The organism is Alkalihalobacillus deserti, from assembly GCF_020734105.1.
Lineage (GTDB): Bacteria > Bacillota > Bacilli > Bacillales > Bacillaceae_D > Halalkalibacter > Halalkalibacter deserti.
Genome location: NZ_JAJAFR010000001.1, coordinates 288,358 through 346,028, shown reverse-complemented (window position 1 = coordinate 346,028; position 57,671 = coordinate 288,358). Strand labels below are relative to the sequence as shown.

Genomic DNA, 57,671 nt, shown 5'->3' with positions numbered 1-57,671 from the left:
TACATGTAGACCTATATCTACGCCTGCGTAATCTTGCAGTGTAAATGGTCCCATCGGATAATTCAGCCCAAGCGTTACGGCCTTATCAATATCCTCTGGACTAGCCACGCCTTCTTCGACTAAACGAATAGCTTCAATAAATTGTGGAATCATGATTCGGTTGACAATAAATCCAGGGGTATCTTTCTTCACTTCGATTGGTTCTTTGTTGAAATCGATTGAAAGTTTCTTTAATTCCTTTACTGTTTCATCACTAGTCTCGTATCCTCTCACTACTTCGACTAGCTTCATTACTTGTGGAGGATTAAAAAAGTGCATACCAGCTACACGTTCAGGACGATTTGTTGCTGATGCAATATCTGTGATTGACATAGATGATGTATTTGAAGCAATAATCGCTTCAGGTCTAAGAATTTCATCCAAATTGCGAAAAACTTCTTTTTTCGCTTCTAAGTCTTCAATGATTGCTTCAATGACAACTCCACAGTCGTTCATATCCTCTAAATTAGTTGTAAACGTAATTCGTTGGATGATCTCTACTTTTTGTTCCTCCGTTAATTTCCCTTTTGTAATTTGTCGATCCATTAATTTTTGCATGCGAGCTAATGCGTTATCTAAAAAACGTTGTTCCACATCTCGTAGAATAACCGTAAATCCTGAAATGGCAGCTTGATGAGCAATCGCTCCACCCATCGTCCCTGATCCTACTACCCCAATTACTTTTGTCATGTTAAGCCCTCCCTGTGTAAATTTATATTTCATCTTTAATTTAAATTGTTTGATTATTTAAATAGTATTATTTTTCTTAGGTTTTTTGTACCTTAAATATAAGGAACTAAGCGCTTACATTTCCTTAGAAAAGTGGAGAACATTCAAGATTTACATCTCACTCTCTGCTAATGTCGGATCGGTTTGAATAACAGCTCTGGCCTTTATGCATGCGAATCTGTATTTAGTCGTTGTGATAAGTATAAATGGAAATACTTATGCCGATTTAAAGAAGGCAGAATCAAAAGCATTGCGTCCGAATTCAAATCAATAAAAGAAATTGAACAAAGTCAAAAGCAGGATAATCTTTTTGGGCAAATGACATTTCCTATAACGAAAGAACCGGTAATCTAATAGAATCCATGCTAGAAACAGAGGATGGAAAAAACATTCAGTTTGTATTTATCACGGACTTAAAAATAACAAAGAAGAATGCAGAAGACTGATTGTCGCGGGTCGGATCCGTTGGAAAATCGAAAAATAAGGCTATAATCAACAAAAAAATACTCGTTATCAGATTGAACATGCCAATAGTCACAATTACACAGCAATGAAAAATCATGATCTTCTTGTCTAAATTAAAAACATCATCATACAGCTTTAAGAAAAGGGATCAATCGTTTTTACAACTCTCAAAAAAACGGCAAAAGAAAAATCCTCAAACCCGTTAGAAGCGATTCGGAGCCGCAGAATAACAGAAGAGGATATGACTGCTTTGGAAAAACCCATACAAGTAAGGTTTACCTAGCAATTTTATTATAGCAGAGGATGATGTTAGCCTTTTCGGCAAAAAAATAGATTAAGTATACTGGTAAAATTTCACTTTTCAAACGAAATGATTTTACCGGTTAGAGTGATTCTAGAAAAGTTTACTCTTCACAGCTGTTTGAATAAGGTGTGTGTCGATTTCGATACTTGACTGAAATGAAACTGCTCCGGTCTAATAATTTCTCTTTATATAGTTCAATATAAGCTTTTTCACATAACAAGTACCAGCGATGATACGGTTACACCTTCGGACAAAAAACATTAGAAAGCTGATAAATAGATAACCCTTTCTATCTCTTTAGCTTTCATTCTACCAATATAATGGTGGCTAAACCGATAAAAGTGTTACACTAGATTAGTGCTAATCTCGCTACCTTATTTCTGGAAGTGTACGTGTATCACAGATTATCATGAAAAGACTTAATAAAAAACACACTTTTTTTCATATTTCAGTAGTTAGTTGCTCAAAAAATTGGTATCCTATCAATATAATAAAGTTTGATCTAAAAGAAGAAAAATCAATTCTCTTTAAACAACCTATAAGTACAAGAACTTTATTGAAAGTTGCATATATTATAGAAACATTTTCGGAGGGAGAGAGGTTTATGTTTGAAAGAATATTTTCTTCAATAGGTATTGGGTCCGCTAAAGTAAATACCGTTCTATATCAAGGAAAAATTGAGCGAGGCAAAGAGGTCCATGGCGAAGTTCATGTTTTTGGTGGTAAGGTTGAACAAACCATTTCGGAAATTTATATTCATGTAGACACAGAGTTCCATAGATTTGATGATGAGATGACTGAATTCCGTGATGTTACTGAGCCTGTTTTGGAAATAAAGATTACGGAACCAGTAGTCGTTAAACCTTATGAAGAGCAAATAATTCCGTTTTCATTTACATTGCCTTTTTATACACCTATTACATTTCGCGATCAAAAAATCCATATTCAAACTGAGTTAAATATTAATTATTTTAATCATCCCATTGAAGCGTATGCCTTTGATGTCGTTGATCCATTTGTTGAAAACATATTAAGTTACCTCACAAAACGTGGATTTAGCCATAGTATTAAGAGTGGGTTATGTAGACATAAACTGCCTAGTGACACGAATCCCACTCATTGTCTACAAACCTTTCGACTTTACAACAAACAAGGAATTCAAATTGAATTTGTAGGGAACGAGAGTGACATTGATCTTTATATACACGAAAAAAATCAAGTGCGTCATTATCCACTAAAACGGGATACCAATTTTGAAGACCAAATCTCTGTACTCACAGTAGCATAGAAAAAGTAAAACATCTAAGCGAACACTTCTTGTTCGCTCAGATGTTTTATTTGATCTGTTTTCTATCTTGATTTATCCGTCGTTGAAAGAAAATTAGGATGGGAAGCGGAATTAAAATCCAACCTAAGCTTTTAATGAAACTATTTAAAGCCGATTGCTTACTGTTATCCAATTGTTGTTGAATCATTGAATCGTATCGGTCCCGCAGTTCTTCCTCAGAAACTTCTTTAGTGACGTTATCGTCTTCAGATTTATATTCCCTCATGCTCCTGTAGTCTTCAAAAGACTCTACATACGTGTTAGGAGAAATATAATCTGCGATTGACATAAAGGCAAAAACCCCTCCACCAATTACCATGATTAGCGTAATAAATGCAACCGCGTATTGATACATCTGTTTCACCATATCTTCCCTCTCCTCCTCATTTAACTTAGTTGTAACCCGCTTCGCACCTAAAGAAATTAAGGAAACAATTACAATGGTAAGTAACAGAGCAAATAACATAAATATCATTCCCATCACTTCACCTCTAAAATCAGATATACAACTTAAGAAATGCTAATGCCATCTTATTATTAAAACGAAGGATTTTATAGAAACGTTACAAAGTGATTATTTAAATTTAGAATCAATTCGTAATAGCTTACTAAGTTTTTTTACAAACTCTTGATAGTGAAAATGACTAGGCTCTGTTTGGTTATACCACTTTCTTACGGTTTCAATCATCCAGGTTGGAATCGATTTTCCACTAATCAAATCATAATACTCTTGATATCCTTTTTTAAGATAATCCCACCTAAGATCATTTCCTCGTTTCAAATATTCAGAGACATCTATTAATTTAGCTCGACCTTCATGGAGGAGGATATTTTTCAGATGGATATCTCTTGGATTAAGTCCCCTACTTAATGCATATATTCTCGCCGCATCGACATCTTTAATGGCTTGTTCAGGAATCCGTATTCCCTGGAGCAAACAATCATACAGGGTTAAACCTTCTTCATAACTAAGTATAAGATAATTAAGTCCATTCCCGTAAAACTCAGGATAATAGATTGAGTGTCCTAATTTTTCATAAACCTGCTTTTCCATTTCAAGTTTCTCAAGATTACCAGGGCTGAACACTTTGAGAGCAAACTTTGGTGCATCAGTCAAACGAAAGACAGCTGCATCAGTACCGACACCAATACATTCCAGTTGGTTAGGGATTTGTTTGACTGTTACAAGTTCATTCTCTTTACTTGCCACAATCTCTACTTGTTTAATCAGTTCCGCAATATGGTCCATCTCAATTTCATCCCCCCTCCTAATACTCAAGGCTACCGAAAAAGGTGAATTTCTCTTTTTTCAGTAGCCTCTAAAATCTTTTCAAGGTTGGTTTATGCTTTTTTAATCAATATTTAATTAAGCACTTTGATTTTCTTTCGTCCGTTCTTCTTCATTAATTGATTTATCTTTTGATAAAAACCAACCACCTAAGACAATCGAAATCAACACCCCATAAAAGGTCATTTTCCAACCCGTTGATTTAGCAAATGCTTCAGGTAAGACAGCTAACTGAGGGTGTGACAATGTATAAACGGCAAGCTTCACTCCAACCCAACCGACAATAAGAAAAGCGGCAATTTCTAACCCTGGTCTTGCATGAAGTAATTTGACAAATAACGTAGCTGCAAAACGCATAATCACTAGACCAATAAAGCCTCCAGCGAAGATCACTAAGAACTTTCCTCCATCTAAACCACCAATATGTGGTAAAGGTGTATCAGGCAGGACCACAGCTAGTGCGACTGCTGCTAAAATCGAATCAACGGCAAAAGCAATATCAGCCAACTCTATCTTGAGAACTGTGACCCAAAACCCTGATTTTTTACCTTCCTTTACTTCATCATTTTTCACTTCTACTTTTTTCATGAGTACTTTTCTGAAAATATGATTACATGCAATAAATAATAAATATAAAGCCCCTATTGCTTGAACTTGCCATACACCTACGAGGAATGATATCGCAAAAAGCGAAGCAAGACGAAAAACAAAGGCACCTGCAAGTCCGTAAAACAAAGCTTTCTTTCTTTGTTCTTCTGGAAGATGTTTAACCATAATTGCTAATACTAGCGCATTATCAGCCGCCAAGAGTCCTTCAAGCAGAATTAATACGATTAGCACCCAGCTGTATTCAAGTAGTAAAGAAATGTCCAACTGATTCAAATCCTCTCTTATCTTATTCTTATAGTTAATTATATAGATATCGGGGTTCATCCAAGACATCGGGTCTAGGTATATACTCCATACTTTAACAGCAATCGACTTATCTAAACCTTATTAGAGTAAATTATGTTTGATTTTTAAAGATTGTGGAGCTATACTGACCATTCTAGTTAAAATAAAGGTTGCGAGCATCACATCATCAAGAATTCCAAAAAAAGCAACGAAGTCTGGTATGATATCAAACGGGAATAATGCATAAATAGCAATAAGCGTAACCGCTAAAACTTTTTTGTGAATTTGTACCTCTTTTGATGTAAAAAAGTCCTTTAGAAACGGTATTAGTTTCCAAAACTTCAAGAGGAATGTAAATCTTTTCAAAAACTTAAACAACTTGACCACCACCTTTAACCGTTCTTTTTTGTACTGGAAAAACAAAAAACCTTTACCATAGGATTGGTAAAGGTTTTTCAACATGAAAATAAAGCCCTTTACCAACTATTGTAAAGGTCTTGCTAACAACGCGAACGTCGCCAACAAAGCCGGGAGCAGGACACTCCGTAATGACGACTTTGCTGTAAAAGCTACTCCCCTTTAGGAGAAATATGATAGTATTATTTGGTTAATCATAAACTAGTGTTATGAATCCGTCAACTTTTTTTTACAGACAAAAGACGTAACACATTCTCGGTTGTCAACTCTAAAAGATGGCCTGCTTGTTCCATCGCTTCTTGTAGCTCCATAGGCGAACTAACAATACTAAAAAAAGCGCTAATTCCTTGATCATATAGATTCTCGTAACCCTTTTCTAAGCTACCAGATATACAAACGGCAGGAACTCCGTATTTCTTCGCACGTATCGCCACACCCCATGGAACCTTCCCGAAACTTGTTTGCCTATCTGTCTTTCAAGGTGTAAGAGGCTTTCCCCACCAAGAGGTAGCTCCATTTGCTTGGAGTCTAAAAATTTCACCCCTAGTGCAGCAGCCATCCCAGCTCCACCGTCGTTTGTTGCGCTACCACCAATTCCAATAATGATTTTCTGACAACCGGGATCAAGGGCTTTTTTATCAATTGTCCAGTTCCATAAGTCGAGGTTTTTAAAGGATTTAATTTCTCTTTAGGTATTAAAGTTAACCCTGACGCTTCAGCCATTTCGATAATTGCTGTTTTCCCGTCTCCTAATAAACCCTATTTCGCCCGAACTAACTCGCCTAAAGGACCTTGAACTTCTTCCGTGTAAATTTGACCCTTCGTATATGAGATTAAAGCATCTATCGTTCCTTCCCCGCCGTCCGCCAAAGGAACACACTCAACATTTGCATGCGGAAGCACATTCAAAACCCCCTGTTTCATAGAAGTCGAAACGTCCGTAGAAGATAAGCTTCCCTTAAAAGAATCAGATGCTATTATAATGTTTATTTTAATCACCTACTTTTTAATATTTTTATTTTACCGTAGAAAGGAAGAATGAGCATTATAGCTCTGGTGAAGGAATCCTAAAGGGGTTTCTGAACAAGAGCAGTATTTCTCTTTTTCACTAGCCTTGAAGTTTTATCCTTATTTTTAGTACCCTTGCCTAAGAACCTATGTACTTAAAAAGAATTACCTTTTCATAAATGACTAAAAAGAAGGTTTTCAAAAGTGTGATCTATGTCACTTAATCATTATAAAAAATCTATTATGCTTAACTCAAATACATCAACAACAATATACAGGGAGTGATCAGGAATGTCTTTGGATTATCAAACAATACTTGTGGCAGTCGATGGATCGACTGAGTCAGAATTGGCGTTACAAAAAGCAATTACACTAGCAGTAAAAGAAGAAGCAAAACTTATTATCTCATATATCATTGATATTAGAACATATGCTTCGATTGAGCATTATGACCCAACACTTACTGAACAAGCAGAAAAGTTTGGAGTTAATTTGTTAAAAAAATACCAAAAAGACGCTACCGACGCAGGTGTATTCGATGTAGAAACAGTACTTGATCACGGTTCAGCGAAAGTGAAGATCCCTAAAGATATCGCCACTAAGTTCAATGTTGATTTAATTATTGCAGGTGCGACTGGTATCAATGCCGTTGAAAGAATTTTAATTGGCAGCGTGTCTGAGAACATTGCAAGACGTGCTAAATGCGATGTTTTGATTGTAAGAAAGCAGTAGTACTCAGCTGTAGATCTTTATTTTACGTATGGAATGAAGAATGAGTATTCCGGTTCTAATGTGAAATTATTTATGGGAAGGTTTTCAAAAGCGTGATCTATGTCACTTAATCATTATTAAAAATCCATTATGCTTAACTCAAATACATCATTCAATAATATACAGGGAGGATCAGAATGTCTTTGGATTATCAAACAATACTTGTAGCAGTCGATGGATCGGCTGAGTCAGAACTGGCATTACAAAAAGCAATTAAACTAGCAACAGGAGACGATGTCAAACTTGCTATAGCATATGTAATCGATAACAGAACGGCGGCTTCATTTGAGTATTATGAGAGAACTTTTGCTGAAGAAACAGAAAAGTTTGGAGTAGATTTGTTGAAACAATATCAAAATGCCGCTATCGATACAGGTTTATCGGATGTAGAAACAGTTCTTGAACACGGTTCTCCGAAAGTGAAACTTCCTAAAGATATTGCCACTGCTTTCAATGTTGATTTAATTATTGCCCGTGCAACTGGTATTAATACGGTTGAAAGAATTTTAATTGGTAGTGTGTCTGAAAACATAGCAAGGCGTGCTAAGTGCGATGTTTTGATTGTTAGGAAGTAGGAGTACTTATTTACTTTCAAAGATCAGGTATTACTGTTTATACAGTGATACCTTTTTTAGTTGTCCCATAACTTTCCACAAAAATATGTAACGATCAGGCTAAAATAATCACAATGTGTAAAAATTTTCAAGGCTTGTAACCTTCCTATCATCTAACTGTTATTTATGTAATCTAATTGTTACGAGCCTGTTCTTTGCCTCATAAAAAAACGTGTTATAGTGAAATCGCTTGAGGAGTTACAACATATTTTGGAGGTATCACATGAAGAAAAGCATTAGATCACTAGTAACCGTTGCAGCCCTTACAGGAATATTAGGTTTTGGTTTTAGCGCGTCAGCCGAAGAAGTTACTGTTCAAAAAGGAGATACATTGTGGGGAATAGCTAATAAACATCATTTATCAGTAGAAGAATTAAAAGAATGGAACGAACTATCTAGCAACCTTATTTTTCCAGATGATCGTTTGAAAATAGCTGCTACAGAAACGTATCAAGTGCAAACAGGAGATACTCTATTAGGTATTGCTGCAAAATTTGAAGGCGTTACATGGAAGATGATTCAAGATTGGAACCAAATTGATAATCCTGAATTAATTGTTACAGGCCAGAGTCTAGACATCTACATAAACGGAAAGCCCTCGGTTGCTTCTGTAACAACAAAAGAAGAACAAGTAGAAGTCAAAAGTACAAAAGCAGTTTCTTCTGCCAAAAAAACAACCGAAGAACCATCACAACAGCAAGAACCTGCAACAGAAGTAGCCGAGCCTAGTAAAGAAGCCGTAACTCAGGAGCTTACGATGTCAGCAACCGCATATACAGCTTCATGTAGTGGCTGTTCAGGTGTTACAGCGACAGGTATTAACTTAATCAACAACCCTAACAAGAAGGTTATTTCCGTGGATCCTTCTGTTATTCCACTAGGTTCAAAAGTCTATGTTGAAGGCTATGGCCATGCCATTGCTGGAGACACCGGTGGAGCGATTGTTGGAAATAAAATTGACCTCTTCATACCTAATAAACAGGATGCCAACAACTGGGGTGTTCGAGACGTGAAAGTCACTGTATTTAAATAGAAATATTTCAGGAGAACTAATTACGCTTGTAGCTAATTGGTTCTTTTCTATCCTTATTGATAAAAACAGTCTTAAAGTCGTCTTTTCGCCATCATTTTTCTAATTACGGGATAGATGACAAATCCCCATTTAATTAACCGAAAGAGTCTAGTCATATCGTTTAGTCCTCCTCTGAAAAAGCTTAATTATTAGTTTCCCATTTTCTCTTAAAAATAAACAAAATAAAAAAGTCTATCCGATCTAATATCGAACAGACTCCAAGATGTGAGAGCTTTGATAGAAGATATATACATTATTATCCAGCCCTATTTCACTTGTCCTCAAAATATCAACTTCAAACTCAACATCATTAATCGTTACTACCATAACGACTTTTTCTACTATCTAAAGCTAATGATTGTAAATATTTCGGTATATTATTTGATCGTTCGCAATTGTTACAATACACTTGATTCGCTATCCAAAAATACTCCCTCATGATGTGTTCTTCTATTGGTTTAGGCATTCCACAATGGTCACAAAACATGAGATAGTCCATCCGTTACCTCCTTTGTTATTATCATTTCTTACCTTGTTCCTCAAAGCATTCTTACGACTCTTTATATTTTCAACACCTTTAAACTAGCTTCTTCCATTAGATTATTTACTCATAATAAAATTTATACCAACTTATTCATATTCAACTTTTGTTGTTTCTTAAGGAAAAATGTCAATACTAGGCACCAGTAAAAAAACAAATACCATAAACATATTTGCAAAATAAAACTCAAATAATGAGCTCACCTAAATAGTGGCTCTAAAATCGTCCGATTTAGCCTTTATTTTAGCGCCCATTTACGAATAGCTACCGCTACTCCATCCTCTATATTAGATGACGTCACCCAGTCTGCTGATTCTTTCACAAAAGGCTGAGCATTTCCCATAGCAACACCAATACCAGCTTCGGTAATCATCGCTAAGTCATTAAGACTATCACCCAACGCTAATACATTGTCCATCGTGATGCCTAGTCTATTGCACACTTTTTCTAACGCTTTTGCTTTGTTAACTCCTGCTGCATTGATCTCAAGATTGGTCGGACTAGAATTGGTTATTTCAAGAGCTGGGTTTTCCTTTAACTCTGCTAAAATCAATTGTCGCACGTCATCGTCCTTTACATCAAAACCAAACTTCATCCATTCATGTGTAGAAATATCTTTTGGAAAATCTTCTCTTATCACTTGATTAACTGTTGCTGCCCAACAAGTTGTTTGATGTTTTTGTTTAAGTCCCCACATCTGTTCAATGTGTTTGAGTTCAAGTAACTGTCTTTCAACTAACTCTCTTTGCTCGTCCCAAATCTCGCTCCCATTCACGGTTATTAAATGGGCGTGAAGCCCTAATGAATTTACCAAATCATCACAAGTTATTCTTGTCCGTCCCGTACTAATGACAACGTGAATTCCTGTTTCTTCAGCTTCTTTAATCGCTTTTCTGTTCTCATTAGAAATCAAGTGTTCGTTATTTAAGAGCGTTCCATCCATATCGACCGCTATCAATTTAATATCTTTTTTCTCTATCATTAAAACACTCCTCATTATCATTAGTTTATTATCATTTTAACAGATCCCTTTCATTTTTGCTCACTACCTCGTTTTTCGAGAAAGTCCAAATATAAAAAATACCCTAGACAGACTAACAAGTCGAATAGCTACTTTTAAGCCTCTAACTAATCAGCTTTATTTTTTCACTTTAGGTAATATAATGCAAATATTCCGTCACCTAGGAGGGCTAATTGGAAGTAAATTATTAAGCATTTTACTTGAGCAACCGGAATATAAAAAAGTGGTCGTACTCGTTCGACAACCACTAGGAATAGCAAATTTTAAACTAGAAGAAAAAGTCATCGATTTTAATAGACGACACTGTAGTTGACTTACGCGTAGCTGATGTCTTTAGTTGCCTATGCACCACGATAAAAAAACTCAATCAAAAAAAGCGATGCGAAAAGTTGATGTGATTTACCCACTTACGATTGCAAAACTCACTAAAAAAATGGGAGCTAAGCAATTTCTTTTTGTAAGTTCTCTTAATGCAAACGCTCAATCACCCATCTTCTACTCAAGAATAAAAGGAGAATTGGAGAACGATGTCAGAAAGATTTGCTTTGATTCCGTTTCTATTTTTCGACCATCCCTTCTCCTAGGAAATCGCGAAGAATTCAGACTTGGAGAAAAAAGCGCTGAAGTCCTATTTTCCGTTTTTCCTTTTATCTTTGTAGGTCCATTAAAAAAATACAAAGCCATTCAAAGTATTACGGTTGCACATGCAATGTTTAAAGTAGCACAATTGAATGTGAAGAGGGTAATGCTTTATCCGTCTGAGAAGATTGAAGAGATCGGCAATAGCGCTGAATAACTTTCCATATCTTTGAACTTCCCCTGAGCCTTTTGTTGTCTAAATTTAACGTCATGCGTTATTCTAATTCGCTCTTTTTTTCTTACATGTATAAAAGGAGTGCTAACTGACTGAGTTAGCACTCCTTTTATATTTTTGAGACATTAACACTAATTACGAGCACCATGTTCGCTAGATTTATTATTATTATTACTACTATTACTATTACTGTTATTCCTATCGCTATTACTCGATTTTCCCTTTTGGTCTGGACCTTGCTCTTTATTTCCTTGTTGAGCGTTATTAGTGTCTTTCTTTTTATCTGGTGAAGTTGATCGTTTCACATTTTCTTTCTGTTTAACTTTATGTTCAGACTGATTCTTATTGTTATCTGCTGCTGGCTTAGTTTCTTTATTCTTCTTTTGGTGGTCAGAATTTGACCGTTCTACTGCTGGAGTATTCTTCTTAGGAATTTGATCAGCTGCACCCTTTTGCTTATCTTCTTTTCGTTCTTTGTTTTCCATTCGCTTAAGTTCTGCAAGCGTCTTTCCTTTAATCTCATTTTGCTTTTTGACGATTCCGCTAGCTTCTAATACTTTAAATTCTTTATAGTAATTTACTGAGAGATCATGTTCCTTCGCTTCTTCATATAATTCCTTTTCCTCATTTGAAACGATCACCTTCGAAACAATCTGATGCTCTTCAAGAGAAATATGAATCGCTTGTTCTAGAATAGAGATCACTTCTTCTGAATCCTTTTCTAAAGGAACAACTGATGTCGCAATAAGCGGTTCTTCTACCTGAACAAAACCATTTCTAATCGTCTCTTCCATGATTTGCTGGATGGCATCTGATAAATTTTTTTCTAGTTGAAGCGCGGCTAGGATTTTTTGTCCATCTTCGTTTAAGCCTTCAGCCCGAATGACGTGATATTGATCATCTGTGGTCACTTCAATACTAGGATTAATATCAATGGTTACAATAAAGGCTTCTTCTGCACTACCACCAAATGGAAATGTGAAAGAAGTGAAGATAAGGAATAATAGCGCAACTGCCATCGCTCCATACTGTAGCAATCGGTTATTTATTTTTTTGTTTTCTCTATAAGAATATGCTTGCCCAATCAAAGGTATTTCAGTTGAGGGCTTAGGGACATTTTTAAATGTTCCTTCCTTTGTTAACAAGACGATTTTCGTTTCCGTCACTTTCAATACAGTGCCATTTATCGTTTTCCTGTTCATGATCTTCCCTCCTTTTTCACAAATTGCGAAAGCTGTTCCCATTGTGGATTCAGTGTGAGTATGATTAATGTAATTAGATATTTGCGATGACGTTCAAGTGTCTTCTTCTTGAGACTGTACTTCTTCACCATAGCTGAAATAGGCAATTTCTTTTTACGATATAATAATTCAACACATTCAAGATCTGCTGCCACCAACGCAGCGAGGTCAAACAGAGTAATTCGTGTATCTTTATGTTTGGGTGAATACTGTTCTAGTTCCTCAAATGAGATTTGATACTGATTCAGAACTGCATCTAATTCTAGTATTTCCTCAACCAGCTCTGTTGTTTGAACTTGTTTTTCATACTGCTCCAATGACTGCTCACTTTCTTGTTCAAAGATTATTTCTGTATCTTCATTTGTTGAATGAAGTGACAAGTGAGTTTCCTTTTTCTCTTTTCTATAGAAATCGACTAAATCTCTTTTTATTAACAAATACACATAGTTTAAAAACTGACGTCCAGCCGTTTCATCAAATGTATCAAGCGCTTTATTAAAAGCTAATAAGGCAATACTAGATTCTTCATCACTCCAAGAGACAAACTTACGAGTAACGTGTCCAGCGACATTGATCATATATGGTTTGTAATGTTGGATAACTCGTTCGCGCGCTACTTCATCTCCACTTTTAATTTGTTTAATATCTTGTAAATCAACTGATTTCATCTATTGACACCTACTTAGTGACCTTTTATATTGATCTATCTAAGATAGCACGTTCAAGAACTCTAGAGAATAGGTAACAACTGCTAGTAATTGCTACCCATCTTCTAATACTCTTTAATGACTTGCTTGAAAAGTAAATTTTATTAATTTTTTCCGTTATTCCCTTGACCTCGTTCGCTAGCCTTTTGCTGTGCTTTTTCAGCTCTTTCTTTTCCTTTTTCAGCTTGCTTTGTTGCTTTATCTTGAGCTTTTTGAGCTTTTTCAGGTTTTCCATTTTGCTTCTGAACAGGTGTAGAAGAAGCTAGCTCTTCCTCTTCTCCTGTTTTTACTACTTCATCCTCTTCATTTTCCTGTTTCACTGTTTTCTGTTCTGCTTTTAATGCTTTACGTTGTGCCTTTCTTTCTTGAGCCAGTTGATGCTTTTCCTCTGCTCGCTTTTGATTTTTTAGTGCCTTCTCAATCCCTGCTAATGCAGGAGCCGGAAGATCTTCTCGGTTAAGTAACTCTTGTAGGTTCACACTACGCATCGATGTTTTTTCTACGAATATTTCTTCGATTTCTTCAACTACTTCTAGTTCCTCTTCAACTTCAGCGATGCTAGATCTAGCAAGGAGCTCTTGGACTTTATCAATATCAGCATTGTAATTTTCAAGCATAATAGAAGCATCGTCGAATTTCTCTTCTGTAAGAAGAGTTTCTAGTCTCTTATTTGTTTGAGCGATAAAATTAACTAGAAGCTTTAATTTATCTTTCTCTGTCTCTGATAACTCGACTGCTACTTCTTGAAAAACATCGACAAATCCAATTAGTTCCGGATCAACAGAGACTCCCTCCGCTTCGGTCATATTTAATTCGTTTGTATGTATCGTTTTTTCAACAGCAATCGTAACCTCGCTTGCATATGCCGTTTGTGCAATGAATAGTGAACCCACTACTAAAAGTGCTACAACCTTTTTCATAACTATCTTCCTTTCTAGTATAATGGTGAAATACTCTTCCTAAATTCTTCTATTTTCTTGAGATTAGTTTGGTATTCTTTTACAGGTGTAAAAAAGGTCAGGACAAGTGTTTTATCTTCGGACGCCTCGATAAAAAGATCTGAACGCGTGTTTTCGGTTTGATTAAGTTTAAATGCTAAACTTTCCTTTGTTTCATCAATCATTTCAATAAAATCTCCATCTAAATTAAGTTCCGTTTTAATCTGATCAAGCGTTTTAACACTCGGAATAACCGAGACAATTACACGCATATCATCTTGTTTAAACGTTGCATTTAACGGTTCAGTAGAGACTTCTGCATCTAAAGTCCAATTGCCTGATTCAAAGATTTGGATCCCTGCTTCTTCATTCTCATAGATTACCGCTTTCTCTGATACTTCAGCCTGTGTTGCTTCACATCCAGCGGCAACGAACAGCGTTAATGCAATACATAATGAAAATAATCGCGTTTTTAACAATGGTGACCACCTCACTTGTCATGTACATAAATTAACTTAAAAACCCGATCTCTATTCTATACGCACACACTCTTATTTTTAAGGGGGTCTTCTAGAATTTTTTTAAAATAGTAATTAAAATTAACTAAAACATTGCTACAATGACCTCCTAATAAAATACATATGAACTCCGTTTTAGAGAATCTCAATTAAAATATAGTGCTTACTAACAGAGAGAGCATTGTGAAATATTGAATAATATATTTAATAAAGAAAACTCATTCAACCCGAAGGTGAATGAGTTTTCTTTATGACAGCTGTTAGCCTACAGGGTGTAGTGTTTTTTTACTGTTTGCGAGTAGTTCATATTGACGAAGTTTCACTTTAAATAAAGTTAATGGATCTACATATACTTCCGGATTTGATTTTAATTTATTTAAAGATTTATGCTTGTCATCGATTTGTAATTCAGCTTCTTTAATAGCTTCATCAATGACAGAGAATGGCTCTCTAAAGGACATAGAGATATCTCGCTCTAATCCTCGTTCAAATAATTCAAACTGCATCATAAATTGTTTCACTATTGTTTCCGTCACTTGTTCATATTTCTCATTTTCTATAAACTTTTTATACATGGTAAACAGCATCGAGTTAGTCATTGGTAAGACTCCAAATAACTTCCCAGAACTTTTCAACAGCAACTGCGATGGAGTTAGTCTTAATAAAACATTGACCTCATCTAGACTGATACCATTTGCCATCCGATCAATATCGCGATACCAATCATCAAGGATTCTAAAATCACAATTGAATTTAAATCGTTCTTTTCGATATAATCCATTAAACCCCTCACACATTTCCTTTAAATAAGATTGACTTCGAATAAATTCAACATTAGACACTTCAAGCCATTGTTGAATCGAATTTGAAAAAGATGGTAGGAGCGAATCCCGAATATAACTTTGAATTTGTTTATTCATTTCTTTATTTAGTTCAACGTGAAGTTTTCGAAAATCGCTCGTTTCGGTTACGTAATTCGAACACTGTCTCAGTAATTCAGGAATGGCCTTTTGTAAATTGCTTTTCATTTCATTTTTTACCGCTTGGTAGGATTCTTTAATAATTTGAATTTTTTCTTTTTCCAAATCACTTAATTGATGAATAGCACCATTTAGTTTGGTTACTGCTTCTTTATTCCAATGTATTGACTCGATTAATTCATTTTCGAGATCCAGTCGTTTTTGAAGCAGATACGTAATCGTCTTGCGAATAAAGAGTAATATTTTTTTGTTTTTCGACTGTTCTTTCTTTCTAGTTGGTAAGATCAATTTTAATTCCGATAAATCTTTCTGATGTGGCTTACTCAGAGTTGATGAATAAGCAACGACTTTGGCATCTGGGAAGTAACAGTGAATCCTAGCCTCAGTTTCCTCTAGAATTCTTGTTGATTCCTGCTCATTAAGAACATCTATCTTATTTAAGATAAAATGAATGGGTAAATTCGGTTCCTGTTGTTTGAGATTCATAATCACTTGACACTCTTCATCTAAAAATGGCGTATTAGCACTTAGAACAAATAAAACACTATCTGCTAAATCAATCAGGTATGATTCTTTGCCTTCTCTATCACCAATCAAGGTAGGTGTATGAATGAATGCTAAAGCATTCTCTCTTAAGTAGATTGAAGGAAACTTTAAGTCAATTAAATGAGGCTGACGGCGTAACGCAGTAATTGACTGGAAATCTTCTAATGTTAAGCCTAATTCTTCACTTGAATCGGTTATTTTCTTAATTTCTAATTCAAGATGATCTTGAATGACAATTGTTGAATAAGATGCTTCTAATATCGATGTACCTAAGATTGAATTGATGAATGATGATTTTCCATTTCCGGCGCTTCCAGCGATTAGAAGATGATTTACATCTGTATCCACGATTTGTTCAATCATCCATTTAATTTGCTTTCCAACTTCTATCTCGTGATTTTCCGCCCATTTTACAATAGATTGATATAATTCTAAACTTTGTTGAAGTTCACCTGTTTCCATTTCTAATTGATTAATGATGTTTTTAGCATCATTTAACACAACATGGCTTAACTTTGATGGGAAAATTTCCTCCCACGCAAGGAGGGCTGCTGCCGTTACGGCCTTTGTATCGGTGATTTTCAACCAGTTCGTTAAAAGGCTAGGTATAACATCCGCTATTTCACTTATGTAATACGTCCCATCAATTAACTGAAAATAGGTCTCTTGTAACTGTTTTGATAGATCCTGCCATCCTTCTGATTGAAGGACTTCAATCGTTGAAAAAAGTTGATTAACTTGATTGATCCATTCGAAAAAAAATGGCCCGTTCTGATAATTTTTCCAAAAAGATAAAGTTAATCGCACAAATCGTTTCTGGTCCATTTGTGCTAATTTGCTAAGTATCTCATTGAAGAAAACAGGTTCGATCGTTTTAGTTAACCTTTTATTCACATAAGTGTTAAGGGCATCAAACCAATCAAGGTTTTCCGTACGTAACGCTTCATTTACAGTTAGTTCTATTACATTGCTATAATCTCGGTATTCCTCAAAGAATGATCTCGCTATCGCTGTAACATTTGGATAGTCTGGGTTTATTGCAACCGTTTCTTTTATGACTTCAACTGATTTATCTAACTGTTCTTGTTCCATGTAAAGCGAGAATAGTTGTAAAGACACTTCCGTTTTTAGAGTTAAATTGTCTGCGTCAATTGATAAATAAATCTCTTCAGCTTCTTGAAGCATGCCGAGCTCAAAGTATGAATCAGCGATATTTTTTCTTGCCCAAGGTTGTAATTCATTGTGAATATTTTCCCATTTGAAAATGGCTGCTTCAAAATCTTTATAATTATAATAGATCTCACCTTGCGAAAAACGAATGTATGATAGATCTGGTAATTCATTTTTTAATTCGTCTAAAGAAGCTTCTGCTAACACCTGAACACGATCTGTCTGTTCCTCTTTGCTGATAAACTTCTTATAAAATATTTTTTGGATTAATTCATTTTCTAGTGTCATAGTCATTCCCTTCCCCGATGTTATAAAGAGTGTTCAAAAGATCGGACACTTTGAAATAAGATCCAATACTTTCCCAAAATTAAGTATATTAAAAATGAGTGAGCTTTATCCCGTTATTGTAACAAATTTTTTTTGATAAGAAATTTCATTTACATTTCAATTTAACGACAATCCCTTATTACATTTAAATAATTTTACATGTTTTTATATACTTTTACCGATTAGTAGGTGATTCATCCAAGTTACACGAGACTCTTGCATATAGTCTAATGCATGGGATAACTATTGGACAGAGATTTATTTATTTATTTATTTATTGATTTATTGATAATACATGTAGCTCCTACAATGCTCATGTTCAAAGAAGTGTGCTTTAGTTGTCCGTTATTGTTACAAATAGGTCAACAGCAACAAATAAAAAAAGAGCGCAACCCTTAAAAAGGTTACGCCTCGCTTCTTTCCATTAAATTAAGCTACTTTATCGATATCATCGTCTAACTCAAAATTTGTTACTGCACGGTTAAGCTTAATTTTGTAAGAGAAAAGCACTAAGATAATAATGGTTCCAACTGATGCTGCAAAGTATGCAGTTGAAATTGGCAAACCAAATCCGATTGGTGCATTAAAGATAAATGTGAGTGAGACCATTGTCATAAAGATTGCTGGAATCGTTGCAACCCAGTGAAACTTCTTTTGAATGGCTAGATACATAGCTCCAACAAATAAAGCAATGGCACTAAGCGCTGCATTCGTTACACCAAAGTATCTCCATAAAAGCGTGAAATCCATTGTAGTTAAGATGAATGAAATCACGAATAGCGGTAATGCGATCCAAAGACGGCTTGCAAATTTCAGTTGTGGTATTTTAATATAGTCAGCAATGATCATTCGTGCTGAACGGAATGCTGTATCTCCAGAAGTGATTGGTAAAACGATAACACCAAGTACAGCCAATGTTCCACCAATTGCACCAAGTAATGTAAATGATACTTCACTTACAACAAGACCTGCTCCACCAGTTGCAATCAATTCACTTAAGTCTGTTCCATAGAAAAGACTCATTGCTGCAGCTGCCCAAATCATCGCAATGATCCCTTCCACAATCATCATTCCGTAGAATACTTTACGTCCATTTTGTTCATTTTTAAGAGTACGTGAAATAATCGGTGACTGTGTCGCATGGAATCCAGAAACAGCTCCACAAGCAATGGTAATAAAGAGAATTGGGAACACAGCTGTTCCAGCTGGGTGCATATTTTCAAATGTTAATTCAGGAATTGGTGCCCCTGTTACAATTAGCATACCACCAATACCGAGTGCACTGATCAACAATAGTGCACCAAGAATCGGATAAATCTTACCAATGATTTTATCAACCGGTAGCAATGTCGCAAAAATATAATAAACAAAGATTGCTGCTGTGATTACCCCTAAAGCAACCCAACCATCCATTAAGTTAAATAATAGTCCAGCAGGTGCCGTTACGAAAACGGTTCCAACAAGTAGTAATAGAAGAACAGCAACTGCATTAACGAAATGTTTCATAAATTTCCCTAGAAACTTCCCTGCAAGCTGAGGCAAGTGAGCTCCTTTGTTACGAATTGAGATCATCCCTGTTAAATAATCGTGAACAGCCCCTGCAAAAATACAACCTACGACGATCCAAATGAACGCGACTGGACCATACAAAGCACCCATGATCGGTCCAAAAATCGGTCCAACTCCGGCAATATTTAAAAGCTGAATCAACGAATTTCGATTGGTTCCCATTGGAATGTAATCGACCCCGTCTTTCATGCTATGAGCTGGGGTTAGTCTTGCTGATTTTACTTCAAACATTTTTTCAATGAATTTACCATACGTGAAATAAGCAATGATTAAAAGTGCAATAGATCCTAAGAATGTAATCATTTCAACACCTCTTCCAATTTTTGAATACGCTTTCATTATAACTACATGAAAGCATATTTGTGTCGAAATTGTGATAACATGTTAAAAAAGGCTGCTAAGATGTTTATATTGAAGTCTCAAATGCACAAATTAAAGCTCTAAGCGTTCCCTTAAAGTTTTTACATAGTTTCTACTCACTGGTATCTCCTTTTTCTGTCCCACTACTTTCACTTGATAAGCACCATTGAACCAAGGGATTAGTTGCTCTACCTTATCTAGATTAACTAAATAACTTTTATGTGTGCGAAAGAAAGGAAACCCTCTAAGCTTTTCTTCTAACTCTTTTATAGGTGTCTTTGTATTGAAAGTATGATTAATCGTACAAATCATCGTCTCACGTTCCTCACGAAAAACATAGATGATATCTTGAGGAGAAACATAAACAATTCGACCGTCATGTTCAATAGCCAACCTCGCGCTAGCTTTCGGTCTTTCGTCTTTTGTTTCCTTCGCTCTTCCTAAGCTCTCAGTTATCCTAGCCATTGTTTCTGAAAGTTGATCCTCATCAAATGGTTTCACTAAATAATCTAATGCTTGAACACGAAAGGCTTTGACAGCATAGTCAGGATAGGCTGTAGCAAAAATGATAAGGGGCACTTTTTTTAAATTTTGTAGTGCTTTCGCTAATTCTAAACCAGACATTTGTGGCATTTCAATATCAACAAAAATCACATCAGGTTCTTTTCTCATCACCATCTCTAACCCTTTTTCACCAGAGTCCGCTTCAGCAACAATATTTATGTCTTCGTATCGTTCAAGTAAGAATTTTAACTCATCTCGACTATAAGGCTCGTCGTCAATAATAACCGTTTTAATTACCCTGCTCATTAATGCTCCTCCTAATAACGGGGATATCAAAAGAAACAGTCGTCCCTTCCCCTTCTTTACTTTCCACTCTTAATCTCGATTCAGCAGTATACATCATCTCTAAACGCCGATTCACATTATAAAGCCCAATCCCTGTTCCAGTTAAGGATTCCAGTCCTTCTTTTCCAAGCTCCTTTAATCGCTCTTTGTTCATTCCTTTGCCATTATCTTTAATCGATAAAAGAACTGCCCCTTGGACCTTTTTGATTTGAATAAGAATGCGACTGTTACTGTGCAGTTGTTTCACACCGTGTTTGATAGCATTCTCAACAATTGGTTGTAACGTCATCGGTGGTATTTTAATCTGTAACGCCTCTTCATCAATTTCATATTGAATGGTTAACCTGTCTTGGAACCTAGTTTCTTCTATTTCTAAATACGCCTTTACATGCTTTAACTCTTCCTCTAATGTCGTTTGTGTAGCCGTTGTTCCAGCTAGATTTTGTCTAAAAAAGTGAGAGAGAGAAATTAATAATTTTCTTGCTTTTAATGGGTCCGTTCGCACAAGAGCAACAATCGTATTTAACGCATTGAATAAGAAATGAGGACTTACCTGGGCTTGTAAGGCTTTTATCTCAGCTTGCTTAGCTAATTCTAAATGGCGATCTACCTCTGATAACTCTAGTTGATGACTTAATAAAGTGGAAAGTCCTTTACTTAATTCAATTGTCGTAGGAGATAGATCCTTTTCTGATTTAAAATAAAATTTTAATGTCCCAATTGTTTCATCTTTAATTTTAAGAGGAGAGATAATCGCAGAATGGAGTTTGCAATTTTCAACTCCACAATTGATTTCTTCCGGTCCAGCAATCACTAATTTACCCTCTTTTAGCACACGCTTTGTCGCAATTGTTTTAATATCTTCATTGATTAAATGATGGTCTTCACTTATCCCCACATATGCAATAATTTTTTCTTGATTGGTTATGGATACAGCATCTACATTTACTTCTTTCAAGAGGATTTCACAGGTCGGTTGTGCAGATTGAAAAGTTAATCCTTTCCGTAAATACTTCAATGTGAGATTAGCTAGCTTAAGTGCTTTTTGAGCCTGCATCGATCCCATTTTTTCTTCTTCATGAATTACATTACGAATAATTAAGATGAAGATCGCTGCTCCAATTCCATTTGCTACAATCATGGGAATACCAATGCTTTCGACTAACCGTAATGATTGCTCAAAAGGCCTAGCCACCAGTAAAATCACTCCCATTTGAACTGCTTCTGCTAACATCCCGACGATTAAGGCCGTTTGTAAGGAGATGATGCGATTGTTTTTATTTCTTTTATAAAAATAGCCAGCAATCGCCCCCGCAATAATCGTGGATGAGCCACAAGCAAATCCCGTAAAACCCCCAAGAAAATAGCGATGAACACCAGCAATGAGCCCCGCACCAACACCAACCTTCCAACCACCTAATAGTCCTGCAACAACAACACCAATTACTCGTGAATTGGCAATGGCTTCTCCTTCTCCCAAGTCGACAGCCCAGCGGAGATAAGTTGCTTGTCCGGGGTTAATCGTTAACCCTGTGTATGTACCGATAATTCCAAAAAAACCAAACATCAAAATTACACTCACTTGATTACGAGTGGAAATCTCCTTTTTTTCAATCAGATGTCTAATAAATTTAAAGCGAGTCATGACAAAAGCCACTGTAACGATAATTCCTAAGCGCTCTAGCATAACTAATATCAATTCCCACATACTTTACATCTCCTAATTTAAGTTGCTATCATTGGTTATCTTTTCAAGATTCCCAAAACCGTGTAACACTAATTAGTTTTTAGATAATTCCCTAGTATCTATGCTCTAAAGAAAATAATGAACCATGTTACACCATATATTTCTTTTTGTAGCATCGTCATTCTCAATAAATCTCTTCTTTTTACTATAAAACAGCATTACAAGAACAACAACAATTAAATCTGCCCCTTGGCACCTGTTCCTCCTCTGTAATCATGCCCAATTGAATGGTTTGGCTACCGAAGAGACCCATCAAAAAACGAATTAGGTTTTTACTACGCTCAAATGTCACTTACTATTTATGCCAGACACAGTTAAAGCACTAGTAGAAAATTTAGATTCAAAGCTAGAAATAGGCTTATATTTATGGACATGGGCGAGGATCAACTGGTTGAAAAAGTGAACGTGTATTAGGTGAAGTTGTTTTCGGCGGAGAAATAATAGGTGTATCGAATAATTAAATTGTCAAAAGTGTTCATACACAAGACGATCACGCTTTTTTAGTTTAACGTTCTCATTCGCCGTACATGCTTTTCCAATTTTGACTTTAAAAAGGCCTATCTTATTTTGAATAACAGGGTTGATAAATTGAATGGATTTTTGAAGAACATTCTTGGTGCATTGAGCTCAAGAAACTCATTCTTAAAGGGTGAAGAAGCGTTTTAGAATGACTAGATCATATTAACGACTAAATGGTCTTTTACCTAGGTAGGCTGTCAGTTTACTCATTTTATTATAAGGGATCAGTCAATTTAAAGAAGGAACAAAAAAAGAGACCGCTCTACTGAGTGACCTCCGCAATGATCTCTTTTTTTCGTTTTTCTCTTTCATTGACCGTCATCCGTGGACAAGTATAACATTTTGCCTTTGCTCCCTCAGTCTGATAGTAGAGGCAACAAGTTGGCTTTAGCCTCTGCATTAAGCCTGGAGTTGTAGGATTCTCAATTTTAATATGAGGGAAGTCTAGTCGGTTTTTCAAACTATTAAAAAGGACATGGCTTGCTTCTTTCGTAATCCATTGAAAGTCTTGATTCAAACTTTCCCGTTCTTCTTCATTCGCGGCTAAATTTAAAGCTACCTTCCATCCATATTCAAACCCATGAAGAAGCTGTCCCCATAGTTCTCGCGGGCGAATGTCAACTAGTTTCGCTATGGAATCCAATAGTGGTGTAACTGTTAATGTGAAAAAAGAGGAAATTTGCTTTCTTCTCCACTCTACCGTTCCGTCTCCTTCTTGCCAGTCCTCACTGCTAACTTTAAACGCTATCGCCTTCGATTGATACTTTTCAATTTTATACAACTGAGCGGAAACCGTGCTAAGTGATAATGGTACAACCACTTGATGCAATATCAGCATCGCAAGAAATCCTGAACATGTTATTCCAAACATACTAAAAAAATAAGTAGCTGGAACTTGTGGCTTCAGTGCTTTTATTTGCTTACTATACTGCTCTAAAAAAAGAGTAGCTTGATTCGATTGACATAAATATTCTAGCGTAATCTCTTGGTAAACACCTTCCTGTCCTTTACTAGAAAGAAAAAAATGTTTCTCTAGTACATTATTATAGACAGCTTTATCCATTATTCTCCCCCTTTTAAAGATCACAGCTCGTGGCATTCTTAATTTATGATTTAATGTGAAACGATAATCATTATCAATTTAAGTATAAAGCCACTTTTTTAAAACTTCAATGGTTTTTGTCTAATCAATATATCTTCTAATATATAAGAGTCTGTTCAAAAAGGGAGGTTTTTCCCCTTTTTGAACAGACTAAGAAGCAATAAGCTTAGTCGCTACACCTTTAAAAGTCTTACTTTGAGTGGGTTTCTCATAGTAAGACGAGTAGCGAACGGAGCCATTGCAAGTCTTATAGAGTACCTTTTTGAACCTTTAATATCCTCTCTCCTAATGCGGCGTTGCAATGGCTTCACTCACTGCGCGTCTATCCGAGAAAACCACTCGGATCGACTTAAAACATTGCAATTGCTTCGAGCTTGTTCAAAAAGGGAAGACGCCCTTTTTGAACAAGCTCTATAAGAAAAAATGTTTCATTAACCCATAAAATAGGTCATCTGTTTAGGGGCATACACCCTTCCACTCAGAATATTTGTGAATAGACTATTTTGAAAGCAAGTGAAAGGAGAGTAAACGATGGCCAAGAAAAAAATTGATTTCGACTTTGACTTAGGACTTGATTTGGAATTCGATCTTGACCTTGGAATGGATAAAGACTTTGATTTTCACGAGAAATTCACTGAGCTTTGTATGAAAAAAATCCAAAACAAGAAACTACACCATTATAAAAATAAGGATAACGATCATAAGGATACAAGTTCAAAAGATAAAGGTGATAAGGAAGAGGATTTTGACAAACCAGTAATGGATTGTATTGACCTGAAACCAATTGAATTAGATAGCAAGAAAAAAGATTGTCCTAAGAAACCATCCAAACCAAAAACATACAAAAAACCTGCATGTCCTCAGGAAGAAAAAAACTCAAATGATCGTAAATATTTAAAAAAGTTGAAGCATTTGAAAGATCTCGACAAACTTGATGACTTAGACGATCTAAAGCATTTAAAGAAACTTAAAAACCTTAAATCAAAAAAAGATTGTATTTGTAAGATCATAAAGAAATTTGAAGGAAGAAAAGTGTCGATTCGTACAAAATCTGGAGAACCTATTACAGGTACGATAGTAAAAGTCAAGAAAGATGGTTGTGTTGTTATTGATCAATGTGCAATGGTTTCTCCGCCTGAACCAGCTCTCCGCACCATTATTAATTGTAAAGATATTGAGCGTATCTCTAAGTTTATTTAATAAAATAAAAGCACAGATCACACTGATTTGTGCTTCTTTTTATCGTTAGACCGTCTAATATGTGTGCATATTGTAGTAACGATTGCTTTCCACTAAAATCATCTTCATTTATAACCACAACTATCTGGGTTAAAGGTCAGATAATACGGACTGTAATAGTCATCATCATCACAATTTGTCAGGGCGATTGAATCGTTTTTTTAGGTTTTAATTCTCCCTGTAATATCTATTTTTACTCCTACTTTTCTCTGGTCGTGCTACAATTTGCAAAAATTCGATAGCCTTTTTTTCACCTTATACTTTCGCTTATGAATAAAAAAGACGAGTGGGTTAGTCCCTCTCGTCGTCTTTCCCTTATTACTCTTTAACCATTGTTAATATCACCTCTAATAACATATTTGCTCCTTGTTCACATTCCCTCCATGTTGTTGCTTCCTCTTCACAATGACTTTTCCCATTTTTGCTAGGGACAAAAAGCATAACAGATGGAATAATTCGATTGATAAATTGTGCATCGTGTCCCGCTCCACTAATCATCTTTTTATAAGAATAACCAAGTGTCTGAGCAGCTTTCTCTAATAAATCTATTAGTTTTTCATCAAACCAAACTGTATCACGGAACCACATTTTCGTCAGTTTTACGTCACAATCCCCTTGATTAATAATCATTTGTGAATGTTCTTGGATCTTTTTTTCCACTTCTTTTATGACGGACTCATCTTTGTGCCTTGCTTCAAGCGAGAAAACCACTTTATTTGGAATTACGGTATGAATATTGGGTTTGACATTGACACGTCCAACAGTAAATACAAGTTCATCATCTAATTTCCCTAATTGAGGTCGGATTGATTGTATGAAGTCATTCATTGCAAACAAAGCATCTTTTCTCATTGCCATTGGTGTTGTTCCCGCATGATCCGATTCACCAGTAATCTCAATTTCATAGCAAACCATTCCCATTACCGCCTCTACAACCCCGATAGCAAAATTTTCACTTTCTAATACCGGGCCTTGTTCAACATGTAACTCTAAAAAGGCAGTTCCTTCCTCAAGACGGTTTTTAATTTCACCAGTATAACCAATTTTCTCCAAAGCATCTTCAAAGGTAACTCCATCACTGTCTTTTTTTTTCAACATCTCTGACTTATCAAATTTACCCGATAGCACACCTGAAGCCATCATCGAAGGTTCAAATCTTGCCCCCTCTTCATTCGTGATATTGACAATCGTAATAGGAATACGAGGAGTTATATTATTTTCTACTAATGTTCGAACCACCTCTAGTCCCGCTAAAACACCGAGGACACCGTCAAACCTCCCCCCCTTTTTAACTGTATCTAAATGAGACCCCATTATAATAGGAGGTTTGTCTTCAATGCCGCGTAATGTAGCCCAAATCGAACCCTTATCATCTACTTTCACCGTCATTCCAAGTTGTTCACAACATTCACAAAAATAATCCCTAGCTAAGCGATCTTCTTCCGATAGAGCTAGTCTTGTAACCCCATTATTCGGTGTACGTCCATAATCAGCAAAAATTTCAAGTTCATCTTTCAGACGTTTTCCATTTACAAGTAACCTTTGCTTTTGTATTAATTACATCACTCCCTTACTTGATTAATAGTTATCTCTTATTTTCCTAAGTATTTATTATATTTTAATGCTCCTTTTTGCCAATATCAGCAATTGCGTGAGTATTTGTCACATTCATTTTCCTAAAATTACTAAATGAACTTATCCAATGTATTTTAAATCCTCTATACATAGAAATACACTTGACTGCAGGTTTAGCACTTGGTTTATCTATTAAGCAGAAATACGGTTGAGATTTCTCTATGTTCCAATCCAGGGTTCTCCGCTCATTCAAATCTAATTCATCGTTAATATGAGATCTATTTATTAACAGACTATGTATTCTTTTTTAAATTATGATGATTGCATCAACTTATTGTCGATTTTTCAAAAAACAAAAAAAACTTGTAACAAAAGTGTCTAGTTACAAGATTTCTATCGTCATTTTTTCTGATTTAACATTTTAGTAACCGTATCAAAGTTTACTGAATTCGAATCATTCAATAGGGTTTGTACGATCTTTTCTTCCATTTCTTTAGAAACCTTTTTATTGGCAACAGTAGATACCTCTTGAACGATTCGCCTAACCGTGTGTTCGTCTTTAAAATTAGCGTTCTGAAATGAGTTTGCCAATTTTAGAACATCCGTCATCTTAACGCCAGTTTTCTTTTCAATGTTTTGAAAAAAACCTTTTCCAAACAAAATACATCCTCCTCTTATTGGTAAGTAGAGAATTGCTCCACGGTCAAAGTGGAACAATTCCTACATGTCACTAATCCTATTAGTAGCCGTAGCCACCATAAGATGCGCCAATGATGATTAACAAGATGAACAATACAACAAGTAATGCAAAGCCACCTCCGTGTGCGTATCCAGACATGTAGAACACCTCCCTCGAACCAGTAAGTAAATAGCAGATAACTACTATTCTTCATTACTATATGCAATTTAAAAACAACATGTTTGGGTTTATGTTTAATTTTTTTAATAAGCTTTTTGATTTTTTTATTCTGTCTTACTTCCTGCTGTGGTGAAAGCCGTTTCTCAAACTCAAAAAACTCATCCCCGATACAAATAACTTTATTTAGGGAAGGATCATAATATCTTACGTCTATACAGCCCCTCGGTGACTCCTTAACCGTTGGGGCAGGATCGCGCTAAACGGGTATACGTGATGAAAAAAAGACAAAGAGAGAAGCATCTTTTGCCTCTCTCTTCGTCTTTTTATTGATTTTGTTCAACGTTTCCATTCGTTAGATCCACCAAAAACCTGGACGTTGCTCAGCTTTTTTATCATCTGCAGACTGAGTTTGCGCGGGTCTAGGTGTCCCGAAAAGAAGTTTTGACCAAGGATCAATCATTTCCCTTTCTTCTTTAGGGTCTTTATTCTCTCCCTTTACTGGCTTTTTATCTTCAATTGATTTTTTATCTTTTATTTGTTTTTTATCTTCAACTGTTTTTTTATCTTCAACTGTTTTTTTATCTTTTACTGTTTTTTTATCTTCAACTGGTTTGCATACTGGCTCTTCTACTGGTTGTTCACATACCAGCTTTTTATCCTCAACTGGTTTGCTTGTTTTTTTCCCTTTTGACCCTGGCGTTGTCATGTCTCTTCCAATTGTTGGATTTCGATGTTCATACATGCTGAATTCTCCTTTACCATTAGATTTACTATATAGTGTATGGAGAAACAACTAGTTTGATTGGGTGTCTATGCAATGATTATAAGATCATCACACCATCTAGACTGTGAAAGAAACGTTTTGATTGAAAAGGCTCTGATTCCGCTTCTTTACTTAATTGAATAAATTCATCAATATTCATATTCACTTCTTCTTCTAGGGAGTGCACCCCAAGAATCGGCTCACTTTCATATTCATTCACTAACCATGTAGCTAAACCACTTGGAGACCTCAATATATTAAACGATGTAATGATGTGATCAATAGATATTTTCTCAAGTTGCCTTAATACTCGCTCTAATGTAAAGGAGGTTTCTATTTCATCGAAATCCCAACTTAATTCAAGAGTCTCTAGTATCTCTTTCATCTTTTCGGTCGTATCAGGTTCCACATTTTCTCTAAGAGGTAATTGCTCTAATATTTTTGAAAAGGATTCATCGCCTATCATAATCGTTTTCGGATCCATCTCATCAATCATAAAATAGCCTATGAAGGCCGTTGGCAAGAAAATATATTGAACAAACCCTGTAACCGCTTTAATATCTTCAAAAAGTAAACGAACCGATTCTTGCTGACCCGAATATGAATTCAGAATTTGACCAATAAAAATTAAATCGTTCTGCTTATAGATTTGATTATTTGGAGAAAGCCAGCTGTCTCCTTGCTTTACTTTCCTTTTCCAGTAATCAGGATATTTGTATTTACACAAATTCGCACCTACTCCCTAGTGAACACTAGTTTCATAAAAACAGGCAGCCCTTTAAGGATCTGCCTGTTCGTATTGATTAGTCTAAAATAAATGATGAAACTATATTACCCAATTTTTCAACTTTTATTCATCAATTCTTAATATCCACATCATACTAAAATTCTTAGAATCAATCTACCTATTTTTACCTAGACCTATCCCTCTTAATAAACCTTATCTGGTCTTACCTTTAATTTTCATTTCTGTTGATCCTGCTACATTGCATCTCGAATAAATTCATTATCCACTGTTTCATTCTTCCAATCAGAAGTATATTCCTCGATCATTTATAGAATGGTTGAGTTACTTATACAAAAAAGCCTGTTCTCTTTTAACAGAGACTTAGATATTATTTAAACCAATCTTCCTCCACAAATTCTTTATTCATATATACACCGGTTTCATAGCCTTCACTTGCCGCTCCCATTAATCCAGTAAAGCGTTTTGCTGCGTCACCAATAATAAAGAGTCCATCTATACTTGTCTTACCATGCTCTTTTGTTTCAAATCCATGTTTATCATTTAATTTTATTCCTAACTCTCTAGGAAGCATCGTTGCTTGTTCTGCACCTGTATCTACAATAAATCCAGCTTCTCGATAGATTGTTTCTCCATCGTTGAAAACGATTTGCTCTAAAAACCCGTCCTTTGATATTACTTCTTTAATCGGAGTTTCAATCAAACGAACCTTGTGTTGGCTCAACTCTTGTTTTTCTTTTTCAGTTAGTTTAGCAGGTCCATTTGTCGCTACGATTAAGTCCTTACTCCAATTGTAAATTAAACGAATGTAATGAATGAGGTCTTGTTTATTTCCAATCATCGCGATTGCTTGATCACAATGTTCCCAAGCATCACAATAAGGACATGAGAATACTGATTTTCCGTAAACTTGATCAAGTCCTGGGATATCAGGGATATCTTCTTTTAACCCCGTTGCAAAAATCACTTTTCTACTATAATAGACAGAACCTGTTTGGGTCGTGGTTTTAAACTGTTTCTGTTCATTTACGACTCCTTCCACTAAATCGCTCACAATGGTTACATTCGGATAGGTTTTCATTTGCTCATGGGCCAATTCTCTGAGTTCAAAAGGTTTAATCCCGTCTCTTGTTAGAAAACCATGGGACTCATATGTCACCTCATTCCGTGGATGACCTGAATCAATTAACACGACACTTCTACGTGACCGTCCTAGTACTAGGGCCGCACTTAAACCACCAGGACCGCCCCCCACAATGACAACATCAACCGTTCTTTGATCCATTGTCTAAACCCCTTTCCGAGTTTAATTCGATTCTGACAAAATGAAAAAGGCAGACCTAGTCTGCCCTTCTTTTACTCGTCGTATTCTATTCTTCGTCCCAAACCTTGACTTCTTGCATCGTGTCGCCTTGCTTAATACGGTAAATAGAATCAAGCCCTTCAACAACTTGTCCAAATACAGTATGAACACCATCTAAATGTGGTTGTGGCTCATGCACGATGAAGAATTGACTTCCACCCGTATCTTTTCCAGCGTGTGCCATTGAAAGAGAACCCGCAACATGCTTATGTGGGTTACCTGCTGTTTCACACTTAATTGTGTAGCCAGGACCACCCGTTCCGTTACCAGTTGGGCAACCACCTTGAGCAACGAAACCAGGAATTACACGGTGAAATGTTAATCCATTATAAAAACCTTCATTAGCCAGTTTCTCAAAGTTTTCAACATGTCCCGGTGCAGCTTCCGAGAAAAATTCAATTACAAGTTTTTCGCCATTTTCAAAAGAAATAGTACCTTTTTTCATATGTATAGCCTCCATTTTTGAGTAGATTCACTTTATTGTACACGATTAGCTTTGGAATGTGAAATCGAATGACTGAAGTCAGAAAATAACTCATAACATTACAAATTCTAACACCTGGTTCTTCTGAGTTATAATAAAAAACGAGTGCTACCTTAATTGGTAAGCACTCGTTTTTAAACCAAGACAAATCTAGTTTGACACTTTTTTTACTAATGGTAAATCTAAACGAACAAGATCTTCATATCGTTCACGTCTAACCACCTCAAAAGCTTCACCTTTTTCAACAAAAACAACAGCAGGACGAGGAATTCGATTATAGTTATTTGCCATCGCATAACCGTATGCTCCTGTACAAAAAACAGCTAAAATGTCTTCATGATTAGCTTTAGGTAACGGTAAATCCCAAATTAACATATCGCCACTTTCACAACATTTACCAGCAATCGAAAAGGTTTCAGTTGCTTCTTCATTGGCGCGATTCGCTAATACGCCCTCGTATTCAGCTTGATACAAGGCAGGACGCAAATTATCACTCATTCCCCCATCAACAGCTAAATAATCACGTACGTTAGGAATGTGTTTGTGAGAACCAATTGAATATAAAGTTGTTCCTGCATCTCCAACAAGGGAACGTCCTGGCTCAATCCAGATTTCAGGCATTGTTAAATTCGTTGCAGCAGCTTTTTCTTTCACAACTTCAATCATTTTCCTCACATATTCTCCAACTGGAAGAGGCGTGTCGCCTTCAATATAGCGAATTCCAAAACCGCCACCTAAGTTTAAAACACTAGGCGTAAAATCAAATTTCTCTTTCCATACTTCAATTAACTCAAACATCTTTTCAACCGCCATCACAAAACCCTTTGTTTCAAATATTTGTGATCCGATATGACTGTGTACACCAAGTAAGTGCAAAAATTCATCTTCGTGTGCTTGTTGCACCGCTTCATGTACTTGACCACTTACAAGGTCAAAACCAAACTTCGAGTCTTCTTGACCGGTTGAGATATAATCATGCGTATGCGCTTCGACTCCAGGGGTAATCCTAAGAAGGACTTCCATACGATGCTGACGCTCTTTACAAATACGACTTAACTCACGAAGTTCATAGAAGTTATCAACAACAATACAACCTATTCCAGCTTCAACTGCCATTTCAAGTTCAGCTAGGCTTTTATTATTCCCATGAAAATGAATACGGTCCATTGGATAACCCGCTTCAATGGCCGTATAAAGTTCACCACCTGAAACAACATCAAGGCTTAGACCTAACTCATCAGCCAACTGAAACATCGCTAAACAGCTAAATGCTTTACTTGCATAAGCGACTTGAAAAGGAACTGCCTCCATTTTGAAAGCTTCTTGAAACTGCATCGCTCGCTCGCGAATCAGGGCAACATCATACACAAATAAAGGGGTTCCATATTTTGCTGCGAGATCAACTGTATTCACTCCACCAATTTCTAATTGACCTTGATCATTAATACGACTCGTACCATTTGTATACATTTATGTTTACTTCCTTTCTTAGTTGAATACTTAAAAAAGCAGCTAATGTTGGTACACTAGCTGCTACAACTGCACAAGAGTAACCTAATCTTACGGTAAAAACATTGTTAGTTACATACCTATATGCATGCAAATTCCACCTTAAAAATCTATTAAATCGTACATAAGATTTATAAAATTATGAGTATAACTTTATCACACTAAATAGATATGTTCAAGAGTTCTAAAAAGCTGTTAAAAGCCACTTACAACCTACACCAAGAGCATCGTTTTTTTAGATAACTTTTCTTCTTGTATTTTCTTTTCAAAACTTTTTATCCCTGCAAGAATCGGTAACTCTAGAAACGGTCTAATATAAACACTATTGCTCTTATGGTTACTATGATGCCATAAGTTCAATCGGTCAAACGTAGAACCTTCCTTCTAATACCCCTGCTCTCTAAATGAATGCTTTTCTACTAAAGTTAACATATCAATTTTTTCCACTCAAAGAGGAAAAGCTACGCAAAATTGCGAAGCTTTTTCCCATTTATTCTGCCTTAACTTTTTGTTTAATCGGATCTTGCGGGTTAACAATTCTTGGACGGAATCTGGCACTTGGTACAGACGCTCGCACAAGGATATGCCACATCGCAGGGGGATCAAATGGGAGAAATGGCCATAAATATGGTTTTTGAAATGTTTTGATCACTGCAAGTGCTAAAATAAACAGTGTGGTTCCAATGATAAATCCAGGAGCTAAAAAGATAGCTACGGCAAAAATCAAGATCATTCTTGCTGCTTTTAATGCCACGCCTAGTTCATAACTTGGTGTAGCAAACATGCCGATTGCTCCTATCGCAACGTATAAAATAACCTCTGGAGTAAAATAACCAACTTGAATCGCTATTTCCCCAATTAAGAGAGCCGCAACTAAACCGAGTGCTGTCGCGAGCGGAGAAGGAGTATGGATGGCTGCCATCCTTAACAGTTCTATCCCGAGTTCAGCAAAGACTATTTGTAAGAAAACAGGGATGTTATTCGTTTCATTGGGCCCAATAAAATCCAAGGCTGGAGGGAGCAAAGAAGGTTGCATAACGAGCAATAGCCAAAAAGGCAAAACCATTAACGAGAAAATAATACCAATAAATCGAGTCCACCTTAACAAGGTTCCAATAAACGGAGCTTGACGGTATTCTTCGGCGTGTTGGACATGATGAAAAAAGGTGGCAGGCGTAATAATTACACTTGGTGACGTATCCGTCATAATTAGGACATGACCTTCGAGTAAATGATTGGCCGCCACATCTGGTCGCTCTGTATACCGAACAAGTGGAAATGGATTAAATCCTTGTTTAACCAGATATTCCTCCACAATTTTATCCGCCATTGTCAAACCGTCTATATTAATGGCTTCAAGTTCTTTTTTTAATATCTCGACCATTTTCGGATCAGCGATTCCATCAATATACGATAAACAAATATCCGTCTTAGAACGCTCTCCTACCTGCATAATTTCATGGCGTAATCGTTCATCACGAATTCTACGCCGGGTAAGAGCTGTGTTGATAATAATATTTTCCGTATAACCATCACGTGCCCCACGAACAACTCTCTCTGTATCGGGTTCTTCAGGTCCACGACCAGGATAACTTCTCACATCAATAACAATCGCCTGGTCTTCACCCTCAATTAAAATGAAAATCAGACCAGAGAGCATTTGTGTGATCGAATCTTCTAACGTGTTTTTATACTCTATCTGAACATGCGTCAAGTGGTTCGTTATTGCTTGTTTCACATTCGTCGTTTCTGTTTTGCGACCACGGACATCTAAATCCATTAACTCTTTTAACAATTCAATAATGTATTGAATATCACATAACCCAGTAACAAAGTAAATTTGAATGTGTTTATCTAGAATGGTTAGGGTACGGACTCCAACATCAAAGGACTTTCCAAATCCAAGTCTCTTTTTTATTTCTGCTTCATTTTCAACAATGTTTCGAGATATCGGGGTCTCTTTTTTTTCATGGACGTGACTCATGATATCCGCTCCGTTTCAAAATGATTTCCACTGCTTGCTTTGTAATTGGGGCCCCTTTTTTGATCGAATCAAATCCAGCCATTTTGCCTATATCTCCAACCCCAACAACAACCGGAATAGTTAATTCATCCAAAATATAAACTGTATCGCCATTTATTCTTCCTATTTCCAAATCTGGTAATCCCTCTTTATCGACTCCAAATTCTGTTAAGTTTCCATATCGATCAATGCTTACATCAACATGTGTCCATTCACGTGAGTGAGTCGAGGAAGCAACAGCTATTGCTCCCAACACGTCAATTTGCGGATGTAAGGCGACATATTGCATCGCTTTTTCTCCTAATCCACCTTCATGTTGCCCGCAATCATCAAACATTACTAGGACTGGATCATAAGGAGTCTGTAAAATAAGAGAGACGATTTCTTCTCCGCTAATTGGAGTTGGGTTCCCCCACGAGTAACTGATACACCTTCCACCTACTTCCTCTGCCGCCAACTCTATGACTTTCCGTGCATGCTCATCCCCATCCGTTACTAAGATCACTTTTCGTCTCTCCATTTTCATCACCCCTTTGGTTTAAAGAACATCGCTACTAAAAAGCTAAATAAAATCGTTGATGATATCCCTACAGAAGTCACTTCAAACACCCCCATTCCGACTCCGAAAAAGCCGTAGCGACCACCTTCGGACATCGCTCCATGTACAAGCGAATGTCCAAAACTAGTTATTGGAACAGTGGCTCCTGCACCAGCGAAATCAATTAACCGATCATACAGATGAAATCCATCTAGCAAGGCACCACCAACAACTAGTGTACTAAGCGTATGGGTAGGAGAAAGTTTGCCTATGTCCATGAGCATTTGTCCTATAAAACAAATCAACCCTCCAACTACAAAAGCTGCCGCATATTCAAACATGTTTACTCCTCCCGTTCAAATGACAATGCATGTGCGATACATGGTATCGACTCTTTTTGTTGTATCATTAGAGGACTTAATAGTGCACCTGTAGCAACAACTAACAACCGCTTGATTCTACCCCGATTCATTTCTTTCAATAAGTGGCCAAATGTTACGACAGCTGGACAGGCTGCACCGCTCCCACCCGCAAATATCGGTTGTTCCTGATGATAAATCATCACACCACAATCCTCATAACGATCTAAATGAATTCCCTTATCTTGTACTAGCTTGCGCAAAATACTACTTCCTACACGTGATAAATCACCTGTAACAATGACATCGTAATAAGAAGGATCACGTTTCGTTTCTAGCAAGTGTGTGACAATGGTATCCGCGGCCGCTGGAGCCATCGCGGATCCCATATCGAATGGATTTTTGATACCCAAGTCTTTTACTTTACCAATCGTAGCGTCTGTCACTTTAATAGGAGCAGGCTTTGTCCCTACAATGATCGCACCAGCACCGGTAACGGTAAATGTTGCCGTATCAGGACGTTGACCACCAAATTCAGTTGGGTTTCTAAATTGCCTTTCAGCTGTTGCATTATGACTACTAACTGCCACAAGTGCGTTTTTTGCTACTCCTGTATCAATAAAAAGAGAAGCTAAAGCCAACCCTTCCATGACTGTCGCACACGCAGAAAACAACCCTAAATACGGAATTTCCAGTTCTCTAGCGTAATAATTTGATGTAACAATTTGATTAAGTAAATCACCAGCTAAGAAATAGTCGATTTCAAGACTTTTTTTCTCCGCATGCTTTAATGCTGTTTCAACAGCGTCTTTCATTAATCGTCGTTCCGCTAACTCCCAATTCTCTTCCCCTGCATATAAATTGTCGTAGCAAACATCAAAACTATCCGCGAGGGGCCCTTTGGATTCTTCAGGGCCAACTGCAGTCCCTGTTCCCTGTACGTAGACAGGATTGTGAAAATGCCATGTTTGCTTTCCACGTCTTTCCAATCCCAACACGCCCTTTACGAGTTAATCAACATTTCGACAAGCAATCTAGTTAAACTGACTAAATATGCAGAGAGAACACCAAAAGCTATAACTGCACCTGTTAGTTTAAACATATTGGCACCTATACCAAAAACAAGTCCCTCACTTCTATGCTCCAAGGCTGCACTTGTCATCGCATTGGAAAATCCTGTAACAGGAACTAGTGAACCTGCACCAGCAAATTGCCCTAGTTTATCATAAACACCAAAACCAGTGGCGAGAGCCGCTAATAATATTAATGTCGCTAGCGCCGGACTCATCGCTTCTTCTTGAGTGATTGGCAAATAAGTCATATAAATTTGACTGATTCCATGGCCTAACATACAAATTAAACCACCCACTACAAAAGCCTTCACACCATTTTTGATAATATGACTCTTTGGTTGATAGAGCTTTATGTTTTTCTGATATTGTTTTTGTTCATCCTTACTCAAAATTCAACCCCCCAGCTCTGATCACACATCCTGATTTAAAACTCACGATAATCCACTCATTTTGATTTTACCGTTAGTATGACTGAAGAATCCTTCCTTCATTCTAAAATAAAGGAAAAGAGGATGAATCAATGGAAATTTCCCCACGAATTATCCTCACTTTCTTTACATGCCTACATTTATAGAAAAAAAACTGACATCTTGTTTCTGTACACGACATGCTGTTTCCACTCATTCATATTAAACTTTTGCTCAACATAAACTTGATGCCACACCATAAATGAGAGTACAGTCCAAATTTTTCTACTGTAATCAGCTTTGTTCAGGTTATGATCATCTAATAATTGTCTGACATACACTTTAAAGATGTATTCACTCGTTTCACTGTCTTTGATTAATTCGAGCGCCCAGTCATATAATTGATTTTTCAATCAAAAACGCAAATATTTATAGAATTGTTTAAGAAAGAAAATAATATTAAATTTATTGCTCACATCAAAAAAAAGACAATTCCCAGCAACATTGTGATAGGAATTGTCTTTTTTAGATTAGATTTGATGGTTTTTCTCTTCATATGGATGAGCAACCCATCCATCTGTATCGATGAACAAGCGGACAGCCACCACTTGACGATCTTCCATTAATGTAAAGAAGTGAGGTGTGTGCTCTGGAACAGAAATAACATCACCAGCTTCAAGCTCAATATTAAAATAGCCCGTTTCGTCGTCGCCTTTCACGATAAAAATGCCGTGACCTGCTGTAATAATACGCACTTCATCATCCGTATGAGTATGAACTTGCTCGAATTTTTTTAATAACTCTTCAATGTTTGGTGTTTTTTCTGATAAGGCAATCACATCCCAATTCACATATCCTCTTCTGTCTGCAAGAGATCGAATGTCGTCATCATAACTTTTTAAAATTTCAGCTTTGTCTTCATCTGTTAAGTCAAACTTCTCAACTAAACTCTCAGGTAATTTCCCCATGTCCCAACGTTCAAAGAATACCCCTTGTTCTTCTAAAAACGCATGAACGTTATCTTGTCCTTCAACTACTTTACCGCTGTTTCTCACTCTAATAACTGCCATTTATAAAACCTCCTTTAGATTAATTGCCTTCGCATGTAATAATTTCATTTGGTAGGAAAATAAGAACTCACAAGCTTCAAGATGTCTTTTTGCCTCAAATGCATTTTTTCCCCATACTGTTATCCCATGATTACGAATGAGAATCGCTTTTGTTACTGATTCAATCTTCTCACCAATAGCACGACCAAGCTTAGGCAAATCAGCCCAATTCTCAACGATTGGGATGGTAAGTTCCCCATCTTCCTCCCAAATACCAAATGCTTTGATAAGTTCGACATTACGAAAAGTTATTGCCCCCTTCTCTGCATATAACTCAGAAATCAAATTATTATCTAACGTATGAACATGCAAACTGCAACCTGCATCCGTTTTTTTATACACTTCTAAATGAATAACTGTCTCTGCAGATGGTTTCCCTTGGTCTGAAAGAGGATTGCCTTGCTCATCGACGAGGACAAAGTCCGTTTCTGTTTCTTTGTATTTATCTTTTCCACTAACTGTAACTAAAAAAGTTAATGGATCATCGCTTACTTTTATTGAAAGGTTGCCACTTGTTCCTGGAAACCAATCTCTCTCTGCAAGCTCTCGCTTTACAGTAGCTAACTCATTCCACTTTGAGATCATGCTGTCACCTCTTTATCTTTCAAAATCTGAATTACTTCATGAAATGTCTGAAAAGAAGCATGTGGTAATTCAAGATCTTGACACTTTTCTAACAGAAAATCTCTGGCAATCACAAAATCCGCTTGTTTGGCTGCTTGAAGATCGGTAATGGAATCACCAATCACAATTGTAAACCGACCCTCTCCGATTTTTCGTAGAATAGAGGGTTTGCAACATCCACACTCATTCGTACAATGACAATCACAAGCATGTGGCCATTCCACACGGATCTTCTCTTCATTAAACTTTGCTTGATTGCAGTAGATAGGAAGCTGATAGCTCTTAAGGAGCGGATTGACAAAGAAATCCATCCCCCCACTTACTACAATCAAATCAATGTCATGCTTTTTTGTATACTCGACAAAGGTTCCAAAACCATCTCTAATCTTAGCATCGTCTAATATAAATTCAGTCATTTCTTCTTTAAGAGAAGAGGGAAGGAGTCTAAAAAACTGTCCAACTCCTTTTTGAATGGAAAGACGCTGAGCCAATACATCGTCCTTAATCGCTTCCCATTCTGGTGGCGCAAACCTCTTCATAATGGCAACAATGTTATCATTAACCGTAATTGTTCCATCAAAGTCACAAAATATCATTGGTCGCTTTTTCTCGTTCATTCGCCACCCCATAATTCAATGGCCTTAGCCAACTCAGGATGATCAACCGCTGCCTCATTTAATGTTTGGTTGTTTAAAACTGCATCAATTGCTTGTACAAACGCTTTCCCACCTGCAGCTGCTCCGCCTGGATGTCCGTGTATTCCACCACCTGCATTAATAATACTATCCATGCCAAAATCGGCAATTAGTTTCGGTGTCAGTCCTGGATGAATCCCTGCTGACGGAACTGGGAATGCCTTTTTAAACTGGTCTTCTTCTATTAAATTTCTTGCAATTGCTTGGGTCTCTTCCTTCGCCATCGCTACAGACCCATAAGGTGATGGGAACAATACCAAATCTGCCCCAGCCATCCTTGCTAATTTACCAAGTAATAACCCCGGTGCAAGACCGTAATCAGGTGAAGAAATCATCGTCCCAGCAAAGGCTGGATGAGCCATAATAGGCAGTGGAATATTAGGGTCTTCAGCGAGTGCCTGCATGACATCAAGACCATAAGCAAACACATTAAAGAGAAGCAAATCTGCGCCTAGCTCCACTGCTTTATAAGCCTTTTCTCTTAACTCCATGGTTTTCCCAGTTAGGTTGACTGCGTGAAGTGTTCTCTTGCCAGTTTCCTCATAGCTTTCACGCAACGCTTCCTGACAAACTGGTATTCTTTTTTCAAGTGGTGTTAACTCATTCTCGAAAAGAATCTCATCGTCCTTGACAATATCTATTCCACCTAGAGCTTGAGCTTTCATTTGTTCTTTTAGAGAACTAAGATCGCGTCCGATTACACCTTTGAAAATACTCATTAATAATGGACGCTCGTATGTATTGGTTAAGCTCCGGATTCCTTCAATTCCAAATTGTGGACCCGGGTAGCTACGTTTAATCTCTTCACTGAACGATAGATCAAGAAGCTTAACTTTTCCATCAAGAGAAAATTTTCCGAAAGTAGTCGTTAACACAGCTGGTAGATCATTTGAAAAATTAATAGCCGGGTATCCGACCGTAATAACAGCTTTGTTGTCGGCAACCATCTTCGTCTCAACTACTCTTCCTTTATGTCGTTGTAATTGCTCTTGCTCAACAGTTGGGAGATTTGTCCAAGAGCCGACTGTAAGTCCAGTCGCAATAGCTTCTGCTTTTTTTGCTAAGTTGTCTTTCTTTACCTCGAGAATATATGTTGCTAGTACCTCACTCACTACATTTCCCCTCCATAAAACTGCATTCACTAACCAAGGGAACCGGAAGAAATTAACAGTTTTGATAGTTTTTAATTTTGACAGCATTTTTTTTAGTCGTCAATCTTTTTCAAATACCTGGACAGCCTTCTTTAGTAGTATATCAAATTTCAAAATTTATTAAGATAAATGAACAATTAAGTTTTCAAAATTAATTGACATGTTCCATTAATCAAGGGTAAGATGTCATCAATTATTAAATTTCATAAACTCTTATGATGAGAAGGCTGAGGGAATTGGACCGATGACGCCCGGCAACCGGCTTGTAAAAGCAATGGTGCTACTTCCAACAGAATGTTACATTCTGACAGATAAGAGGGACGAACGTGACGTTTCAATCCTCTTGATCTATATGCAGGAGGATTTTTTTATTTGCTTTAATTTTGCAAACTGCATGTTGGGGAAAACTGCAATGATTAATAAGGTGGTAGCCCTTATAGAAAACATTCTTTTAATAACATCTTATGGAGGATTTAACATGACAATTCAAAAGGCCTACCAACCATTAAATACAGATACAGCAATAGAACTCAGTAAAGATTTACAATTATTCAACCAAGATGACCAACTTTCTGCCGAAGAAATCGGTGATGGGAATTTAAACTTAGTGTTTCGCATTCGAAACGAAAAAAAGGATCAATCTTTCATTATCAAGCAAGCATTGCCTTATGCAAAAGTCGTCGGTACTAGCTGGCCTTTAACACTGGATCGTTCACGTATTGAAAGTGAATCTCTCAAAAGAACATACCAGCTTGTACCTCAATTCGCTCCAAAGGTATTTTATAGCGATTCTACTTTAGCTGTTACAGTTATGGATGATTTATCTCACTTAATCATCCTGAGAAAAGGGTTAATTGCCGGGAATCAATATCCGAAATTAGCCAAAAATATCGGCGTTTTCTTAGCCCATACCCTTTTCTTCAATTCTGATTTCGGTTTAAATCAACAAGAGAAAAAGATCCAAAGTAGCCAGTTTATTAATCCTGAATTATGTAAAATTACTGAGGATCTCGTTTTTACAGACCCCTTCTTTGATCACGATACTAATAATATTGACGGCTCCTTGAAACCGTTTGTTGCAGTTACCATTTGGTCTGACCAATTATTAAAGCTTGAGGTTGCCCAATTAAAACAAGCCTTTCTAACTAAAGGAGAAACACTCGTTCACGGTGATCTTCACACAGGAAGCATTTTTGTAAGTGACGAAGAAACCATTGTCATTGACCCTGAGTTTGCCTATTACGGTCCATTTGGTTTTGATGTAGGTGCGTTCATCGCAAACTTAATTTTAAATTACTTAGCTCAAGATATTCATTTAGAAGATCAACCGCAAAATAAAACCGAATATCAACGGTATTTGCTTGGTGTTATCACAGAAACTTGGACGGTGTTTGAGCAAGAATTCACAACTCTTTGGAAGAAACATCCACAAGATGCATTTATGAAAATTGATGGCTATCTTGAACAAACATTATCAACAATTTTTACCGATGCGATTGGCTTCGCTGGTTGTAAAATAATCCGTAGAATGATTGGACTTGCTGGAGTAGAAGATGTTGAGTCTATTTCGGATGTGGACCTCCGAAATCAAGTTAAGAAGAAAGCATTAACATTAGGCAAGAAGTTAATAGTAGAACGTAAAGAACTAACATCTATTCAGAAACTTGTAAAGGTTGTGTCTGACCATGCTTAATACGCCTATTCGCTCGGTTCAATGGAGTGACACTCATATTACATTGCTTGATCAGCGTCTATTACCTGGAAAAATTGAGTTTCTCTCCCTTACTACTATCGAAGATGTATGGGATGCAATTTTTCAACTAAAGGTTCGAGGTGCTCCTGCAATAGGGATTGCTGCTGCTTACGGATTAGCTTTATGGACACAGCAAACCCAGTTAGCTAATTTCGATAAGTTTAGATCCGAGCTTGAAAAGCAAGGCGCCTACTTGGAAAGTTCTCGTCCCACAGCTGTTAATTTATTTTGGGCTGTGAAACGTATCCTTTCAGTCGTAGAACAAGCTTCTACTGTCGAAACAGCAAAGAAAATCATCTTAACTGAGGCAAAATTAATTGAAAAAGAAGATGAAGGTGTTTGTCGTTCCATTGGTGAATACGCCATCGACTTATTTCAAGATGAAGACATCCTCTTAACTCATTGTAACGCTGGTGGGATTGCTACAGCTCGCTATGGTACAGCACTTGCACCATTTTATATCGCCAAAGAACGAGGACTAAATCTAAAAGCCTACGCATCGGAAACTCGCCCTGTCTTACAAGGAGCTAGGTTAACAGCTTGGGAACTACAACAACTGGGCGTTGATGTAACATTAATTACCGATAATATGGTTGCTCATACGATTAAATCAAAAGGAATTACAGCGGTTATCGTCGGTGCTGACCGCATTGCAGCTAACGGGGATACCGCTAATAAAATTGGAACATACGGTCTTGCTTTAATTGCTAAAGCACTTGGCGTTCCATTTTACGTCGCAGCCCCCCTTTCTACGATTGATATAGCTACCTCTTCTGGTGAAGAGATCGAAATCGAGGAGCGTCATCCCGATGAAGTTCGGACCTTAAATGGACAAGCGATTACCACACCTGATATGAAGGTTTTCAATCCAGCCTTTGATGTAACACCTTCTGAATTAATCACAGGTATTATTACAGAAAAAGGAATGATCCAAGGTGACTATCAAACAAAGTTAGCCGATCTTTTTAAATAATTGAGTATGGCGTAGTTCCGGGATAGAAAACTCTCCTCCAAGAGATTTTCTATCCTTTTTGTTTATAGATGAACAAGACTTTGGCGTTAATAGCGACTCCTTTTTTAATAGAACTCCCTCTTTTGCTAACCTCATAATCATTTTGAGCCATCTTTTTTCTGCTTGCGCCTAAAAAACCCACTTCTCAATTGAAAAGTGGGTTTCTTTAGAAGACAAGATGCTAAACATCTCCCATTTCTAGCTTCATCTGCTCAAGGATTTTCTTTTCAAGTCTTGAGACTTGAACTTGTGAGATCCCTAGCCTAGCAGCAACTTCTGACTGGGTTTGATCTTTGTAATAACGTAAGTAAACTATCAATCGTTCTCTCTCGTCAAGGTCTCGTATCGCTTCTTTCAAGGCGATTTTATCAAACCATTTTGTTTCCGTTTGGTCAGCTATCTGATCTAGTAAAGTGATGGGATCACCATCATTTTCATAAACCGTTTCATGAATCGATGAAAGAGAGCGACTTGCTTCTCCGGCAAAGACGACTTCCTCTGGTGTAATCTCCAACTGTTCCGCAATTTCATTAACCGTTGGAGTTCGACCTAGAGATTTAGTCATTTCATCCTTCATTTTTCGGATCTTATTACCTAGCTCTTTAATAGAGCGACTAACTTTGACCGTTCCATCATCTCGTAAAAAACGTTGGATTTCACCAATTATCATAGGCACTGCATAAGTCGAAAACTTTACATCATAGGACAAGTCGAACTTATCAACCGATTTAATAAGCCCGATACATCCGATTTGAAATAAGTCATCCGCTTCATAGCCTCGATTCATAAAGCGCTGAACGACCGACCAGACAAGTCTAGTGTTACGGTTAACAATTAAGTCTCTCGCTTCTTGGTCGCCCTCTTGACTCTTCGCAATGAGCTTCTTTACTTCTGCATCAGAAAAATGTGCCTGTTTCTTCTTTTGTTGTTTTACCTCGACATCCATAGGCAAAACTCCTTAATTACACATAGCTTTGCTATTTGTGAGTGTTTTTTTTAAATATACAGTTGTGCCAATCATCGGTTCAGATACAACTTGGAGCTCATCCATAAAATTTTCCATAATTGTAAATCCCATCCCCGAACGCTCGAGTTCCGGTTTTGTTGTAAATAATGGTTGACGTGCTTCATCAATGTCTTGTATGCCCATACCTTCATCTCGAATCGTAAGTTCTATTGTGCCGTTTTCCAGCGTACAATGAATGTAAACCATGCCATCCGATTGATTGTGGTAACCATGAATAATCGCATTGGTTACTGCTTCTGAAACCACTGTCTTAATTTCTGTCATTTCATCCATCGTTGGGTCAAGTTGAGCAATAAAAGCTCCCACAGTCACTCGTGCAAACGACTCGTTTTGGCTCTGAGCTGAGAACTTCAAATCCATCACATTTTGCATCGTTTAAGCCACCCCCAAAGTTTGTAAAGCAAATTGTTCATTGTCTTCTAAACGGATAATTTTAAACAAACCTGACATTTCAAACAAACGTTTGACTGATGATGAAATGGCACATACGACCATTTCGCCTCCATTTGCTTTGACTTGTTTATATCTGCCAAGAATGACACCTAGACCAGAGCTATCCATAAATGAAAGCAGCTCTAAGTTTAAGACAATATGCTTTACCTGACCGTCAGCTAGTTTCTGCTCAACTTGTGTTCTTAATTCATCTGCCGTATGGTGATCAAGCTCGCCTTCTAATCGTACTAGCAAGACACTTCCTTTTTTTTCTAGATCCATTTTAAAACTCATTTTAATCACTCCCTCTAGTTAGCTCATCAATCATGAGTTATCGCATAGATGATGATTCACCTATACTTTCTTTGCTAGAGAGAATTTCGCCTTTTACCTTCGTGCTTCCTGCTAGATGACAAAACTAGTCTTGATTCGAAGAAAGTTGTCAAAAGAAGCGTTACGCTGCTCCAAATTTCGCAATTACACGCTTAAATAATTTCCACCATGAAGCCTCATAGACATCATTACCGGCTATAAGCTCTGTTTCACTTAAGATTTCACCTTCTCGTTCAATAAATAGCTTCCCAATAACTTCTCCTTGTTTGATAGGAGCGTTTAGATTAGCATCAATTTCTAATCGTTCGACAACATCATCCACTTTTACCCCTTTTTTCGTTAAAATGGACACTGATTCTGATGTAACAACAGGGATCGTATCTTTATCACCTTTATTTACTTCTACATCCGCTAAAATATGATCACGGTCGTAAAGCTTATGCGTTTGATATTGACTAAATGCATAGTCAAGCATGGAAGTAATTTGTGCATTCCGTTCTTTTGGCGTTGGAGCCCCCATAATTACCGTAATAATACGCATTCCATTCTTCTCTGCTGTTGCCGTTAAGCAATACATCGCTTCTCTTGTAAATCCTGTTTTTAATCCGTCTACTCCAGGATAAAACTTTACTAGTTTATTCGTATTGACAAGCCAAAATTTATCATCTGTATCTTCTCTTAAGTAGTCCTCATAAATCCCTGTGAATTTCGTAATGTCTTCATACTTTAAAAGTTCTTTTGAGATAACAGCTAAGTCATAAGCTGTCGTATAGTGATTTTCTGCTGGCAGTCCGTTGGTGTTGACAAAGTTCGTATTCTTAAGCCCGAGCTCTTCTGTTTTGGCATTCATCATCGCAATAAATTCTTCTTCTGTTCCCGCAATATGCTCTGCCATCGCTACAGACGCATCATTTGCTGATGCTACTGCGATTGATTTTAGCATATCGGTTACACTCATTTCCTCACCCGGTTCTAAAAAAACCTGTGAGCCTCCCATTGAGGCAGCATATTCACTTGTCCGTACCATATCATCATAGGCAAGTGCCCCTTTATCAATCGCTTCCATAATCAAAAGCATCGTCATGATCTTCGTCATACTTGCTGGTGGAAGCTTTTCCTGACTGTTTTTATCAAAAATCACTTCACCAGTATCACGTTCAATTACTATCGCCGAAGATGCCTTTTCCGCTAACTTCGCTTTTGACTCTTCGGCGCTAGCCATTGGTGCTAACAAACTTAAAACAAGGCATCCGCTTAATAAACTGGATAGAACTTTCCTCATCTCCATCCGACCTCCATCTCATTTTCATAGTCTTCCTTAGGTGATCCAATATTCTTCAAAATAAGGAAAACTCACCCAAGTTGGCTACCCCCCATTTTCTCCAGTTGATAATCTTTTATACATAAAAAATGTAAATTAGTCATCTTTCGACCAACTAGGAATCTATAAAAACTACTGATAGCATAAAAGAAAGCCGTCAAAAAAAGCTTTGTCGCCTTACTTAAAATGCTTTCCATTCCCTACTCATTTAAATTAATTCCGACAATACAACCCGATTTTATGAGTTTTAATTGTTTGTTCAACTTTATTCCTTTATACTTCTAATAAGAGATCTTATCGGAGGAATATAAACAATGACTTCTACTGCAATTCGGTTTCATTCAAATCAATTATCAGCTGCCATCCATTACCCCATTGACCATGAACAATCTAGCTTTCCTACTATTATTTTTGTACATGGATTCGTTAGTAGCAAAGTTGGAGAACATAGGCTTTTTGTAAAAGCAGCAAATTATTTTGCGAACAAAGGTTTTATATGTTTTCGGTTTGACTTCCGAGGCTGTGGTGAAAGCGATGGCGATTATCAAGAAGTGACAGTAACAAAGCAACTTGAAGAGTTAAGAACCGCAATCAACTATGTTTCTAGTTTAGATGGAGTCAATCCAGAACGGATGACCTTAGTTGGTCACAGTTTGGGAGGTGCGATTACCGCTTTATCAGCCAGCCAATTTCCGTCCATCCAAACCATTGTTCTTTGGTCACCAGTAGCTAGGCCCTATTTTGACATCCGTTCTATAACAGGGACTGAAGCGATTAACACCGCTGAAAAAGAAGGTGTCTTTGACTATAAAGGTTTTCTACTAAGTTATGATTTCTTCAACGATTTATCGCATCACGATCCCCTTAAGAAAATTACTTCCTATAAAGGTTCAGTCTTGCTCATTCATGGGGATCAAGATCAAGATATTCCGAAAGAAAATGTCACTACCTATTTAAAAGAGTTAAAGGAAAATAGAAATGAACGAGTAATTGACGCTTCTTATATAGTAGGGGCTGACCATACTTTCACGAATACTGCTTGGGAAAATGAATTATTTCACAAAACATGTCAGTGGCTTGAAAACAGAAAGAACCCTCGAAGCTAATCGCTCCGAGGGCTTATTGTTATTGAACCGGTGTTGGTTCATTTAGGTTAATAGCTGGGCCAAAAAATTCATAATGAATGTTTTCTGCTTGAATGTCTAATGCTGTTAGTTGAGTTACAACTTCTTTAATAAAAGGAATTGGACCACACACATAAAACTGTCCGTCCATTTCTATCACTTTTTCAAAAAAGTCTCGATTGACAAATCCTTCGTAGTCATAATTTTGTTTTACCTTATCTTCACTTGTAGGATTAGAATAAAAAAGATAACTACTTGCATTTGCAGACAATGAAACCACATCCTTCACTTCTTCACCGAATGCATGCACCAAGCTATTTTGAGCCGCATGGATGAAAGTCACATTGCGCTCAGGTTGATCTTGTGCAATCGTCTTTAACATGCTAAGCATCGGTGTTACCCCTACTCCTCCACTAATTAAGTAGACCGGTTTAGATTGATTCGTATCTAGTACAAAATCTCCTGCAGGGGCACTTACTTCTACTTCATACCCTACTTCGCATTCATGTAAAAAGTTTGATACTTTCCCAGCTGGCGTTCCTTCATTTTCACGCTTAACTGAGATTCTATACATTTTTTCATTAGGCGCATCCGATAAACTATACTGTCTATTTTGAAGATACGTTTCTCCATCCATGTTGACACGTAATGAGATATATTGTCCTGGGATAAAGCTTGATACTCCTTGACCGTTAGCTGGAGCTAAATAGAAAGAGGTGATTGATTCACTTTCTTTTACTTTTCTCACAATACGGAACGGTTTAAAGTCTTTCCAACCATTCTTTTGTTGTTCTGCTTCCTCGTACATTTCCTTTTCAACTTGAATAAAAATATCAGCAATTGCGCCGTATGCTTCGGCCCAAGCTTGTAAAATCTCTTCTGTCGCAGCATCTCCTAATACTTCTTTGATCGCTTTCAAAAGGAATTCTCCTACAATTGGATAATGCTCTGCTTTAATCGCTAAACTACGGTGCTTATGAGCAATTTGTCTGACTACAGGTAGTAGAACCTCTAACTGATCAATATATTTAGCTGCAGCCGTAACCGTGTTAGCAAGAGCCGTTTGCTGTCTGCCCTTTTGCTGATTGGCATGATTAAAAATATTTAACAATTCCGGATGTGCCTCAAACATCGTTTTATAAAAATGAGTTGTAATCTCTTTCCCTTTTACTTCAAGCACTGGTGCAGTTGATTTTACAATTTGAATAGTCTTTTCGGTTAACATATTCCATTCCCCTACCTTAAAAGATGTATTTTAAATACTTCTTTTAGTTTAAACTTGAATATCACTTAAAGCAATATATTAAATACACCTTTAATGAAATGGTCACAATTGGTTCATTTTTTTTTAGATGTTAGTGTCTTTTGTGTGAGAATGTTTGTCATACCTGATAGGAGTTATTTCCCCGAAGTCGGCCGCTAAATAGAACCATTAGATTACTTTCTTAAACTTTACCGAAAGATTATGATAAAATGATTGTATGTAAATAATATTGTGAGGCTATGACTATGAGATTAACGATTTACACAGACTACTCTCTTCGTGTTCTAATCTACTTATCAACGCTTTCAGAGAATGAAAAAACCAATATAAAAGAAATAGCTACTGCTTATGGCATTTCAAAAAATCATTTAATGAAGGTTATCTTTCAATTAGGAAAACTCGGTCTTATAGAAACAACCCGTGGCCGGAACGGAGGAATTCGTCTTGCGCTAGAGCCAAACGAGATCAATATCGGCTCTGTTGTTAGACATACTGAGGATGACTTAAACATCGTTGAATGTTTTAACCCTGAACAAAACACTTGCGCGATTTCTCCAGTTTGTAAATTAAAGGGAGTTTTGGATCAGGCATTAAAAGCCTACTTAGAAGTTCTTGATCATTATACGTTAGCCGATTTAACGAAAAATCAATCACTATTAAAACAGTTGCTTCAACAAAACAACTCCACATCTCTTTAGAATGTGGAGTTACCTTATTTATTCGCCTTTAGCAATTAGTTGAACGTCAATATTTCCTCTTGTTGCCTTTGAATATGGGCAAACTTGATGTGCTTTTTGCACAAGTTCTTCTGCCTCAGACTGAGAGGCTCCTTTGACTGTTACATGAAGAACAACTCCTATCTTAAAACCGTTATCTTTTGGATCTTTTATTAAACTTACTTTAGCATTAACTTCTGAATTGATTTCCTTTTTTTCCTTAGATGCTACTAAATTCAGGGCTCCATCAAAACAAGCTGCATACCCTGCTCCAAACAGTTGCTCTGGATTCGTTCCGTCAGTAGCCGGCGTATTCCCCTTTGGCATGACCAATTTATGATCCAATACTCCATTCTCAGAAGTTACATGACCATTTCTTCCACCAACTGCTTTTGCTTGTGCTGTAAATAAAATATCTGCCATTTGCTAACACTCTCCTTCATTGCTTTATCCTTCTCTATGACTATTCACTAAAAGTCACTGTATTAAACACCGTCACCTAAAAACCCCGTCGTGTGAACGACGGGGACATAAAAATCATTGTGGACTAGGAAGTTTGAAATTAAAACTAAGAACCTCCAAGTTGAGACTCAGCTTGTTGAACTAAACGCTTGGTGATCTCGTTCACTAATGTAAAAGTGATTGAAAAATTCAAAGAAGTATGAAAAGATTTAATTATCAATCCAAAGGGAGCAAAATAATGAAGATAAGAAAATTGATTGTGGCTCAAAATATAAATAATCACTTAATCGAACAAATAAAACAAGTTGTACCAGACTGGCAAGTGATTGTCGGTCAAGATCCATCTAAATGGGAAGAACATATTAAGGACGCTGAAATCATTGCTGGTTGGAGCAAGAAAATGAAAAATTACACTCTAAAAGAGGACTCTTCGCTTCGATGGCTTCAAACGTGGTCTGCCGGTGTTAATTCCCTTCCATTGACAGAGTTAGAGCTTAGAGAGATTCAAATAACAAGTGCAAATGGCGTCCACTCCTATCCGATAACTGAGACGATCTTTGGACTGATGCTAGGTCTAACTAGAAAAATTCATACATATGTAAAAAATCAACAAGCTAAAACATGGCATCATGGTCATATGAAACTCGAAATTCATGAAAAGACGATTGGGATTATCGGTGTAGGTTCAATCGGGAGAGAAACAGCAAAAATTGCTAAAGCTTTCGGTATGCATGTTTTAGGCTTACGCCATACAGGAGAACCAACCGAATTTGTCGATGAAATGTTCACGACAGATCAATTAAATAGCGTATTGCCAAGATGTGATTATGTTGTTGTAACTCTTCCTCTTACTGCAAAAACACAGCATTTATTAGGTGCTGAACAATTCGACCTAATGAAATCATCTGCTTTTTTCATTAATATTGGTCGCGGAGAAATTGTTGTTGAGCAGGATCTAGTCCATGCACTACTTGAACAAAAAATTGCAGGCGCAGGATTAGATGTATTTACGACAGAACCCCTACCTGAAGAAAGTCCTTTATGGGATATGGAAAATGTGATTGTCACTCCGCATACTTCTGGATCAACTGAACATTATGATAAGCGTGTAATTGAAGATATTTTTATTCCAAATCTAAAGAACTATATAGCTGAAAATCCTCTTACGATTAATGTCCTTGATTATAAGAAGGGCTACTAAAGGTTTCCTAAGGAACTCTATTAAGACCTTTTTTATAAAAAAATTAAATAAATTGCTAGTAAAGGTTCAAAAAGGGAAAACCGCCCTTTTGAACCTTTAATATCCTCTCTCCTAATGCGGAGTTGCAATGGCTTCACTCACTGCGCGTCTATCCGAGAAAACCACTCGGATCGACTTAAAACTTTGCAGTGGCTTCGCTCATTGCTTCGAGCTTGTTCAAAAAGGGAAAACCGCCCTTTTGAACAAGCTCTATTAACAAATAAAATAGACGCTTTCAAATTTGAAAGCGTCTATTTTTCTACTCAAATGGATTGGGAACGAAATCGTTTCGAGTGTCTATATAGATCGTTCCTTGCTCATCTATTTGAGCAAAGAAAACATCTTCAATTCTTTGAATGTTACGTGTGAGCAAAACTTCTTTTATCCAATCCTCGTCTTTTCCGAGGATTTTCAGACTTTGCTTGAGAATCTGTCCATCAATGATAAAAGCCTGTACTAAACCACGGCTCGCCTGAACATTAAAGACATCCTTTTGCATGGCATTTAAATAGGGTGGCTTCGCTAAAACAGATATAGAACCATCCATCTCCATGATCGCCGTTTCAACTTGATCGACATAAAAGAAGCCTTTCTTACGCAAATTCGTAAGCAATCCATCCATCGACATTCTCACTTTTTTAAGACCTTCTTCAAGCACTTGTCCATTTTGAATTAAATACGTTTCCTCATCCTCTAATATTTTCCGCCCACGTAAACTTTTGATTGCGATTATACTAGTGATAAAAGTATAAAGACAAAATAAAACTAATCCAATCATACTGATCCAAACCGGAATATCCTTCATAAGTATTGAACTTGCCACAATCGATCCAATCGTGATCCCTGCTACAAAATCAAAAAAGGTCATCTGAGCAATTAACTTTTTGTTAAGCAACCGACACAAAGTATACAGGACAATAAATCCAATCGTGGCACGGATGATAATTTCAGAAACAGTCATTAAAACTAACACCTCTTCGTAGTAGATGAATATATTATCCCCCTTTTCACTCAGTAAAATTCAAAAGAGATGGCTCTTAATGAGTCCACCTCTTCTTTAATCAAAATGTGTGATCTAAAAGGTAAAAATCAACCTTTTTGAATAATTTTTAATATGACTTAGTCGCTCCACCGTCTACGGCAAGTGCTTGACCTGTCACATACGTGTTTGTGAATGAACCTAGAAAGACAATCGTTTTTGCAAATTCTGCAGGTGCACCGTAACGTCCAATCGGTATAGCTTGCTCCATTTGCTTCCGACCTTCTTCATAGCTGACATTCAGCTTGTCAGCTCGGATTTGGTCAAGTTCTGCAACTCGATCTGTACCAATTCTCCCTCGTCCAACTGTATTAATTAAAATCTGATCGGGGGCAAGCTCTTTAGCAAGCGTCTTTGACAGGCCAACAATACCTGTACGAAACGTATTCGATAAAATTAATCCATCTACCGGTTCTTTAATAGAGGAGGAGGCAATGTTCACAATACGACCTCCTCCTTGTTTTCGCATATAAGGAAGCACTTCTCGGATCGCACGAACAAAACTAAGTAAGTTGAGTTCAAGCCACTTTTCATCGTCAAATAGATCAAAGCCACCAGCTGGCGGTCCACCTGCATTGTTGATAAGTACATCGATCGAACCATGTAGTTCTGCAGTCGTTTTAACAAGTTTTTTTATATTCTCGGTTCGTTATATCACAAATTTGAACGTTAGGCTTTCTTCCCGTTTCTCGTTCAATTTCATTTGCAGCAACGCTGAGCTCTTCAAATTTCCAACTAGCAAGCATCACCTTAGCTCCTTCTTTCGCAAATTCTAGAGCACTTGCTTTCCCCAAACCTTTACTTGATGCTAACACAAGAACTGATCTATCTTTTAATCCTAATTCCATTTTTCCACCTCCATTACATCTCAATTGAATTTGGTTGTATAGGTCTATTTTTCTTTTCCTTTTGCCATTGAATCAACACAACAACGGCAATAATCGCAAAACCAGCCAGATCTAGGATCAGATTTGGATTCATAAACAACAAGGAGCCTCCAAATAAAAATAAACGCAATACTGGATTCATAGTTGTTAAAAGATACCCTTCTGCTGCCGTTCCTAACATGACCACACCCGTAACCGCCGTTACGACAACTAACACTCCTTCTCCAAAAGTAGTATCAATCAAGAGAAGAGAGTTGTTGTAAACAAACATATATGGAACAATAAAACCTGCAATCGCTAGTTTCATCGATAGGAAACCAGTCTTCATTTGATCTCCGCCTGATATTCCTGCAGCTGCAAATGCGGCTAAAGCAACCGGCGGTGTAATGTTTGCAAATATACCAAAATAAAAAACGAATAAATGGGCCACTAATGGCTCAATTCCAAGTGTGATAAGCGCTGGTGCAGCCATCGTTGCCGTAATAATATAAGTTGGAATACTCGGTAAACCCATCCCAAGAACAATACACGCAATCATTGTAAAGACAAGGGTTAAGAATAAACTTTCTCCACCAAGCGTGACAATCCCATTTGCTAGCTTTAATCCAAATCCAGTCATCGTTGCCACACCAACTACGATCCCGACACAGGCACAGGCAATTGCTACGCCTACTGATGTACGCGCACCTTGTTCCAATGCATCAATAATATCCCGTAAGGACATTCTCGTTGTTTTTCGTAACATCGCAACAATAACAGTAATAACAATCGTTAGTAACGCTGCATAAATAATCGTACGTCCACTAAAGAATAGCATGTACATAAGGAACATAAGCGGGATAAGCAAATGGCCACGCTCTTTTAAAACTTCCATCACTCTTGGAAGGTTGTCTTTGGAAATCCCTTTCAATCCTTCTTTTGTTGCCCGTAAATGAATCTGAACAATAATTCCTAAATAAAAAAGTAAAGCTGGTAATAAAGCTGCAAGAGCAATTTGACTGTACGGAATTCCTAAAGTTTCAGCCATGATGAAGGCTGCTGCCCCCATTATAGGTGGTAGGATTTGTCCCCCTACAGAGGCTGCTGCCTCAACGGCCCCAGCAAAGTTGCGACTGTAACCGATTTTTTTCATTAATGGAATCGTAAAAGAGCCAGTCGTTACAACATTGGCAACTGCTGCACCGTTAATACTCCCTAAGAAACCACTTGCAATAACAGAAACTTTAGCGGGGCCTCCCCTCGTTTTTCCAGCAATCGCTAATGCCATATCATTAAAGAATTGCCCCATCCCTGACTTTGATAAAAATGCACCAAATAGGATAAAGAGAAAAATGTATGTTGCTGAGACTCCGATTGCTGTTCCGAACACCCCTTCTGTCGTCACATACATGAAATTGACAAGTTCATCCCATGTATAGCCACGATGGCGGAAAATCCCCGATAGCTCACGACCATATAATCCATATAGAAAGAAAAGAACAGCCATCGTTGGTAGACCCCAGCCTGTTACACGACGAGATGCCTCGAGTATAAGTAGAACTAACATTGCACCAAAGAATAAATCGAAATTATTCGGTAAACCACCACGATTCACAATTCCTAAGTAATCAACGAAAATATAAACAGATGTTGAAACAGCCATTAAAGCAAAAATGACATCATACCAAGGAAGTTTCGTTCGGCTTGCCTTTTTAAACGGCGGATATAATAAGAAAATTAGCGCTAATACGGCTGCAACATGTAAGGAACGGTGTTGCAACGTTGCTGGTGTGCCAAAATAAGACGTGTACATATGATAAAGAGATAAAGAGATCGCAATGATCGAAACTATAATTGCAACCGTCTTGTTCGAAAAAGTTCGAAAGCGTGATTCTGCATCGTATTTTTCTAAAACTTCTTGTTGTTCTTTAGTCATTTGAGGTTCTTCTATAGTTGAACGTTTCCCCATGACAGTCACCTCTTCTCTACAAATATTTTCATTCGTTCATGGTGGGGCAGGTCTTCCGCATCAAACACGGTTATATCATTAATCTCAAGTTCAAAATTAACCTTTTGTGAATGAATCCATCGAAACACAGATAATTGCTCATTAATATCTCGAATGACCACTTCACCATCCTCTACGGTCATCGTTCCTTTTTGATGAGGAACACCTGCACCAAATGATTGAAAGGCCGTTTCTATTAATAAAAGCTCTCCTTCATCGGTAAGTTGATAGGTTTCACGCCATGGCGTTTTTTCAACAGAATGAATCCACTTGATTGTGAATGTATCTCCACCCTTCAAATGTTTCACTTTGTTATAGACGGTTTCATCTTCTTGGCTTTGAACAATTAGGGTCAATTGATCTGGGTTTGTACAAGCCGATAACATTAAAACAATCCAAACGAACCAGATTCTCATTCTTCAACCCCCTACCAGCATAAAAATAGACAACTGACTCATTCGGACAAACTACCGATTTATTTAAAAGGTAGAACGTTGATCATGAGTCAGTTTCTTGGATATTATTAGTTTAGTGCTCCAACTTCTTTAAAGTAACGCTCAGCTCCTGGATGGAATGGTACAGGCATACCTACGCCAACTGTTTCTAAAGTAATATCTTTTGCAGCATTGTGTGATCCTTGAATTTGATCAAGATTTTCAAACAATGTTTTTGTAATTTCATAACCAGCATCTTCAGAAACATCATTTGATAGTAATAATAAATTAGTGATAGCAGCCGTTGGGATATCTTCTTCATTTCCATAAGAACCTGCAGGGATCAATTCACTTGAGAAAAACGGGTAATTTTCAGTTAAGTAATCGATCGCATCGCCTTCGATCGGTAGAATTTTAGCTGTATGAGTTGTATCTAGGTCAATGACTGTAGCGTTAGGAACACCACTTGTAACAAATGCTGCATCGATCATCCCGTTTTTGATCTGATCAATTGCTTCACTGTAAGATAAGTAATCTTCATCAACATCATCATAAGACATTCCATGTGCTTCTAAAACCATACGTGCGTTTAGCTCTACTCCAGAGTTAGCAGCCCCAACTCCAACACTTTTACCAGCTAAACCAGCAACACTCTCAATCCCTGAATCTTCAGTTGTAACAACTTGAACAAAGTTAGGATAAAGTGCTGTTAATCCTCTTAAGGAATCGATAGGCTGCTCACCTTCAAAAGCACCGCTTCCTTCATAAGCTTGTAAAACTGCGTCTGCCATTGTTATCGCAAGTTCTGCTCTACCTGTATTGATAAGATTAATATTTTCAACAGATGCACCAGTGGCTTGAACAGAAGAATCAACTCCTAGTTCTTTCTCAATAATATTTGCAACTGCTCCACCGATAGGATAGTAAACCCCAGACGTTCCTCCAGTGGCTACTGTAACGAATAAATCTTCTAGCTCCATGCTACCTTCTTCACTTTCAGTCTTTTCTGTCCCCTCGAGCTCTGGACTTGAAGTGTCTTCGCCCCCACATGCCGTTAGAAAAACAAGCATTGACGCCACAAATAATGTGTAAAACTTTTTCATGCTACTTCCCCCTAATTTTTTATTTTCCTTTTTAGTTCACTTAATTAAATGCAAATGTTGTGCCAACTTTAAAAAGGCATAAATGTAACCGTTTACTTAGGAAAGGATACATTTATGCCGGTTCAAAAGCGGCATATTTTGCCGCCCTGCAATTTTTGCCGCTTTTTATTGTTCATATTGTTTCAACTTGTCACGTAAACCTCTTTCACTTATCCCTAGCATTAAAGCGGTGTTTTTCCGGTGACCATTATTTGCCTCAAGCGTTGCTAAAATGAATTGTTTCTCTATTTCTTTTAAAGGAACTCCGACAAAATCTAGAATCGTTTCTCCTTCTTTTCGTTCAACGGAATGGATTGCTCTAACTTGTTGTGGCAGGTCTAACACTTCAATAAATTCGTCATCTGCAAGAACCATGGACGATTCTATGATATTAGAGAGTTCTCGAATGTTCCCTGGATAATCATAATTAAGTAAAATCCGATTTGCTTCTTTCGTAAAGCCTTGTACCTTTTTGCTCATTTCCAGGTTGAACTGTTGGATAAAGTGCTTAATTAAAAAGGGAATGTCTTCTTTTCTTTCTCTTAAAGGAGGTAATGGCACTTTAACGACGTCTAAGCGAAAATATAAATCTTCACGAAACTCCCCGTTTCTCACCGCTTCTTCAAGGTTTTTATTTGTTGCTGCGATCACACGCACATCTAGATTTATTTCTTTATTAGAACCAAGCTTTGTAACGACTTTTTCTTGTAGGACTCGTAAAAGCTTTGCCTGTAAAGAAAGGGGCATATCACCAATTTCATCTAGAAAAATCGTTCCTCCATTCGTAAGCTGAAACTTCCCTTCCTTACTGGAAACAGCTCCAGTGAAAGCTCCCTTGTCATAACCAAATAGCTCACTTTCTAGAAGTTGGTCCGGTATCGCTGCACAATTAACAACTTCAAAATGCGCTCGTCGACGCTTTCCCGAAAAGTGAATCGCTCTTGCAACTAGTTCCTTTCCTGTCCCACTTTCTCCAACAATTAACACATTTGAATCTACTTCCTTTACTTTTCCAATCAAGTTAAAAATCGAAGCCATTGCTTCACTTTTACCGATAATTCCTTCATAGCTATATTTTTTTTCTAATTCTTGACTTAAATAATCG

Annotated in this window: 57 protein-coding genes, 2 pseudogenes and 1 riboswitch (2 of these 60 only partly in view); of the genes and pseudogenes, 11 read left to right on the top strand and 48 right to left on the bottom strand. The window is 37.1% G+C overall.

From position 1 onward, the window contains the following. Positions 1 to 729, bottom strand: the 5' portion of a protein-coding gene (locus LDX58_RS01770) for a 3-hydroxyacyl-CoA dehydrogenase family protein (protein WP_227935141.1). 126 nt of this gene lie to the left of the window's left edge; the window shows 729 of its 855 coding nt (coding positions 1–729); it begins with the start codon at positions 727 to 729; its stop codon lies beyond the left edge, outside the window. 1,412 nt (positions 730 to 2,141) lie between these two features. On the opposite strand from LDX58_RS01770, the gene LDX58_RS01765 reads away from it, so the two are divergent. Further along, positions 2,142 to 2,825: a sporulation protein gene (locus tag LDX58_RS01765; RefSeq protein ID WP_227935140.1), complete on the top strand. Its 684-nt coding sequence runs from the start codon at positions 2,142 to 2,144 to the stop codon at positions 2,823 to 2,825. A 46-nt stretch (positions 2,826 to 2,871) separates the two neighbouring features. Here LDX58_RS01765 and LDX58_RS01760 read toward each other — a convergent pair whose 3' ends face one another. From LDX58_RS01760 to LDX58_RS01740, 6 genes and pseudogenes are all read right to left on the bottom strand, one after another. Further along, complete coding sequence (locus tag LDX58_RS01760) at positions 2,872 to 3,345, bottom strand: hypothetical protein (RefSeq protein WP_227935139.1); 474 nt, start codon at positions 3,343 to 3,345, stop codon at positions 2,872 to 2,874. Positions 3,346 to 3,438: 93 nt separating this feature from the next. Further along, positions 3,439 to 4,113 (bottom strand): serine/threonine protein kinase, encoded by a 675-nt coding sequence (locus tag LDX58_RS01755; protein ID WP_227935138.1) that lies wholly within the window; start codon positions 4,111 to 4,113, stop codon positions 3,439 to 3,441. Between the two features lie 117 nt (positions 4,114 to 4,230). Next, positions 4,231 to 5,025, bottom strand: a complete 795-nt coding sequence (locus tag LDX58_RS01750; RefSeq protein WP_227935137.1) for a TerC family protein — start codon at positions 5,023 to 5,025, stop codon at positions 4,231 to 4,233. A gap of 123 nt (positions 5,026 to 5,148) precedes the next feature. Then, entirely contained in the window at positions 5,149 to 5,424 is a 276-nt protein-coding gene (locus tag LDX58_RS01745) for a YkvA family protein (protein ID WP_227935136.1), read from the bottom strand. Positions 5,425 to 5,681: 257 nt separating this feature from the next. After that, positions 5,682 to 5,897, bottom strand: a complete 216-nt coding sequence (locus tag LDX58_RS26335) for a glycerate kinase (protein ID WP_308017411.1) — start codon at positions 5,895 to 5,897, stop codon at positions 5,682 to 5,684. Next, positions 5,840 to 6,387, bottom strand: a pseudogene (locus LDX58_RS01740) (glycerate kinase). The gene LDX58_RS26335 and the pseudogene LDX58_RS01740 overlap by 58 nt, the downstream one beginning before the upstream one ends. Before the next feature lie 375 nt (positions 6,388 to 6,762). Between LDX58_RS01740 and LDX58_RS01735 the strand changes: the two are divergent. The 3 genes from LDX58_RS01735 (at position 6,763) to LDX58_RS01725 (ending at position 8,889) form a co-directional block, all read left to right on the top strand. Then, a complete protein-coding gene (locus tag LDX58_RS01735; protein WP_227935135.1) occupies positions 6,763 to 7,203 on the top strand; it encodes a universal stress protein in 441 nt (146 codons plus the stop codon). A 176-nt stretch (positions 7,204 to 7,379) separates the two neighbouring features. Next, on the top strand, positions 7,380 to 7,817 hold the full coding sequence (locus LDX58_RS01730; protein ID WP_227935134.1) for a universal stress protein: 438 nt from the start codon (positions 7,380 to 7,382) through the stop codon (positions 7,815 to 7,817). Between the two features lie 262 nt (positions 7,818 to 8,079). Then, complete coding sequence (locus LDX58_RS01725; RefSeq protein ID WP_227935133.1) at positions 8,080 to 8,889, top strand: LysM peptidoglycan-binding domain-containing protein; 810 nt, start codon at positions 8,080 to 8,082, stop codon at positions 8,887 to 8,889. 349 nt (positions 8,890 to 9,238) lie between these two features. Here the strand turns inward: LDX58_RS01725 and LDX58_RS01720 are convergent, their stop codons facing one another. Both LDX58_RS01720 and LDX58_RS01715 read right to left on the bottom strand, forming a co-directional pair. After that, positions 9,239 to 9,427 carry a hypothetical protein gene (locus tag LDX58_RS01720; RefSeq protein ID WP_227935132.1) on the bottom strand — a complete coding sequence of 63 codons (189 nt, stop codon included), beginning with the start codon at positions 9,425 to 9,427 and terminating at the stop codon, positions 9,239 to 9,241. Positions 9,428 to 9,707: 280 nt separating this feature from the next. Further along, positions 9,708 to 10,451, bottom strand: coding sequence for a Cof-type HAD-IIB family hydrolase (locus tag LDX58_RS01715; RefSeq protein WP_227935131.1), 744 nt, complete (start codon positions 10,449 to 10,451; stop codon positions 9,708 to 9,710). A gap of 376 nt (positions 10,452 to 10,827) precedes the next feature. Between LDX58_RS01715 and LDX58_RS01710 the strand changes: the two genes are divergently transcribed. Further along, positions 10,828 to 11,286: a Rossmann-fold NAD(P)-binding domain-containing protein gene (locus LDX58_RS01710; protein WP_227935130.1), complete on the top strand. Its 459-nt coding sequence runs from the start codon at positions 10,828 to 10,830 to the stop codon at positions 11,284 to 11,286. A gap of 149 nt (positions 11,287 to 11,435) precedes the next feature. On the opposite strand, the gene LDX58_RS01705 is transcribed toward LDX58_RS01710, so the two are convergent. From LDX58_RS01705 to LDX58_RS01665, 9 genes are all read right to left on the bottom strand, one after another. After that, the gene (locus LDX58_RS01705; RefSeq protein ID WP_227935129.1) at positions 11,436 to 12,506 is read right to left on the bottom strand and encodes an anti-sigma-I factor RsgI family protein; all 1,071 of its coding nucleotides are present in this window, start codon (positions 12,504 to 12,506) and stop codon (positions 11,436 to 11,438) included. After that, positions 12,503 to 13,213, bottom strand: coding sequence for an RNA polymerase sigma-I factor (gene sigI, locus LDX58_RS01700; RefSeq protein WP_227935128.1), 711 nt, complete (start codon positions 13,211 to 13,213; stop codon positions 12,503 to 12,505). Before sigI ends, LDX58_RS01705 begins: the two co-directional genes overlap by 4 nt. A 143-nt stretch (positions 13,214 to 13,356) precedes the next feature. After that, the gene (locus tag LDX58_RS01695; protein ID WP_227935127.1) at positions 13,357 to 14,172 is read right to left on the bottom strand and encodes a hypothetical protein; all 816 of its coding nucleotides are present in this window, start codon (positions 14,170 to 14,172) and stop codon (positions 13,357 to 13,359) included. Positions 14,173 to 14,186: 14 nt separating this feature from the next. Beyond that, entirely contained in the window at positions 14,187 to 14,669 is a 483-nt protein-coding gene (locus LDX58_RS01690; RefSeq protein WP_227935126.1) for a hypothetical protein, read from the bottom strand. A gap of 299 nt (positions 14,670 to 14,968) precedes the next feature. Further along, the gene (locus LDX58_RS01685; protein WP_227935125.1) at positions 14,969 to 17,692 is read right to left on the bottom strand and encodes a GTPase domain-containing protein; all 2,724 of its coding nucleotides are present in this window, start codon (positions 17,690 to 17,692) and stop codon (positions 14,969 to 14,971) included. Between the two features lie 468 nt (positions 17,693 to 18,160). Continuing rightward, positions 18,161 to 19,603, bottom strand: a complete 1,443-nt coding sequence (locus LDX58_RS01680) for a carbon starvation CstA family protein (protein ID WP_227935124.1) — start codon at positions 19,601 to 19,603, stop codon at positions 18,161 to 18,163. 129 nt (positions 19,604 to 19,732) lie between these two features. Beyond that, a complete protein-coding gene (locus LDX58_RS01675; RefSeq protein ID WP_227935123.1) occupies positions 19,733 to 20,470 on the bottom strand; it encodes a LytR/AlgR family response regulator transcription factor in 738 nt (245 codons plus the stop codon). After that, entirely contained in the window at positions 20,454 to 22,217 is a 1,764-nt protein-coding gene (locus LDX58_RS01670; protein WP_227935122.1) for a sensor histidine kinase, read from the bottom strand. The genes LDX58_RS01675 and LDX58_RS01670 overlap by 17 nt, the downstream gene beginning before the upstream one ends. 820 nt (positions 22,218 to 23,037) lie before the next feature. Next, the gene (locus LDX58_RS01665; protein WP_227935121.1) at positions 23,038 to 23,838 is read right to left on the bottom strand and encodes a (2Fe-2S)-binding protein; all 801 of its coding nucleotides are present in this window, start codon (positions 23,836 to 23,838) and stop codon (positions 23,038 to 23,040) included. 570 nt (positions 23,839 to 24,408) lie between these two features. Here LDX58_RS01665 and LDX58_RS01660 point away from each other — a divergent pair. Next, positions 24,409 to 25,077 carry a hypothetical protein gene (locus LDX58_RS01660; RefSeq protein WP_227935120.1) on the top strand — a complete coding sequence of 223 codons (669 nt, stop codon included), beginning with the start codon at positions 24,409 to 24,411 and terminating at the stop codon, positions 25,075 to 25,077. Positions 25,078 to 25,434: 357 nt separating this feature from the next. Here the strand turns inward: LDX58_RS01660 and LDX58_RS01655 are convergent, their stop codons facing one another. The 18 genes from LDX58_RS01655 to LDX58_RS01570 all read right to left on the bottom strand — a co-directional run bounded on the left by LDX58_RS01655 (position 25,435) and on the right by LDX58_RS01570 (position 40,354). Beyond that, on the bottom strand, positions 25,435 to 26,670 hold the full coding sequence (locus tag LDX58_RS01655) for a Zn-dependent hydrolase (RefSeq protein ID WP_227935471.1): 1,236 nt from the start codon (positions 26,668 to 26,670) through the stop codon (positions 25,435 to 25,437). A gap of 420 nt (positions 26,671 to 27,090) precedes the next feature. Beyond that, complete coding sequence (spoVIF, locus tag LDX58_RS01650; RefSeq protein ID WP_227935119.1) at positions 27,091 to 27,351, bottom strand: sporulation-specific transcription regulator SpoVIF; 261 nt, start codon at positions 27,349 to 27,351, stop codon at positions 27,091 to 27,093. 79 nt (positions 27,352 to 27,430) lie between these two features. Continuing rightward, positions 27,431 to 27,529: a YjcZ family sporulation protein gene (locus LDX58_RS01645; RefSeq protein WP_227935118.1), complete on the bottom strand. Its 99-nt coding sequence runs from the start codon at positions 27,527 to 27,529 to the stop codon at positions 27,431 to 27,433. 373 nt (positions 27,530 to 27,902) lie between these two features. Continuing rightward, positions 27,903 to 28,292 (bottom strand): hypothetical protein, encoded by a 390-nt coding sequence (locus tag LDX58_RS01640; protein ID WP_227935117.1) that lies wholly within the window; start codon positions 28,290 to 28,292, stop codon positions 27,903 to 27,905. Between the two features lie 79 nt (positions 28,293 to 28,371). Continuing rightward, entirely contained in the window at positions 28,372 to 29,040 is a 669-nt protein-coding gene (locus LDX58_RS01635) for a hypothetical protein (RefSeq protein WP_227935116.1), read from the bottom strand. A gap of 388 nt (positions 29,041 to 29,428) precedes the next feature. Continuing rightward, entirely contained in the window at positions 29,429 to 30,343 is a 915-nt protein-coding gene (locus LDX58_RS01630) for an NAD(P)/FAD-dependent oxidoreductase (protein ID WP_227935115.1), read from the bottom strand. Positions 30,344 to 30,428: 85 nt separating this feature from the next. Beyond that, positions 30,429 to 30,866, bottom strand: a complete 438-nt coding sequence (locus LDX58_RS01625) for a peptidylprolyl isomerase (RefSeq protein WP_227935114.1) — start codon at positions 30,864 to 30,866, stop codon at positions 30,429 to 30,431. A gap of 189 nt (positions 30,867 to 31,055) precedes the next feature. After that, positions 31,056 to 32,375, bottom strand: a complete 1,320-nt coding sequence (lysA, locus tag LDX58_RS01620; protein WP_227935113.1) for a diaminopimelate decarboxylase — start codon at positions 32,373 to 32,375, stop codon at positions 31,056 to 31,058. A gap of 529 nt (positions 32,376 to 32,904) precedes the next feature. Further along, positions 32,905 to 34,398: a spore germination protein gene (locus tag LDX58_RS01615; protein ID WP_227935112.1), complete on the bottom strand. Its 1,494-nt coding sequence runs from the start codon at positions 34,396 to 34,398 to the stop codon at positions 32,905 to 32,907. Then, positions 34,382 to 34,957 carry a stage V sporulation protein SpoVABEA gene (gene spoVAEA / locus LDX58_RS01610; RefSeq protein WP_227935111.1) on the bottom strand — a complete coding sequence of 192 codons (576 nt, stop codon included), beginning with the start codon at positions 34,955 to 34,957 and terminating at the stop codon, positions 34,382 to 34,384. Before spoVAEA ends, LDX58_RS01615 begins: the two co-directional genes overlap by 17 nt. A gap of 5 nt (positions 34,958 to 34,962) precedes the next feature. Beyond that, positions 34,963 to 35,316, bottom strand: a complete 354-nt coding sequence (gene spoVAE / locus LDX58_RS01605) for a stage V sporulation protein AE (protein ID WP_227935110.1) — start codon at positions 35,314 to 35,316, stop codon at positions 34,963 to 34,965. A gap of 2 nt (positions 35,317 to 35,318) precedes the next feature. Continuing rightward, entirely contained in the window at positions 35,319 to 36,323 is a 1,005-nt protein-coding gene (gene spoVAD / locus LDX58_RS01600; RefSeq protein WP_227935109.1) for a stage V sporulation protein AD, read from the bottom strand. 14 nt (positions 36,324 to 36,337) lie between these two features. Further along, positions 36,338 to 36,796, bottom strand: coding sequence for a stage V sporulation protein AC (gene spoVAC, locus LDX58_RS01595; RefSeq protein ID WP_227935108.1), 459 nt, complete (start codon positions 36,794 to 36,796; stop codon positions 36,338 to 36,340). Between the two features lie 179 nt (positions 36,797 to 36,975). Then, positions 36,976 to 37,227, bottom strand: a complete 252-nt coding sequence (locus LDX58_RS01590) for an asparagine synthase-related protein (protein WP_227935107.1) — start codon at positions 37,225 to 37,227, stop codon at positions 36,976 to 36,978. A 117-nt stretch (positions 37,228 to 37,344) separates the two neighbouring features. Then, the gene (gene mtnD / locus LDX58_RS01585; RefSeq protein WP_227935106.1) at positions 37,345 to 37,884 is read right to left on the bottom strand and encodes an acireductone dioxygenase; all 540 of its coding nucleotides are present in this window, start codon (positions 37,882 to 37,884) and stop codon (positions 37,345 to 37,347) included. Next, complete coding sequence (locus tag LDX58_RS01580) at positions 37,885 to 38,508, bottom strand: methylthioribulose 1-phosphate dehydratase (RefSeq protein WP_227935105.1); 624 nt, start codon at positions 38,506 to 38,508, stop codon at positions 37,885 to 37,887. Further along, positions 38,505 to 39,164, bottom strand: a complete 660-nt coding sequence (locus tag LDX58_RS01575) for a 2-hydroxy-3-keto-5-methylthiopentenyl-1-phosphate phosphatase (RefSeq protein WP_227935104.1) — start codon at positions 39,162 to 39,164, stop codon at positions 38,505 to 38,507. The genes LDX58_RS01580 and LDX58_RS01575 overlap by 4 nt, the downstream gene beginning before the upstream one ends. Continuing rightward, positions 39,161 to 40,354, bottom strand: a complete 1,194-nt coding sequence (locus tag LDX58_RS01570) for a 2,3-diketo-5-methylthiopentyl-1-phosphate enolase (protein ID WP_227935103.1) — start codon at positions 40,352 to 40,354, stop codon at positions 39,161 to 39,163. The genes LDX58_RS01575 and LDX58_RS01570 overlap by 4 nt, the downstream gene beginning before the upstream one ends. A 249-nt stretch (positions 40,355 to 40,603) precedes the next feature. Next, a riboswitch (SAM riboswitch) is annotated at positions 40,604 to 40,711 on the top strand. A 160-nt stretch (positions 40,712 to 40,871) separates the two neighbouring features. Between LDX58_RS01570 and mtnK the strand changes: the two genes are divergently transcribed. Further along, on the top strand, positions 40,872 to 42,086 hold the full coding sequence (gene mtnK / locus LDX58_RS01565) for an S-methyl-5-thioribose kinase (RefSeq protein WP_227935102.1): 1,215 nt from the start codon (positions 40,872 to 40,874) through the stop codon (positions 42,084 to 42,086). Beyond that, the gene (gene mtnA / locus LDX58_RS01560) at positions 42,079 to 43,119 is read left to right on the top strand and encodes an S-methyl-5-thioribose-1-phosphate isomerase (protein WP_227935101.1); all 1,041 of its coding nucleotides are present in this window, start codon (positions 42,079 to 42,081) and stop codon (positions 43,117 to 43,119) included. The genes mtnK and mtnA overlap by 8 nt, the downstream gene beginning before the upstream one ends. A 220-nt stretch (positions 43,120 to 43,339) precedes the next feature. Here mtnA and sigF read toward each other — a convergent pair whose 3' ends face one another. The 4 genes from sigF to LDX58_RS01540 all read right to left on the bottom strand — a co-directional run bounded on the left by sigF (position 43,340) and on the right by LDX58_RS01540 (position 46,232). After that, positions 43,340 to 44,104 (bottom strand): RNA polymerase sporulation sigma factor SigF, encoded by a 765-nt coding sequence (gene sigF / locus LDX58_RS01555; protein ID WP_227935100.1) that lies wholly within the window; start codon positions 44,102 to 44,104, stop codon positions 43,340 to 43,342. A gap of 12 nt (positions 44,105 to 44,116) precedes the next feature. Beyond that, entirely contained in the window at positions 44,117 to 44,557 is a 441-nt protein-coding gene (gene spoIIAB / locus LDX58_RS01550) for an anti-sigma F factor (protein ID WP_227935099.1), read from the bottom strand. Positions 44,558 to 44,560: 3 nt separating this feature from the next. Next, the gene (gene spoIIAA, locus LDX58_RS01545) at positions 44,561 to 44,911 is read right to left on the bottom strand and encodes an anti-sigma F factor antagonist (RefSeq protein WP_227935098.1); all 351 of its coding nucleotides are present in this window, start codon (positions 44,909 to 44,911) and stop codon (positions 44,561 to 44,563) included. A gap of 160 nt (positions 44,912 to 45,071) precedes the next feature. Beyond that, positions 45,072 to 46,232 carry a D-alanyl-D-alanine carboxypeptidase family protein gene (locus tag LDX58_RS01540; RefSeq protein ID WP_227935097.1) on the bottom strand — a complete coding sequence of 387 codons (1,161 nt, stop codon included), beginning with the start codon at positions 46,230 to 46,232 and terminating at the stop codon, positions 45,072 to 45,074. 353 nt (positions 46,233 to 46,585) lie between these two features. On the opposite strand from LDX58_RS01540, the gene LDX58_RS01535 reads away from it, so the two are divergent. Next, the gene (locus LDX58_RS01535; RefSeq protein WP_227935096.1) at positions 46,586 to 47,377 is read left to right on the top strand and encodes an alpha/beta hydrolase family protein; all 792 of its coding nucleotides are present in this window, start codon (positions 46,586 to 46,588) and stop codon (positions 47,375 to 47,377) included. A gap of 19 nt (positions 47,378 to 47,396) precedes the next feature. Here LDX58_RS01535 and hmpA read toward each other — a convergent pair whose 3' ends face one another. After that, positions 47,397 to 48,620: an NO-inducible flavohemoprotein gene (hmpA, locus tag LDX58_RS01530; protein WP_227935095.1), complete on the bottom strand. Its 1,224-nt coding sequence runs from the start codon at positions 48,618 to 48,620 to the stop codon at positions 47,397 to 47,399. 284 nt (positions 48,621 to 48,904) lie between these two features. Here hmpA and LDX58_RS01525 point away from each other — a divergent pair, with 284 nt between their 5' ends. Beyond that, a complete protein-coding gene (locus tag LDX58_RS01525; RefSeq protein ID WP_227935094.1) occupies positions 48,905 to 49,357 on the top strand; it encodes an Rrf2 family transcriptional regulator in 453 nt (150 codons plus the stop codon). A gap of 18 nt (positions 49,358 to 49,375) precedes the next feature. On the opposite strand, the gene LDX58_RS01520 is transcribed toward LDX58_RS01525, so the two are convergent. Next, on the bottom strand, positions 49,376 to 49,798 hold the full coding sequence (locus tag LDX58_RS01520; protein WP_227935093.1) for an organic hydroperoxide resistance protein: 423 nt from the start codon (positions 49,796 to 49,798) through the stop codon (positions 49,376 to 49,378). Between the two features lie 277 nt (positions 49,799 to 50,075). Here LDX58_RS01520 and LDX58_RS01515 point away from each other — a divergent pair, with 277 nt between their 5' ends. After that, the gene (locus tag LDX58_RS01515; RefSeq protein ID WP_227935092.1) at positions 50,076 to 51,038 is read left to right on the top strand and encodes a D-2-hydroxyacid dehydrogenase; all 963 of its coding nucleotides are present in this window, start codon (positions 50,076 to 50,078) and stop codon (positions 51,036 to 51,038) included. 298 nt (positions 51,039 to 51,336) lie between these two features. Here the strand turns inward: LDX58_RS01515 and LDX58_RS01510 are convergent, their stop codons facing one another. From LDX58_RS01510 to LDX58_RS01485, 6 genes and pseudogenes are all read right to left on the bottom strand, one after another. Then, complete coding sequence (locus LDX58_RS01510) at positions 51,337 to 52,038, bottom strand: DUF421 domain-containing protein (protein WP_227935091.1); 702 nt, start codon at positions 52,036 to 52,038, stop codon at positions 51,337 to 51,339. Between the two features lie 148 nt (positions 52,039 to 52,186). Continuing rightward, positions 52,187 to 52,964, bottom strand: a pseudogene (locus LDX58_RS01505) (SDR family oxidoreductase). Positions 52,965 to 52,977: 13 nt separating this feature from the next. Next, positions 52,978 to 54,951 (bottom strand): TRAP transporter permease, encoded by a 1,974-nt coding sequence (locus LDX58_RS01500; RefSeq protein WP_227935090.1) that lies wholly within the window; start codon positions 54,949 to 54,951, stop codon positions 52,978 to 52,980. A 5-nt stretch (positions 54,952 to 54,956) separates the two neighbouring features. Next, positions 54,957 to 55,406, bottom strand: coding sequence for a DUF1850 domain-containing protein (locus LDX58_RS01495; RefSeq protein ID WP_227935089.1), 450 nt, complete (start codon positions 55,404 to 55,406; stop codon positions 54,957 to 54,959). A gap of 107 nt (positions 55,407 to 55,513) precedes the next feature. Beyond that, positions 55,514 to 56,527: a TAXI family TRAP transporter solute-binding subunit gene (locus LDX58_RS01490; RefSeq protein ID WP_227935088.1), complete on the bottom strand. Its 1,014-nt coding sequence runs from the start codon at positions 56,525 to 56,527 to the stop codon at positions 55,514 to 55,516. A gap of 165 nt (positions 56,528 to 56,692) precedes the next feature. Then, positions 56,693 to 57,671 carry the 3' portion of a sigma-54-dependent transcriptional regulator gene (locus tag LDX58_RS01485; protein WP_227935087.1) on the bottom strand. Its footprint extends 374 nt past the window's final position, so only the last 979 of its 1,353 coding nucleotides appear in the window; its start codon lies off the right edge, out of view; the stop codon is at positions 56,693 to 56,695.

Coding starts and splice junctions, on each gene's coding strand:
- LDX58_RS01630 (WP_227935115.1), bottom strand. CDS start 30,343: ATGGATCAAAGAACGGTTGATGTTGTCATTGTGGGGGGCGGTCCTGGT.
- lysA (WP_227935113.1), bottom strand. CDS start 32,375: ATGTATACAAATGGTACGAGTCGTATTAATGATCAAGGTCAATTAGAA.
- sigF (WP_227935100.1), bottom strand. CDS start 44,104: ATGGATGTCGAGGTAAAACAACAAAAGAAGAAACAGGCACATTTTTCT.
- LDX58_RS01640 (WP_227935117.1), bottom strand. CDS start 28,292: ATGTATGAACATCGAAATCCAACAATTGGAAGAGACATGACAACGCCA.
- LDX58_RS01735 (WP_227935135.1), top strand. CDS start 6,763: ATGTCTTTGGATTATCAAACAATACTTGTGGCAGTCGATGGATCGACT.
- mtnA (WP_227935101.1), top strand. CDS start 42,079: ATGCTTAATACGCCTATTCGCTCGGTTCAATGGAGTGACACTCATATT.
- LDX58_RS01510 (WP_227935091.1), bottom strand. CDS start 52,038: ATGACTGTTTCTGAAATTATCATCCGTGCCACGATTGGATTTATTGTC.
- LDX58_RS01625 (WP_227935114.1), bottom strand. CDS start 30,866: ATGAAAAAAGGTACTATTTCTTTTGAAAATGGCGAAAAACTTGTAATT.
- LDX58_RS01515 (WP_227935092.1), top strand. CDS start 50,076: ATGAAGATAAGAAAATTGATTGTGGCTCAAAATATAAATAATCACTTA.
- LDX58_RS01695 (WP_227935127.1), bottom strand. CDS start 14,172: ATGAAAAAGGTTGTAGCACTTTTAGTAGTGGGTTCACTATTCATTGCA.
- LDX58_RS01725 (WP_227935133.1), top strand. CDS start 8,080: ATGAAGAAAAGCATTAGATCACTAGTAACCGTTGCAGCCCTTACAGGA.
- LDX58_RS01665 (WP_227935121.1), bottom strand. CDS start 23,838: ATGGATAAAGCTGTCTATAATAATGTACTAGAGAAACATTTTTTTCTT.
- LDX58_RS01525 (WP_227935094.1), top strand. CDS start 48,905: ATGAGATTAACGATTTACACAGACTACTCTCTTCGTGTTCTAATCTAC.
- spoIIAA (WP_227935098.1), bottom strand. CDS start 44,911: ATGAGTTTTAAAATGGATCTAGAAAAAAAAGGAAGTGTCTTGCTAGTA.
- LDX58_RS01760 (WP_227935139.1), bottom strand. CDS start 3,345: ATGGGAATGATATTTATGTTATTTGCTCTGTTACTTACCATTGTAATT.
- LDX58_RS01705 (WP_227935129.1), bottom strand. CDS start 12,506: ATGAACAGGAAAACGATAAATGGCACTGTATTGAAAGTGACGGAAACG.
- LDX58_RS01520 (WP_227935093.1), bottom strand. CDS start 49,798: ATGGCAGATATTTTATTTACAGCACAAGCAAAAGCAGTTGGTGGAAGA.
- LDX58_RS01615 (WP_227935112.1), bottom strand. CDS start 34,398: ATGAGTCACGTCCATGAAAAAAAAGAGACCCCGATATCTCGAAACATT.
- LDX58_RS01540 (WP_227935097.1), bottom strand. CDS start 46,232: ATGAGGAAAGTTCTATCCAGTTTATTAAGCGGATGCCTTGTTTTAAGT.
- LDX58_RS01500 (WP_227935090.1), bottom strand. CDS start 54,951: ATGGGGAAACGTTCAACTATAGAAGAACCTCAAATGACTAAAGAACAA.
- LDX58_RS01680 (WP_227935124.1), bottom strand. CDS start 19,603: ATGATTACATTCTTAGGATCTATTGCACTTTTAATCATTGCTTATTTC.
- LDX58_RS01575 (WP_227935104.1), bottom strand. CDS start 39,164: ATGAACGAGAAAAAGCGACCAATGATATTTTGTGACTTTGATGGAACA.
- LDX58_RS01495 (WP_227935089.1), bottom strand. CDS start 55,406: ATGAGAATCTGGTTCGTTTGGATTGTTTTAATGTTATCGGCTTGTACA.
- spoIIAB (WP_227935099.1), bottom strand. CDS start 44,557: ATGCAAAATGTGATGGATTTGAAGTTCTCAGCTCAGAGCCAAAACGAG.
- mtnD (WP_227935106.1), bottom strand. CDS start 37,884: ATGGCAGTTATTAGAGTGAGAAACAGCGGTAAAGTAGTTGAAGGACAA.
- mtnK (WP_227935102.1), top strand. CDS start 40,872: ATGACAATTCAAAAGGCCTACCAACCATTAAATACAGATACAGCAATA.
- LDX58_RS01660 (WP_227935120.1), top strand. CDS start 24,409: ATGGCCAAGAAAAAAATTGATTTCGACTTTGACTTAGGACTTGATTTG.
- LDX58_RS01490 (WP_227935088.1), bottom strand. CDS start 56,527: ATGAAAAAGTTTTACACATTATTTGTGGCGTCAATGCTTGTTTTTCTA.
- hmpA (WP_227935095.1), bottom strand. CDS start 48,620: ATGTTAACCGAAAAGACTATTCAAATTGTAAAATCAACTGCACCAGTG.
- LDX58_RS01765 (WP_227935140.1), top strand. CDS start 2,142: ATGTTTGAAAGAATATTTTCTTCAATAGGTATTGGGTCCGCTAAAGTA.
- LDX58_RS01580 (WP_227935105.1), bottom strand. CDS start 38,508: ATGATCTCAAAGTGGAATGAGTTAGCTACTGTAAAGCGAGAGCTTGCA.
- LDX58_RS01755 (WP_227935138.1), bottom strand. CDS start 4,113: ATGGACCATATTGCGGAACTGATTAAACAAGTAGAGATTGTGGCAAGT.
- LDX58_RS01730 (WP_227935134.1), top strand. CDS start 7,380: ATGTCTTTGGATTATCAAACAATACTTGTAGCAGTCGATGGATCGGCT.
- LDX58_RS01535 (WP_227935096.1), top strand. CDS start 46,586: ATGACTTCTACTGCAATTCGGTTTCATTCAAATCAATTATCAGCTGCC.
- LDX58_RS01685 (WP_227935125.1), bottom strand. CDS start 17,692: ATGACACTAGAAAATGAATTAATCCAAAAAATATTTTATAAGAAGTTT.
- spoVAEA (WP_227935111.1), bottom strand. CDS start 34,957: ATGGAGAGACGAAAAGTGATCTTAGTAACGGATGGGGATGAGCATGCA.
- LDX58_RS01645 (WP_227935118.1), bottom strand. CDS start 27,529: ATGTCTGGATACGCACACGGAGGTGGCTTTGCATTACTTGTTGTATTG.
- LDX58_RS01720 (WP_227935132.1), bottom strand. CDS start 9,427: ATGGACTATCTCATGTTTTGTGACCATTGTGGAATGCCTAAACCAATA.
- LDX58_RS01715 (WP_227935131.1), bottom strand. CDS start 10,451: ATGATAGAGAAAAAAGATATTAAATTGATAGCGGTCGATATGGATGGA.
- LDX58_RS01670 (WP_227935122.1), bottom strand. CDS start 22,217: ATGTGGGAATTGATATTAGTTATGCTAGAGCGCTTAGGAATTATCGTT.
- spoVAE (WP_227935110.1), bottom strand. CDS start 35,316: ATGTTTGAATATGCGGCAGCTTTTGTAGTTGGAGGGTTGATTTGTTTT.
- LDX58_RS01675 (WP_227935123.1), bottom strand. CDS start 20,470: ATGAGCAGGGTAATTAAAACGGTTATTATTGACGACGAGCCTTATAGT.
- sigI (WP_227935128.1), bottom strand. CDS start 13,213: ATGAAATCAGTTGATTTACAAGATATTAAACAAATTAAAAGTGGAGAT.